The organism is Variovorax boronicumulans (assembly GCF_040544675.1).
GTDB lineage: Bacteria > Pseudomonadota > Gammaproteobacteria > Burkholderiales > Burkholderiaceae_C > Variovorax > Variovorax boronicumulans_D.
In genome coordinates this window covers 1-53,355 of the sequence record NZ_JBEPKK010000008.1, presented here as the reverse complement: position 1 = coordinate 53,355, position 53,355 = coordinate 1, and the positions used below count along the sequence as shown (strand labels likewise).

Here is a 53,355-nt window from a genome sequence, read left to right as displayed (position 1 = left end):
AGCCCGCGGGCACTTCCCACACCTTGAGCCAGTACAGGCGGCCGCGGTTCGAGAAGCACAGGATGTAGTCGTGGGTGTTGGCAATGAAGAGCTGGTCGATCCAGTCGTCTTCCTTCGTTGCCGTGGCCTGCTTGCCGCGCCCGCCGCGCTTCTGCGCGCGGTACTCGCCCAGGGGCTGGCTTTTGATATAGCCGCTGTGCGAGAGCGTGACGACCATGTCGGTCGGGGTGATCAGGTCTTCGGTCGACAGGTCGAAGGCGCTGTGCTCGACCTGGCTGCGGCGCGCGCCCACCTTGGTCTGGCCGAATTCATGACGGATGGTGCCGAGTTCGTCGCCGATGATGACCGATACGCGCTCGGGCTTGGACAGGATGTCGAGCAGATCGTCGATCTCTGCCATGACTTCCTTGTACTCGGCAACGATCTTGTCCTGCTCCAGGCCGGTCAGGCGTTGCAGGCGCATCTGCAGGATTTCCTGCGCTTGGGTGTCCGAGAGGCGGTAAAGGCCGTCGCCGCCCATGCCGAAATTGCGTTCGAGGCCTTCAGGGCGATAGTCGTCGGCGTTGATGACGCCGCCGTCCGCGCGCGAACGCGTAAGCATTTCGCGCACCAGCTTGCTGTCCCAGCTGCGGGTCATGAGCTCTGCCTTGGCGACAGGCGGCGTCGGCGATTCGCGGATGATGCGGATGAACTCGTCGATGTTGGCCAGCGCCACTGCCAGGCCTTCGAGCACATGGCCGCGTTCGCGTGCCTTGCGCAGCGTGAAGACGGTGCGGCGCGTGACCACTTCGCGGCGGTGCTGCAGGAAGACCTGGATCAGGTCCTTCAGGTTGCACAGCTTGGGCTGGCCGTCGACCAGCGCCACCATGTTGATGCCGAAGGTGTCCTGCAGCTGCGTCTGCTTGTAGAGGTTGTTCAGCACGACCTCGGGCACCTCGCCGCGCTTGAGTTCGATCACCAGGCGCATGCCCGACTTGTCGGACTCGTCCTGGATGTGGCTGATGCCTTCGATCTTCTTTTCGTGCACCAGCTCGGCCATGCGCTCCTGCAGCGTCTTCTTGTTGACCTGATAGGGGAGCTCGTCGACGATGATCGCCTGGCGCTGGCCGCGGTCGATGTCCTCGAAATGGCACTTGGCGCGCATCACGACCTTGCCGCGACCGGTGCGGTAGCCGTCCTTCACGCCGTTGATGCCGTAGATGATGCCGGCGGTGGGGAAGTCGGGCGCGGGCACGATTTCCATCAGCTCGTCGATGCTGGCTTCGGGGTTGCGCAGCAGATGCAAACAGGCGTCCACCACCTCATTCAGGTTGTGCGGCGGAATATTGGTGGCCATGCCGACCGCAATACCGCCCGAGCCATTGACCAGCAAATTAGGCAACTGGCTCGGCAAAACTTTGGGTTCTTTTTCGGAGCCGTCGTAATTGTCTTGAAAGTCGACAGTTTCCTTGTCGATATCGGCCAGCATTTCATGTGCAATTTTGGCCAGCCGGATTTCCGTATAACGCATTGCAGCTGCGTTGTCTCCGTCCACCGAACCGAAGTTGCCCTGGCCATCCACCAGCATGTGGCGCATAGAGAAGTCCTGCGCCAACCGCACGATGGTGTCGTAGACGGACTGATCGCCGTGCGGGTGGTACTTGCCGATCACGTCGCCCACGATACGAGCGGACTTCTTGTAAGGGCGGTTCCAGTCGTTGTTGAGTTCGTGCATGGCGAACAGCACGCGCCGATGCACCGGCTTGAGGCCGTCGCGTGCGTCGGGAAGCGCTCGGCCTACGATCACGCTCATGGCGTAGTCGAGATAGCTGCTGCGCATTTCCTCTTCAAGACTGATGGGCAGGGTTTCTTTGGCGAAGGAGGTCATGGGCAAGAGGCTGGCGGCAGGAAGGCGAAATTTTACGCTGCGAGGGGTGTCGCACCGCCGCAACACAAGGCCGCTATTCCGCCTCCGTCCTACGCTTCGGGGGTGTCCTGCGGCCTGTTTGCCAAAGACCCTATGGCACAATCGCCTCAACGTTTTGGGTGGTGGTCACTTAAAGCGTCCTTGATTCGCAGCGCGGCTGCGGCTTTTTCCCCAAGAGGAGAACCATGAAGAAACTGAATAAAGTGGCGATGATGTTTGCAGTCGCTGCGCTCGCCACTGCCGCCGGCGCGCAGACCCGTGTCACCGCTGCGGACGGCGGTCCTACGATCGACAACTGGCAAAACGGCACCGGCGAACTGGTCTGGAAGAACGGTACGAACGAACTGTGCTGGCGCGATGCCAACTGGACGCCGGCTACCGCCGCCGCCGGTTGCGACGGCGCTCTGGTCCGCCCCGCTGCTGTCGCTCCGACGCCCCCCGGCGTGACGCCTGCGCGCCCCGCACCGCCTGCCGTGGCTGCTTCGAAGGTGACCTTCGCTGCTGACGCGTTCTTCGACTTCGACAAGTCGGTTCTGAAGCCTGAAGGTCGCGCCAAGCTGACCGATCTGGTCGAGAAGATCCGTGGCGTCAACCTCGAAGTGATCATCGCTGTGGGCCATACCGACTCGATCGGTTCGGACGCCTACAACCAGCGTCTGTCGGTGCGCCGTGCCGAAGCCGTCAAGGCCTTCCTGGTCTCGAAGGGCATCGAACGCAACCGCGTCTACACCGAAGGCAAGGGCGAGAAGCAGCCAGTGGCTGACAACCGCACCAAGGAAGGCCGCGCCAAGAACCGTCGCGTGGAAATCGAAGTGGTTGGCACCCGCGCCAACTAATCAATCGATTCCATCGATGATGAAAACCCCGCTTCGGCGGGGTTTTTTTATGCCTGCTGAATTTGCCGATGGAGATTCATCAAGGCTTTTTCCGGCACGCGACGTCCATTGCTCGCTTCATAATTGCCGCATGACAGAAAACGTGAATGCCGATCCGGCTGAACTCGCCAAGTTTTCAGAACTTGCGCATCGGTGGTGGGATTTGGACAGTGAATTCCGCCCTTTGCATGAAATCAATCCATTGCGCCTCGAATGGATTGACGGCATTGCGCCAATTTCAGAGCGCCGCGTGCTCGATATCGGTTGCGGCGGCGGCATTCTGGCCGACTCGATGGCCCGCAAGGGCGCCGACGTGCTGGGCATCGACCTTGCCGGCAAGGCGCTGAAAGTGGCCCAACTGCATGCGCTCGAAGCCGGAACGCGGGGCGTCAAGTACCGGGAGATCAGCGCCGAGGCCCTTGCCGCCGAGCAACCGGGCAGTTTCGATGTCGTCACTTGCATGGAGATGCTCGAGCATGTGCCCAAGCCGGCCTCGGTGATCCAGGCCTGCGCCACACTGGTCAAGCCCGGCGGATGGGTGTTTTTTTCGACCATCAACCGCAACCTGAAGTCCTTCGCGCTGGCAATCGTGGGCGCCGAATACATCCTCGGCATGTTGCCGCGCGGCACCCATGAATACGCAAAACTCATCCGTCCCAGCGAACTCGCAGCCTACTGCCGTGCGGCCGGCCTGGACCTGCGGCACACGCGCGGCCTGGAACACAACCCCCTGACCCGCCGCTACTGGCTCAGCGGCGACACCAGCGTCAACTACATGTTCGCAACGCAGAAGCCATCGTTGCCGGGTTCGCAGCAATGAAGCGCATGGCGACGCAAGCCGTGCTGTTCGACCTCGACGGCACGTTGATCGACAGCGCGCCCGATTTGGGCGCAGCAGCCGACAAGATGCGAACCGATCGAGGCTTGGCCTCCTATGCGCTGGAACGATATCGTCCGTTTGCAGGCTCGGGTGCGCGGGGCATGCTCGGTGTGGCATTCGGCATCACGCCCGATGCGCCGGAGTTTCCCGAGCTGAGAGAAGAGTTTTTTGTGACCTACGAGCAGCGCATGCTGCTCAACACGCAGGTGTTCGATGGCGTGCAGGCGCTGATCGATGCGATCCAGGCGCGTGGGTTGTTGTGGGGCGTGGTGACCAACAAGTCGATGCGGTTCACCGATCCGCTGACCCGCGCCATGCCGCTTTTCGCAAGCGCCGGTGCCATCGTGAGCGGTGACACCACGCCGCATGCCAAGCCACACCCCGAGCCGCTTCATGAGGCGGCGCGCCGGTTGGGCGTTCCTTCCGAGGCTTGTATCTATGTCGGCGACGACGAGCGCGACATCATTGCGGGCCGCGCTGCCGGCATGCGAACCGTCGCGGCCACCTACGGTTACATGGGTTCTAAAGCCGATGCCGCGCTCTGGGAGGCCGATGCTTCAATCTCTTCGCCCCTTGAGCTCTTGCAATGGCTCAATAGCGCCTAAAATGGGAAGCTTGGGGCTGCACTGGTTTCGACGTGGGTTCGGAGTCGCAGCGGGGCATGTCGAGCTGAATGCGCTCGTAAAACAGATTCAAACAAACTAACTGCAAACGACGAACGTTTCGCACTCGCTGCTTAATTGCCAGTGAGCTTTGCAACAGCAGGCCGATGGGCTGGGCAAGGGGGTGACAGAGCAATCTGAAACCTCCCGGCTGCAAAGATAATTACATGGGCTGGTTCCGATCCGGGTACCTTGGGTCGGGGCGAGAAAATAGGGTGCTGGCGTCCGGTTTAGCGTGTGACTGCGCGACTCCGGAAGCGAGACTCAAATCAGATCACTAAGCATGTAGAACTGCGCGATGAAGGCTTGCGGACGGGGGTTCAAATCCCCCCAGCTCCACCACTCCACGGAACGGAAGTCGTTGTGATCAACGGCTTCCGTTTTTTTTATTTGAGCCTACCCGCATGCGCTGGTGGCTGCGCCGCCCTAACCGCTGGTGCAGCGGCTCAGTAGCACTGAAACAGCACGCCGGACTCGGCAGGTGCTCTGCCGATCCATTTCGGCGTCAGGCTTTTCGCGCTGCAGTAGTCCGCCGCCAGCGTGTAGCTTGGCGCGCGAAGCACGCCTTCGCGAAACGGCACGATCTCGTTCGGGGCCGAGCAGCCGGTGATCACCAAAGCAAGCGGGAGGAGTGTGCGCCAATTCATCGGGCCATTCTAAGACGCCGGATCTGCGGCCGAAGGCAGCTTGCGCGCCGGATACAGGTACTTGGCGTAAGGCCCCGGTTTGCCGAACAGCTGCTGCGCGAGCAGCACCGGGTCTTCGCCGTTGTGCTTTTCGTAGAGCACTGGTCCCCAGATGATGAATCCGTCGATGTTCAGGCTCATCGGCGCCGGCTCGATCGCCTTCCAGGCATGAGCGAATTTCGAGATCCAGGCGAGGGCCTCCGTCAGTGCGTGATTGGGGGCGGGGCCTGTGTCGTCGGTCTGGGGCATGGCAGCATCCTTGATGAGAATACTGTACAAATATACAGTAAAATATCGCCATGAATCAGTTGCCCGCCACGCTCTGGATCGCTGCCTGCGCGCATCAGTTGCAGCAGCGCTGGCACAGCGTCGACACCCTCGAGCTGGAGGACCTTGCGCGCCACCTCCGGCACGATGCGCGGCTGCGCGCGATGCGACCCGACGAAGCCGCCCTGGATTGGTTGCGCCCCATCACCGACGGCGCGCAGTCCGCGTCTGCCATCGCGCCATCTGGCGCCAGCCGGCTCTGCCCGCCCACGCGCCAGCGACCGTTTTCTCCTTGACGGGTTCGCCGTCCTCCGCCGGTTCAACCTGTGCGGGGTCCTTGATGCAATGCCAGCAGAAAGGCTTCGACCCAGCTTCCCGGCTGGGTTTTTTTTGCCTGATCGCAAGGCTTATAGTCGGCGAGCGCTGTCACATCGCGGCGCTCCCAGACCCCGAAGGACGCTCGTGCCGGATTCATTGACTTCCACGCTGACCAGCTATTACGACGCGGTGCCCTACGACTCGCACCCGTTCCCCCAGTCGGCCGTGGAGCACCTCGAAGCCCTGGCCTTCCTGTTCGGACTCGATGCCCCCGCTCCGGCCACCGCGCGCGTGCTCGAACTCGGCTGCGCGGCCGGCGGCAACCTGATTCCCTTTGCGGCGCGCCATCCCGAAGCGCGCGCGCTCGGCGTCGACTTGTCCAGAGTGCAGGTGGCGCAAGGTGCCGCGGCCATCGCGCACGCGGGTCTCTCGAATGTGGAGCTCAGGGCTTTCGACATCTCCCAGATCGACGCCTCGTTCGGCCAGTTCGACTACATCATCTGCCACGGCGTCTACAGCTGGGTGCCGGGGCCGGTGCAGGACGCGATCCTGCGCATCTGCGCCGAAAATCTGGCGCCGAACGGTGTGGCGTATGTGAGCTACAACGTGTATCCCGGCTGGAAGGCGCGCGAGATCGTGCGCGACGCGATGATCCTGCGCGGCGGCCCGCGCGACACGCCGGAAGAAAAGCTCTCCTACGCACGCGGCATGCTCGAGTTCCTCGAACAGTCGGCACGCCCCGACAGCGTGCTCAAGAAGACGCTCGATGAGGCCATGCCGATCGTGCGCGGTTCCAGCAGCTATTACCTGCTGCACGAGTTCCTCGAGCCCTGCAACGAGCCTTGTTATTTCAAGGAGTTCGCCGCGCGTGCGGATGCCCGCGGACTGGCCTACCTGTGCGATGCCGAGCCGTCGACCATGTTCGTGCAGAACTACGGCGAGAAGGTGCGCGACCCGCTGCTGCGCGAATGCGGCAGCAGCCAGATCATGATGGAGCAGTACCTCGACTTCCTGGTCAACCGGACCTTCCGCCAAACCTTGCTGGTGAAGCAGGAGCGCGCCAGGGACATCCGTTATCGCCTGGACCCTGCGCGTATTCGGGCGCTGGAGTTCGCGGGCGTGTTCGACACCGAAGACCAAGGCCCGCTCACGCTCGATGCCCGCGAGCAATCCTGCCATGCGATACGCAGCCTCAAGGTCACGCTGCGCGTGCCGGTGCACAAGGCGGTGGCGCAATTGCTGCACACGAACTACCCGGCCTCCCTGTCGGCCGAGGCGCTGATCGATGCTGCCGGCGAACTCACGGGCGAGCCTCGCGCGTCCGTCGAAAAAACCGTGCTGGCCATGCTCGAAGAGCTGGTGATCCTGGGCGCGCTGCGAATCCGGCGCACCCCGGTGCCTGCGGCCGTTGCGGTGTCCGCCTTGCCGCAGGCGTTGGCCGCCATCCGCAGTGCGCCTGGCCTGGCCCTGGCGGGCGGTGCGAATGCCCACGCCTGCAACCAGTGGCACGAATCCATAGGGCTCACCTTGCTGGAGCGCAGCCTGCTGCCGCTGCTGGACGGTGCGCATTCGCACGAAGCACTGGCCGAGCACCTGGCGGCCGAAGTGCGCGCCGATCGCCTGCGCTTCATCAAGGACGACAAGCCGCTGACCGAGCCTGCGGCGCTGAAGGCGTTCGCGAGGGAACAGGTGGCGCTGGCCCTGCGCGACCTGCGGCGCAAGGCGCTTCTGACGGCCTGATACCGCGCACTTCCACATTCTTCATCCGACGCAAAGAGGAGACCTTCACATGCACTCATTCCACTGGACCCCAATACTGCGCGCCGCCGTCGCGGCGGCGCTCGCGCTCACCGCGGGCGCATCGCAGGCCGCATCGCAGGCGCCCGTTGCGGCCGAGCACGGCATGGTCGTGAGCGCGCAGCACCTGGCCACCAAGGTCGGCGTCGACGTGCTCAAGCGCGGCGGCAACGCGGTCGATGCAGCGGTGGCCGTGGGCTACGCGCTGGCGGTGGTGTACCCGGCGGCGGGCAACCTGGGCGGCGGCGGCTTCATGACCTTGCAGCTGGCCGACGGCCGCAAGACCTTCCTCGACTTCCGCGAGAAGGCCCCGCTGGCCGCCACGGCCAACATGTACCTGGACAAGGACGGCAACGTCATCAAGGGCCTGAGCACCAACGGCCACCTTGCCGTCGGCGTGCCGGGCTCGGTGTCGGGCATGGAATACGCGCGCGAGAAATACGGCACCATGAAGCGCGCCGAGCTGATCGCCCCCTCGATCCAGCTGGCCGACAAGGGCTTCGCGCTGGAGCAGGGCGACATCGACATGCTGTGGACCTCCACCGCCGATTTCCAGAAAGACCCCGTCTCCGGCGCGATCTTCCTGAACAAGGGCCAGCCTTTCCAGGTCGGCCAGAAGCTGGTGCAGAAAGACCTCGCCAAGACGCTGAAGGAAATCAGCGCCAAGGGCACCGACGGCTTCTACAAGGGCTGGGTCGGCAAGGCGATCGTGGCATCGAGCCAGGCCGGCAAGGGCATCATCACCCAGGCCGACCTCGACCAATACAAGACGCGCGAGCTCGCGCCCATCGAGTGCGACTACCGCGGCTACCGCGTGGTGTCGGCGCCGCCCCCCAGCTCGGGCGGCGTGATCATCTGCGAAATGCTCAACATCCTGGAGGGCTATCCGCTCAAGGACCTGGGCTTTCGCTCGGCGCAATCGGTGCACTACCAGATCGAGGCCATGCGCCATGCCTACGTGGACCGCAACAGCTACCTGGGCGACCCGGACTTCGTGAAGAACCCGCTCGACCGCCTGCTCGACAAGGGCTATGCCGAAAAGATCCGCGCCGTCATCGATCCGAAGAAGGCCGGTGTCTCCAAGGACATCAAGCCCGGCGTCGCGCCGCATGAAGGCAGCAACACCACCCACTACTCGATTACCGACCAGTGGGGCAATGCGGTCTCGGTCACCTACACGCTGAACGACTGGTTCGGCGCCAAGGTCACGGCCGACAAGACCGGCGTGCTGCTGAACAACGAGATGGACGACTTCACCGCCAAGATTGGCGTGCCCAACATGTACGGCCTGGTGCAGGGCGAAGCCAACGCCATCGCCCCGGGCAAGCGCCCGCTGAGCTCGATGAGCCCGACCATCGTGTCCAAGGACGGCAAGCCGGTGTTCGTGGTCGGCACGCCCGGCGGCAGCCGCATCATCACGGCGGTGCTGCACACCATCCTGAACGTGGTCGACTACGGCATGAACGTGCAGGAGGCCGTCGATGCGCCGCGCTTCCACCAGCAATGGCTGCCTGATGTCACCAACGTCGAAACCTACGCGATCAGCCCCGACACCCGCAAGATCCTGACCGACATGGGCCACAACCTGGGTGTGCCGCAGCCGGCCAACCACATGGCGGCGATCATCGTGGGCGCGCCGTCGCTGGGCGGCAAGCCGGTGGGTGCCAACCGCTTCTACGGCGCGAACGACCCCCGCCGCAACACCGGCCTGGCCGCCGGGTACTGATACTGCAAACTCCAGGGCGGTCGTGCCATGCCGGCGCGGCCGCTTTTTTCATTTCCATGCACCTGCAAGACATCCTCTACACCCAGGGCTTCGGCACGCGACGCGTGTGCGCGGGGCTGGTCCAGCAAGGCTACGTGACCGTCGCGGGCCAGGTGGTCGACGACCCCTTCGCCGAGCTTGAACCCGAAGGCCTGCTCTTCACCGTGCAGGGCGTCGGCTGGGCCTATCACGAGAAGGCCTACCTGATGCTGCACAAGCCGGCCGGCACCGAATGCTCGCAGAAGCCCTCGACCTACCCGAGCATCTACACGCTGCTGCCGTCGCCGCTGCGCCTTCGGCCCAACAAGGGCGCGGTGCAGGGCGTGCAGGCCATCGGCCGGCTCGACCAGGACACCACCGGCCTCCTGCTGATGACCGACGACGGCCAGTTCATCCACAAGATGGGTTCGCCCAAGCACCACGTGCCCAAGGTCTACGAGGTGACGGCCAAGCACCCGGTGGACGAGGCGCAGATCGCCAAGCTGCTGGCCGGCGTGGTGCTGGACGACGACCCGAAGCCGGTGCGCGCGGCCGCCTGCGAATCCGACAGCCCGCTGCACCTTCGGCTCACGCTCACCGAGGGCAAGTACCACCAGGTCAAGCGCATGCTGGCCGCGGTGGGCAACCGGGTCGAAGGGCTGCACCGTTCGCGCATCGGCGACTTGTCTCTGCCCGAAGCACTGGCGCCGGGGCAGTGGCGCTGGCTGACCGCCGAAGAGGTCGCGGCGCTGCGCGCGCCCACAAAGCCTGCCAAACCACCGAAATAGGGGATGGAAAGAGCCGCGGGCCGGTCAGCCAGCCATCAGTCCTGACCGTTAAGCTTGTCAGCACTTTCCCGGAACATTCCCTTGCGACTCCCCGCCCGCCCGAACGGCCGCATCGCGGCCTTCCTGTTTTCGTCCCTCGCTCTCTTGCTGGCCCACGGCGCCGCCGCCGCCGCACCGCCCGAGCTCCCTCCCATCTTTGTGCTGAACTCGCTGGACGCCAATGTCAGCGTGATCAATCCGGTCGACTGGACCGAGAAGCTGCGCATTCCCACCGGCAAGGAGCCGCACCACATCTACATGACGCCCGACGAAAAGTCGGTCATCGTGGCCAATTCGGCAGGCGATTCGCTCACCTTCCTCAACCCCAAGACGGCGGAAGTCCAGCGCGTGGTCTACGGGATCATCGACCCGTACCAGCTGCAGTTCTCGCGCGACATGAAGTGGTTCGTCACCGCGGGCAACCGCCTGAACCATGTCGACATCTACCGCTGGGACGGCAAGGACCTCAAGCTCGCCAAGCGCATCGCGTCGGGCAAGACGCCCAGCCACATCTGGATCGACAACACCAGCACCATCGCCTACGTGACGATGCAGGACAGCGACGAGCTGATCGCCATCGACCTGCCCACGCAGGCCATCCGCTGGCGCATCGCCACCGGCGCGATGCCGGCCGACATCTTCGGCGTGCACAACGACAAGACCCTTCTCGTGGGCCTGACCGGCAGCGACGGCGTGCAGGTGTTCGACGTGGCCGGCACCGAGCCCAGGCTGGTCGGCAAGATCCCCACCGGCAAGGGCGCCCACGCATTCCGTTCGGCCGGCGATGGCAAGAGTGTGTTCGTGAGCAACCGGGTGGCCAACACCATCAGCCGCATCGACATTGCGACGCTGAAGGTCAGTGCGAACTACGCGGTGCCCGGCGGCCCCGACTGCATGGACGTGTCGGCCGACGGCAAGACGCTGTACGTCACCTCGCGCTGGGCCAAGAAGCTCACGGTGGTCGACCTGGCGACCCAGAAGGTGGTGCGCCAGGTCAATGTCGGCCGCTCTCCCCATGGCGTCTGGACGCTCGACCATGCCAAGCGCATCTAGGCACGCCGGCGGTACAAGCCGCGCGAGCCGTTTTACCGCGCTGGCGGTCGCCGTTGCCCTGGCGCCCGCCGCCTGGGCGCAGGGCGGCACCTGCGAAAAGCCGGTCTACCTGACCTTCGACACCGGCCACATGGGCATTGCCCCGCTGGTGGCCGACGTGCTCAAGCGGCAGAACGTGCGCGTCACTTTCTTTGCCGCCGCTGAACGCACCCAGACCGACGGCGACAGCCTGGACAACCACTGGGCGCCGTGGTGGAAGGCGAGGGCGGCCGAAGGCAACGAGTTCGCCTCGCACACCTACGACCACACCTACTGGCGCGCCGACCTCAAGGGCACCACGCCCAGCTTCCGGGTGAAGCCCTCGGCAGGCGCATTCGCCGGCCGCGAGTTCACCTGGAGCGCGGCCGAATACTGCGCCAACATCGGCAAGGCCTCCGACCGGCTGGCCCTCATCACCGGCAAGAAGCCGCTGCCGCTGTTCCGCGCGCCGGGCGGCAAGACCTCGCCCAAACTCCTCGCGGCCGCCAAGGCCTGCGGCTACGCGCACGTGGGCTGGGCGCCCGCCGGCTTCCTCGGCGACGAGCTGCCGAGCGAGAAATTCAGCAACGAGAAGCTGCTGACGCAGGCGCTGGACACCATCCGCCCCGGCGACATCCTGCTGGCCCACCTGGGCATCTGGTCGCGCAAGGACCCGTGGGCGCCGGCCAATCTGGAGCCGCTGATCGTCGGCCTGAAGGCCAAGGGCTTCTGCTTCGAAACCCTGCGCCAGCACCCGGACTACCGCGCCTGGATCGCATCCCATCCCTGAGGCGGCTGCCGTGATCGACTGGTTGACCGACATTTTCTCGGCCGTGCAGGGCTGGCTCTTCGAAGCGGCGGTGCAGCCGCTGGTGTACGCCGTCGGCCTGGGCGGCTGGACCGAAGACGCCTTCGACGCCACCGGCTGGCTGCTGGTCGGGTTCGTGCAGATCGCCGTGCTGCTCGCGGTGATCGGGCCGTTGCAGCGGTGGCGCTCGGTGGCGCCCGTGGTCGACCGCCACGCCATCCGCATCGATGTGCTCTACACGTTGATCCATCGGCTGGGCCTGTTCCGGCTGGCGCTTTTCTTCACGCTGCAGCCCTTCTTCGACGATGCGATCGGCAGCCTGCGCACGGCAGGGTGGGGCACCTTCCACCTGGACGAAGTCTGGCCCGGCGTGACCGATGTGCCGTGGGTGGCCTTTGCCATCTACCTGGTGGTGCTCGACTTCGTCGGCTACTGGATCCACCGCGGCCAGCACCAGTTCAACTGGTGGTGGGGCCTGCATTCGCTGCACCATTCGCAGCGGCAGATGACCATGTGGAGCGACGACCGCAACCACCTGCTCGACGACATCGTCCACGACGCCATCATCGTCATCGTGGCGCAATTGATCGGCGTGGCGCCGGGGCAGTTCATCGCCTTCGTGGCCTTCACGCAGCTGAGCGAAAGCCTGCAGCACGCGAACCTCCGGCTCAGCTTCGGCGCCATCGGCGAGCGGCTGTGGATCAGCCCGCGCTTTCACCGGCTGCACCACAGCATCGGGCTGGGCCACGAGTCCCACGGAAAGAGCACGCTGGGCGGCCACAACTTCGGCGTGCTGCTGCCGTGGTGGGACATGCTGTTTCGCACCGCGAACTTCGAAGACCGTTACGACCCCACCGGCGTCCGCGACCAGGTCGAGCCCGGCGCCGATGGCCGGGTGCGCGACTACGGCCGGGGCTTCTGGGCGCAGCAGTGGCTGGGCCTCAAGCGCATGGTGGGCCGCGGCTGAGGCGCCGCGAGGGCGATCCCAGGCGTTATCCTCGCAGCCTCATGCGCCTGCTTCTCGATTCCTTCTGGCGCGCGGTCGCCTACTGCATGCTGCCGCGCGTGATCGTGCTGTCGCTGCTGCCGCTGGGCCTGATGGTGCTGCTGGCGGCGGCGCTCGGCTACTTCTATTGGGAGCCGGCCGTGGCCTGGACGCGCGGCGCGCTCGACGCCTGGCCGCTGCTCGCGAGCTTCTGGGCCTGGATCGGGCGGCTTTTTTCCGGTGACGTGACCTCCATGCTGGCGGCGCTGGTGGTGGTGTTTGCCGCCACGCCGCTGATCGTGGTGGTCACGCTGCTGATCGTGGCGGGCCTCATGGCCCCGGCCCTCACCAAGCTGGTGGGCGAGCGCCGCTTTCCCGCGCTGGAGCAGAAAAAGGGCGCTTCCTTCATCGGCAGCGTGGCCCGTTCGCTCGGCGTGACGCTGCTGGCGCTGGTGGCCCTGGTCGTGTCGATGCCGCTCTGGCTCATTCCGCCGCTGGTGCTGATTCTTCCGCCGCTGATCTGGGGCTGGCTCACCTACCGTGTGATGAGCTTCGACGCGCTGGCCGAGCATGCGAGCCCCGAGGAGCGGGCCACGCTGCTGCGCACGCACCGGCTGCCGCTGCTTCTGATCGGCGTGATGTGCGGCTACCTCGGCGCGGCGCCGAGCATCGTCTGGGCGTCGGGCCTGCTGTTTGCCGCAGCCTTCCTGGTGCTGGTGCCGATCGCAATCTGGATCTACACGCTGGTCTTCGCTTTCTCCGCGCTCTGGTTCGCACACTACTGCCTCGACGCCCTGGCCCAGCTGCGAACGCAGCGCGCCGCGGCGCTGGCGTCGGCCGACAACGGCACGCCGGCCCTTGAGGCCGCATCAGCCAACCAGGCTGCTCTTTCTCAATGGGGTTCACCATGACACGCGCATTCGGTCTCATCGTCGTCGGCGACGAGATTCTTTCCGGCAAGCGCACGGACAAGCACATGCCCAAGGTCATCGAACTGCTCGCCGCGCGTGGCTTGCAGCTCGGTTGGGCGGAATACGTGGGCGACGAGCCCACACGCATCACCGCGGCGCTCATGCGCGCCTTTGCCTCGGGGGACATCGTGTTTTCCACCGGCGGCATCGGCGCCACGCCCGACGACCACACGCGCCAATGCGCCGCCAAGGCGCTGCGCGTGCCATTGGCGCTGCACCCGGAAGCCGAGGTGCTGATCCGCGAGCGCATGAAGGACACGGCGGACGAGCAGGGCCTGCCCTACGAACCTGATCGGCCCGACAACATCCACCGCCTGAACATGGGCGTGTTTCCGCAGGGCGCGACGATCATCCGCAACCCTTACAACAAGATTCCGGGCTTCAGCGTGGCACATGTGCACTTCGTGCCCGGCTTTCCGGTCATGGCCTGGCCGATGATCGAGTCGGTGCTCGACAGCCGGTATGCCGAGTTGTTCACCCGTGACGCCATCGCCGAGAAGTCCGTGATCGTTTTCGGTGCGATGGAAGCCACGCTCACGCCCCTGATGCAGGCCATCGAAGAGGCGCATGCCGGCATCAAGGTGTTCAGCCTGCCGAGCGTCGATCACCCGCAATACGGCCGTCACATCGAGTTGGGCGTCAAAGGCGACCCGGCCCGGCTCGATGCGGCCTATACCCAGCTGATCGAAGGGTTGCACAGCTTTGATGCCAAGCTTGGACCAGAATTGGTGCGTTGATCCTCAATGCACCAATGTGGTGAATCATCGCCTTGTTTTAAAGCGGTGCATCCGTGGCCAAAGCCTCATTCCGTGGGGTGACAATGGCACAGAAACTGCATCCTTCGTTTCCGTATTCCTAACCACCATCCAACTCAGGAGAAACTGATGGCAAAGACCGTCGCCGATGTACTCAAGCTCGTCAAGGAAAACGAGGTCAAGTTCATCGACTTCCGCTTCACCGACACCCGTGGCAAAGAGCAGCACGTCACCGTGCCGGTCTCGGCTTTCGATGAAGACAAATTCACCTCGGGCCACGCGTTCGACGGTTCCTCCATCGCCGGTTGGAAGGGCATCGAAGCCTCGGACATGCAACTCATGCCCGACCCGAACACCGCCAACATCGACCCCTTCTTCGAAGAAACGACGCTGATCCTCACCTGCGACGTGATCGACCCGGCGGACGGCAAGGCCTACGAGCGCGATCCGCGTTCGCTCGCCAAGCGCGCCGAGGCCTACATGAAGGCCTCGGGCCTGGGCGACACCGCATTCTTCGGTCCGGAACCCGAATTCTTCGTGTTCGACGGCGTTCGCTGGAAGAACGACATGTCGGGCTGCTTCGTGAAGATCGATTCCGAAGAAGCCTCCTGGAACACCGACAAGGAATACGAGCACGGCAACACCGGCCACCGTCCGGCGGTCAAGGGCGGCTACTTCCCGGTCCCCCCGGTCGACAGCTTCCAGGACATGCGCTCGGAAATGTGCCTGGTGCTCGAAGCCCTGGGCATCCCGGTCGAAGTGCATCACCATGAGGTGGCCAACGCCGGCCAGATGGAACTGGGCACCAAGTTCAGCACGCTGGTGCAGCGCGCCGACTGGGTCCAGCTGCAGAAGTACGTGATCCACAACGTGGCCCACGCCTACGGCAAGACCGCCACGTTCATGCCCAAGCCCATCGTCGGCGACAACGGCTCCGGCATGCACGTGCACCAGTCGGTCTGGAAGGACGGCAAGAACCTGTTCGCCGGCGACGGCTATGCGGGCCTCTCGGACTTCGCGCTGCACTACATCGGCGGCATCATCAAGCACGCCCGTGCCCTGAACGCCATCACGAACCCCGGCACCAACAGCTACAAGCGCCTGGTGCCCGGCTTCGAAGCCCCGGTGAAGCTGGCTTATTCGGCCAAGAACCGCTCGGCCTCGATCCGCATTCCGTTCGTGGCCAACCCCAAGGGCCGCCGCGTCGAAGCGCGCTTCCCCGATCCGCTGATGAACCCGTACCTCGGCTTCGCGGCGCTGCTGATGGCCGGCCTGGACGGCGTGGAAAACAAGATCCATCCGGGCGAAGCCGCCAGCAAGGACCTGTACCACCTGCCGCCGGAAGAAGACGCGCTGATCCCCACCGTGTGCCACAGCCTCGACCAGGCCCTGGAATACCTGGACAAGGACCGTGCGTTCCTCACCAAGGGTGGCGTGTTCACCGATTCGTACATCGACGCGTACATCGAGCTGAAGATGCAGGAAGTCACGCGCTTCCGCATGGCGACGCACCCGGTCGAATTCGACATGTACTACTCGCTGTAATTGGCTCGCCCCCCAGGCTGCGCGTGTCTCCCGAAAGGGACGGTGTAAGCCTGACGGGTTATGAAAGGACGGCCTTGGCCGTCCTTTTTCCTTGGGGCGGAACATCTTGTCACCAGTGGCGCGGAATTGCATGAAAATGCGCCTTTGTCGCGCCACCCAACGATTCTCATGAAGACTGCTTCTCTCATCGTACTGACCGGTTCATTGTTGGCCGCACTGCCTGCGCTCGCGCAGGAGCGCGTGTGGCGCTGCGGCAATGAATACACCAACAACGCGACCGTCGCCCAGCAAAAGGGCTGCAAGGTCATGGAAGGCGGCAACGTCACCGTCGTGCAGGGTGGCGGCGGCACGAAGTCGTCGTCGGGCAGTTCCTCGGGCAGTTCGGGTGCGTCCGCCGCGCGTGCGCCGGTCGGCAGCCCGCGCGTCGAAGGCGTCGACCAGCGCGCCCGCGACGGCGAAGCCCGCTCGGTGCTCGAATCGGAGCTCAAGAAGGCCGAGGCGCGCCAGGCCGAGCTGCAGAAGGAATACAACAACGGCGAGCCTGAAAAGCAGGGCAGCGAAGGCCGCAATTACCAGAAGTACCTCGACCGCGTGGCCGAAATGAAGGCCGAACTCGCGCGCAACGAGAGCGACATCGCCGGCATCCGCCGCGAAATCGGCCGCCTGCCGGCCAACAAGACGCAATAGACATGGCATTCGGGAAGAAGGCGATCGGCGCCAACACGCGCTTTCAGACCTTCGACCTCTTGTCCACGCTGATCGCGGTGGTCAACAGCGACGGCTCTGTGCTCTTTGCCAACGCGGCGCTCGAAGACGCGCTGGGCACCTCGCGCCGCACGCTCGAAGGCTCGCAGTTCGGCGCCTGCTTTCACGAGCCGCAGGTGCTGCGCACCGCCATCGACGGCGCGAGCAGCAACGACTTCGCCACGCTGCGCTACGAAGCGTTCCTGCGCCGCGTCAACCACGAGCTCATGCCGGTGCAGGTGACGCTGGCGCACGGCGACAAGAAGGGCGAGCTCGTCATCGAGATGTCGCCGCTGGAGCATCAGGTGCGGCAGGACCGCGAAGAGCGCCTCATCGACCAGGCGCAGGCCAACAAGGAACTCATCCGCAACCTCGCGCATGAAATCAAGAACCCGCTGGGCGGCATTCGCGGCGCGGCGCAGCTGCTGCAGATGGAGGTCGAGTCGCGCGACCTCATCGAATACACCCAGGTCATCATCCACGAGGCCGACCGGCTGCAGACGCTGGTCGACCGCCTGCTGGCTCCGCACCGCCGCCCGCACGTGGTGGGCGACGTCAACATCCACGAAGTCTGCGAGCGGGTGCGCTCGGTCATCCTTGCGGAGTTTCCGCGCGACCTGCACATCGAGCGCGACTTCGACGTGTCGATCCCCGAGTTTCGCGGCGACCGCGAGCAGCTGATCCAGGCCACGCTCAACATCGTCCACAACGCCGCGCAGGCCCTCGCCGAGAGACGCGCGGCGGGCGATGCGCAGATCACTTTCAAGACCCGCATTGCCCGCCAGGTGATATTCAACAAGCAGTGGTACCGATTGGCATTGGAATTGCATGTAATCGACAATGGACCGGGTGTGCCGGACACGATCAAGGACCGCATCTTCTACCCGCTCGTATCGGGCAGGGAAGGCGGAACAGGCCTGGGGCTGACCCTTGCGCAAACTTTTGTGCAACAGCATCACGGCGTGATCGAGTGCGATAGCGTCCCGGGCCGAACCGATTTCAAGATACTGATACCGCTGCCCTAGCGCAGCACGGCAACAAGGAGATGCATGAAGCCGATCTGGATAGTTGATGACGACCAATCGATCCGCTTCGTGCTCGAGAAGGCCTTGCTGCGCGAAGACTTGCCCACGCGCAGCTTCACGAACACGCGCGAGGTGCTGGCCGCTCTTGAGCAGGCCGAAGGCGACGACCAGCAAGGCCCGCAGGTTCTGGTGAGCGACATCCGCATGCCCGGCGGCTCCGGCCTCGACCTGCTCGACAAGATCAAGGCCAAGCACCCCGGCCTGCCCGTCATCATCATGACGGCGTTCTCCGACCTCGACAGCGCCGTCTCGGCCTTTCAGGGCGGCGCCTTCGAATACCTGCCCAAGCCCTTCGACCTGCCGCGCGCGGTCGAGCTCATCCGCCGTGCGGTCGACGAAAGCCAGCGCGAGGAAGTCTCCGAAGAGCGCATGGTCGCCGCGCCCGAAATGCTGGGCCAGGCGCCCGCCATGCAGGACGTGTTCCGCGCCATCGGCCGGCTTTCACAGAGCAACGTCACGGTGCTGATCACCGGCGAATCGGGTTCGGGCAAGGAGCTGGTGGCGCGCGCGCTGCACAAGCACTCGCCGCGCGCCAACGGCCCCTTCGTGGCCATCAACACCGCCGCCATTCCCAAGGACCTGCTGGAGAGCGAACTCTTCGGCCATGAGCGCGGCGCCTTCACTGGCGCGCAGACCATGCGCCGCGGCCGCTTCGAACAGGCCGAAGGCGGCACGCTCTTCCTGGACGAAATCGGCGACATGCCCTTCGACCTGCAGACGCGCCTGCTGCGCGTGCTGAGCGACGGCCATTTCTACCGCGTGGGCGGCCACAACTCGGTCAAGGCCAATGTGCGCGTGATTGCCGCCACCCACCAGGACCTGGAGCAGCGCGTCAAGCTCGGCGGCTTCCGCGAAGACCTGTTTCACCGCCTCAACGTGATCCGGCTGCGCCTGCCCGCGCTGCGCGAACGCGGCGAGGATGTGCCCGCGCTCACCCGCCATTTCCTGCAGCAGAGCGCGCGCCAGCTCGGCGTCGAGCCCAAGCGCATTTCCGACGCAGCGCTCGCCAAGCTCGCGACCTTCGGCTTCCCCGGCAATGTGCGTCAGCTGGAAAACATCTGCCACTGGCTGACCGTGATGGCGCCCGCGCAGCTGATCGAAACCAAGGACTTGCCGCCCGAGGTGATGGCGGTCGGCGTCGACACGCACGTGGCCGAGGTGGCTGCATCGGTCGCCGTCGCCGTGCCGCCGCTGGCTGTGGCGCCCCTGCCTGCCGCTGGCATCGAGCGCGAAGCGGTGTCGGCTTCCGCCGCCCCTGAAGCCGCGGAAGCGGCGGTCGGTGTCAGCAGCTGGGAGAGCGGCCTCGAAATCGAAGCCCAGGCCTTGCTCGCGGCCGGCCGCACCGACGTGTGGGATGCGCTCTCGCGCCGCTTCGAATCGCGCCTGATCCTCACGGCGCTGACCAGCACGCGGGGCCGCCGCATCGAGGCTGCGCAGAAGCTGGGCATTGGTCGCAACACCATCACCCGGAAGATCCAGGAACTGGGCATCGAGTGACATCGCCCGCGCCCGGGGCAGGGCGCCGCCCAGAGGCGCGCAGCTTCGGGGCTACCTGCTTCGCTGCCCCAGCGTGATCGAATCGAGCTGGAACTTCCCGCTCTTGTCCCAGAGCCAGGTGTCGACGTAAGTGTGGCCGCCGAGCTTGCCCGGGGACGGCAGCGGCGAGGTCGCCTTGATCAGCTCGGCAATCATCGGCGGCACCTCCGGCGCATGGCTGGGCACGCGGCTGAAGGTGACGTTGTTCACCTTGCCGTTCGCGTCGATGTCCGTCTCGACCACCACCACCGCGTACACCAGCGGCGGAATCTTTCCCTTGTAGATGCGGTTCGCGTAGGCCTTGTAGATATGGCGCGCGCCGATCTTGCGGTAGGCGCGCACGGCGGGCGTCTGCGCGGTGATCAGGCGTACCGTCGGCACGTCGCTCTTTGCGGGCGGCGCTTCGTCCGTGGGCGAGGTGGCGGTCTTGCCGTCTTCGGTCTTGTCCGCGGGCTTGAGGATCGAGCAGGCACCCAGGGACAGCAAGGCGAACGCGGCAACGAGTGCGGCGAAGGTGCGGGCGGCCATGCGGTTCAGGCGCCCAGGTCCAGATCGAGCACCACCGGCGCGTGGTCGCTGGGCTTTTCCCACTTGCGCGGCACGCGGTCGATCACGCAGCCCTTCACGCGCGGCACCAGCGGCTCGCTCACCAGCACGTGGTCGATGCGCAGGCCCCGGTTCTTCTGGTAGCCCAGCATGCGGTAGTCCCACCACGAGTAGCTCTTCTCGGGCTGCTCGAACATGCGGAAGCTGTCGGTCAGGCCCAGCGCGAGAAGCGCCTTGAAATGGTTGCGCTCTTCGGTCGTGTGGTGAATGGTTTCCTTCAGGCCCACGGGATCGAAGCTGTCGCGGTCTTCCAGCACGATGTTGAAGTCGCCCAGCAGCACCAGGTTCGGGTGCGCCGCCAGTTCCTGGCGCAGCCACTCGCGCAGCGCGTCCAGCCACTTCATCTTGTATTCGAACTTCTCGGAACCCGGCGTCTGGCCGTTCACGAAGTAGCAGTTGACCACGCGCACCGGGCCGGCCGGCGTGTCGATGGTGGCCGCGATCACGCGCGACTGCTCGTCGGTGAAGCTGGCGATGTTCTTCACCACCTCCCGCACGGACGCCAGGCTGAGGATGGCCACACCGTTGTATGTTTTCTGGCCGAACACGGCCGCTTCGTAGCCGGCCGACTTGAGCACCTCCAGCGGGAACTTGTCGTCGGTCATCTTCAGCTCCTGCAGGCAGAGCACGTCGACCGGGTTGGCAACGAGCCAGTCGAGCACATGCTGCAGGCGCGCGGTGAGGGAGTTGACGTTCCAGGTGGCGATTTTCATGTGCTTGTAAGCGGTTGATTTCAATGATGTTTTTGTGATTTCGACGCTTCCGCACCGGGCCTTGCCGCACCGCCATGCCTCCGCGTGGGCGGCCAGCTTAGCAAAAGCATCCCGGTTTCCACGTAGGCGCATGGGCCAGGCGTGCGGACGACCCCGGCCCCGTTCGCTGAAAAAGTGTTTCCCGCGCCGAAGCTTGGCACCGCCTTCGATGAGCGGTGCAATCGCGTCGAATCATCACGGAGACATACAACATGCACAGCAAGCTTCTTTCCCGCCTGCCGTCGGCCGCGATCGCGGGGATGCTCGGCCTGGCCGCCGTCTCGCCCGGGCTCGCGCTAGCGCAGGACCGCTACCCGGCCAAGCCCATCCGACTGGTGGTGCCGTTCCCCGCCGGCACCGCGCCCGATGTGATGGCGCGCTACTGGGGCGACCGCGTGAGCAAGCAATTGCAGCAGCCGGTCATCGTCGAAAACCGTGCTGGCGCGTCCACCATCGTCGGCACGCAGGCGGTCATCTCCTCGCCGGCCGACGGCTACACGCTGCTCTACACCGCCAGCGGCACGGTCACCATCAATCCCTTCGCCTACAAGAAGCTGCCCTACCAGCCGCAGGACCTGGTGCCGGTCACGCGCATGCTGTCGATCCCGCTGGTGGTGTCGGTGCCCGTGCAGTCGCCCTACAAGACGCTGGCCGACCTGATCAAGGACGCCAAGGCCAGGCCCGGCCAGGTGAGCTATGCCTCGTACGGCATGGGCACCGTGCCGCACATGTCGATGGCCTACTTTGCCAACAGCGCGGGCCTGGTGCTGAACCACATTCCCTACCGCGACGGCGGCCTGACCGACCTGATCGGCGGGCGGGTGGACGTGGCGTTCTCGCCCATCGCTGACGTGCTGCCCTACATCAAGGCGGGCAAGGTGCGGCCGCTGGCGGTATCCAGCGCGCGGCGGCTCGACTCGCTGGCCCAGGTGCCGACCGTGGCCGAAACCTTTGCCGGGTTCGAGGGCGACTCATGGCACGGCGTCTTTGCGCTCAAGGGAACGCCGCAGCCCATCGTGGAGCAGATCGGCGCGGTGTCGCGCCGCATCGCGGCGTCGGACGAGTACCGGCAGTACCTGGCCGAGTTCGGCCTCGTTCCGGTGGGCGGCTCGTCCGACGATTTTTCTCAGCTTGTCGGCGCGGAGTCCAAGCGCTGGTCGAAGGTCGTCAAGGACAACAACATCTCGCTGGAGTAGCGGAATAGGCCTGCCTCAAAGCCCCAGCGCCTTGGCCACGCCCGCGCCGTACGCCGGATCGGCCCTGGTGCAGTTGTCGATGTGCCGGCGCTTGATGAACTCCGGCGCATCGCCCATGGCACGGGCGGTGTTCTCGAACAGCACCTGCTGCTGCGCCGGCGCCATCAGGCGGAACAGGTCGCCCGGCTGCTTGTAATAGTCCGAATCATCTTCGCGGAAGTTCCAGAAGTCCGCATCGCCGCGCAGTTTGAGCGGCGGCTCGCGGTAGTCGGGCTGCTCCTGCCACTGGCCGAAGCTGTTGGGCTCGTAGTGCAGCGTGCCGCCGTAGTTGCCGTCCACGCGCATCGTGCCGTCGCGGTGGTTGCTGTGCACCGGGCAGCGCGCGGCGTTCACCGGAATCTGGTGGTGGTTGACGCCCAGGCGGTAGCGCTGTGCGTCCGAATACGCGAACAGGCGCGCCTGCAGCATCTTGTCGGGCGACACGCTGATGCCGGGCACCAGGTTGTTCGGCGCGAAGGCGCTCTGCTCGACGTCGGCGAAAAAGTTCTCGGGGTTGCGGTTGAGCTCGAAGAAGCCCACCTCGATCAGCGGGTAGTCCTTCTTGGGCCAGATCTTGGTCAGGTCGAAGGGGTGGTAGGGCACCTTCTCCGCATCGGCCTCGGGCATCACCTGCACGTACAGCGTCCACTTGGGAAAGTCGCCGTTCTCGATCGCGTCGTACAGGTCGCGCTGGTGGCTCTCGCGGTCGCCGCCCACGACAGCGGTGGCTTCGGCGTCGGTGAGGTTCTTGATGCCCTGCTGCGTCTTGAAGTGGAACTTGACCCAGAAGCGCTCGTTGGCCGCGTTGATGAAGCTGAAGGTGTGCGAGCCGAAGCCGTGCATGTGGCGGTAGCTGGCCGGAATGCCGCGGTCGCTCATCACGATGGTCACCTGGTGCAGCGCTTCGGGCAGCGAGGTCCAGAAGTCCCAGTTGTTGGTGGCGCTGCGAAGGTTGGTTCGGGGATCGCGCTTGACGGCTTTGTTGAGGTCCGGAAACTTGCGCGGGTCGCGCAGGAAGAACACCGGCGTGTTGTTGCCCACCAGGTCCCAGTTGCCTTCCTCGGTATAGAACTTGAGAGCGAAGCCCCGGATGTCGCGCTCGGCATCGGCCGCGCCGCGCTCGCCGGCCACGGTGGTGAAGCGGGCGAACATCTCGGTTTTCTTGCCCACCGCGCTGAAGAGCTTGGCGCGCGTGAACTTCGTGATGTCGTGCGTGACGGTGAACGTGCCGAAGGCGCCCGAGCCCTTGGCGTGCATGCGGCGCTCGGGAATGATTTCGCGGTTCAGGTTGGCGAGCTTCTCGAACAGCCACACGTCCTGCATCAGCAGCGGGCCGCGGGGGCCGGCGGTCAGGCTGTTCTGGTTGTCGACCACGGGGGCGCCGAAGGCGGTGGTGAGCGGGGTCTTTTTCGAGGTGTCGGATGAGTCGGTCATGGGTTGTGTTTCTTGTGGGAGTGGAGGAAGCGGGGCCACTTTAATTTCAATGTGCCCCCGGTCCAAGCACGCATCTGCTGTTGCCGACGTCGGCATGCTTCATGCCGACGGGGCGATGTCCTGCACTTCGCGGCGCCCGCGGCTGTCGAGGCCCGCGCGGCAGGCGCGGAAGACTGGGCGTTTTCCAAGAGGAGACGTTCATGAGTTCCACATCGAAGCAGCCGTCTGTGCACGAGGAGCCCGAGATCACGCAGGAAGAGTCCGTGCCCAGCGACGGCGCCGACACCGCAGGCGAAGAAATGATGAAGGGCGTGGTCAACCCCAAGCTGCACGACGCAGGCTCGGCGGAACACAAGACGCCTGAAAAAGCCGCGAAGAAACCCTAGCAAAAATCCTGGGAGATACCCGAGCGCAAGCGGCGCGCCGCCCGGCTCACAACTCGATGAATGCCGACGTGGCCTTGTTCAGGGCCAGCCTGCCTTTGGCGGTGATCGATTCCACCTGGGCCAGTTGATGGATCGCGCGCTCGTCGGGCGAATGCTCCGATGGCGGAATGAAGGCGGTCACCAACTCTGCCGCACGCAGCACGCGCACCCTGTCGATGTCGGCGGGCGTGTGAACGACCAAGGGCAATTTCTGCTCCGATATCGCCCGAAGAAACTCCATGGACATGGGCTTGTCTCCTTGTCTTGATGGCAGGGGTCCGGGCATTGTGGGCACAAACAATGAGCCTGTGCTTAATCCCTGCCGCACGCATGCCTTTCAGGTGCGTACTGAAGTTTTCAATTTGCCGGCCAGGCCGCGGTATCTGGCAACAGGATGTGCCAGATCGCAGGGTCGATGCCCTCGAAGGTCGTGCGGTAGCGGTCGGACAGGCGGTCTTCGCCGGTCACGTCGCGAATCACGATGCTGTCGATGCGCTGCGGATTTGCGCGGAACACCTGCGCATAGATTTCCGGATCGGCCTCGCCCGAATCGCCCACCAGCACGAACCGGCGCTGCGGAAATTCGGCGAACAAGCGGTCGATCACGCCCAGCTTGTGCGCGCGCGAATCTTCCGCGCCGGGAATCAGCGTGCGCCAGGTGGTGCTCTCGCGCAGGTGCATGCTTCCGGCGGGAAAGTCGTTGCCGCGAACAAAATCCGCGAGCGCCGGATACAGCTGGATCGGGCTGGCCGACAGGTAGTGAAAGCGCGTGTCCGGCGCCAGTGCCAGCGCGCGGTAGTAGGCCGCCATGCGCGGTGCCGCCTCGAAGCGCCGCGCGAAGGTGTTCAGCAGCATCTCGCGCCTGTCGCGTACCTGCGTGCGCTTGATGGTGTCGTCGATGTCCGAGATGACCGAAACGCCTTGTTCCGGCACCACCAGCGCCTGGCCCCTGAAGCGGTGCAGCAGCTCTCCCGGCCCGGTCACGCCGTGGAACTGCAGCCACTGCAGCGGCGCGGATGTGCGCGGCGCATCGATCACCACGCGCAGGTTGCTGCGGCCGTCGGAGCCCGAAGGCGGCATCGCGACGCGGGCCTGCGTGCCGTCGAACACCACGTCGATCAGCTTGCCCTCTTCGGACTCGGCATGGAACAGGGCCGTGCGCTGGTTGAAGCGCAGCCGCGCCGCGGGCGAGAGCTGCTTGAGGTTCAGGCCCAGGTAGCGCGCGAGGGCGGTGTTGAGGCCCCAGCGATGCTCGCGCTCGAAGATCCAGGCATGGATGTCGACCTCGATCCGGCCGTCGCCGGCCAGGCGCGCCGTGCCGGGCAGGAAGATCGCTTCTTCGTCGGGCTCGAGCGGCTCGGCGGCGTGCAGCGCCTGCAGGGGCGCGAGCGCCGCGGCGAGCGCGGTGCCCATCAAAACGGACCGGCGCCGGAGCACCGCCGCAGCCTTCGGGCTGCCTGGCGCGCCGCCGCTCATGCTTCTACTGGCGCGATGCGTTCGAGGGTCACGAAGCTGTAGTCCAGCCCGTCCTTGGCCGAGACATGCGACGTGCGCTGTGTTTCGCGCCAGGCGGCGCCGTCGAGCGTGGGGGCGTGTGCATCGCCTTCGTAGTCGCGCGCGATCTCGGTCACCACGGCGCGCTGCGCCAGGGGCTCGGCTTCGGCGTAGATCTGTGCGCCGCCGATCACCCACACCTCGGGGGACTTCGCCTGCTCGCAGAGCGAGAGCGCCTGCGCAAGGCTGCCCACCGGCTGCGCGCCTTCGGCCTGCCAGCCGGCCTGCCGCGTGACCACGATGTTCTGCCGGCCCGGCAGCGGGCGAAAGCGCGGCGGCAGCGAGTCCCAGGTCTTGCGGCCCATGATCACCGGCGCGCCGGCGGTCTGCTGCTTGAAGTGCGCCATGTCTTCGGGCAGGTGCCAGGGGATGGTGCCGTTGGCACCGATCGTGCCGTTGGCGGCGCGGGCGTAGATGAGGTTGATGCGGGTCGTCATCGATCGGCGGGCCTCTTCGCTCACACCGCCACGGGTGCCTTGATGGGGTCGCCGTGCTTGTAGTCGAGCACTTCGAAGTCTTCGTACTGGTAGTCGAAGATGGAGTCGGGCTTGCGCTTGATGTTGAGCACGGGGTAGGGGTACGGATCGCGGCTCAGTTGCAGCTTCACCTGTTCGGCGTGGTTGCTGTAGATGTGGCAGTCGCCGCCGGTCCAGATGAAGTCGCCCACGTCCAGGTCGCACTGCTGCGCGACCATGTGCGTGAGCAGCGCGTAGCTGGCGATGTTGAAAGGCACGCCCAGGAAGATGTCGGCGCTGCGCTGGTAGAGCTGGCAGCTCAACTTGCCGCGTCCTGAGCTTGTCGAAGGAGTCTGTCCTGAGCTTGTCGAAGGGCCCTCGGCCTGCGGCGGTGCCACGTAGAACTGGAAGAAGGCATGGCAGGGCATCAGCGCCATCTTGGAGAGCTCGGCCACGTTCCAGGCGCTCACGATGATGCGGCGCGAATCGGGGTTGGTCTTCAGGGTCTTGATGACGTCGGCAATCTGGTCGATGTGCCCGCCGTCGGGCGTGGGCCAGCTGCGCCACTGCACGCCGTACACCGGGCCCAGGTCGCCGTCTTCGCGCGCCCATTCGTCCCAGATGCTGACGCCGCGTTCCTTGAGCCAGTTGTTGTTGCTCGACCCGGTCAGGAACCACAGCAGTTCCTGGATGATGGACTTGAGGTGCACCTTCTTCGTGGTCACCAGTGGAAAGCCTTCATTCAGGTCGAAGCGCATCTGGTGGCCGAACACGCTCTTGGTGCCCGTGCCGGTGCGGTCGCTCTTGAACACGCCGTGGGTGTCCACGTGGCGCATGAAGTCTTCGTACTGGGAACGGACGGGGCGGGTGGGCGTGGAGGTCATGGGCGAAGGTGGGGGTGTCTGGCGGGCCGGGGGCAGGGGGTCGAATTTTAAAGTGCGCGGGCTTAGCATGGTGGCCATGAGCCAAGACCACCCCTCCGCCAACCCCGTACACGGTCAGGGACACGATCACGGACAGGCCCACGATCACAGCGAACTCGGCGAAATGGATCTGCGGGTGCGCGCCCTAGAAAGCGTGCTCACCCAGAAGGGCTACATAGCCCCCGCCGCGCTCGACGCGCTGATCGACACCTACCAGACCCGCATCGGCCCGCGCAACGGCGCGCGGGTGGTGGCGCGGGCCTGGGTCGACCCGGCGTTCCATGACTGGCTGATGGCCGATGCCACGGCTGCCATCGCCTCTCTCGGCTACACCGGCCGGCAGGGCGAGCACATGGTGGCGGTGGAAAACACCGACGCGCAGCACCACATGGTCGTCTGCACCCTCTGCAGCTGCTACCCCTGGCCCGTGCTGGGCCTTCCACCCGCTTGGTACAAGAGCGCGCCGTACCGCTCGCGGGCCGTGAAGGATCCGCGCGGCGTGCTGGCCGATTTCGGCACGACGCTGCCGGAGACGACGCGCATCCGCGTCTGGGATTCGACCGCCGAGGTGCGCTATCTCGTGATTCCGCAACGGCCTGCGGGCACCGAGGGATGGAGCGAGGACGCGCTTGCCGCGCTGGTCTCGCGTGATTCGATGATCGGCACGCGGCTGGTGGAAGCGCCCGCCGCAAGGAGCCGCGCATGAGCTACGTCACGCACGCCGACCTCGGCGGCCAGCCTGGCTTCGGTTCGGTCACGCCGGAGCCTGAAGGCGAACTGTTCCATGCCAGCTGGGAGCCGCGTGCGTTGGCCCTCACGCTGGCCATGGGGGCGACCGGCTCATGGAACATCGACGCCAGCCGCGCCATGCGCGAGACGCTGCCGGACTACCGCAACCTGAGCTACTACCAGATATGGCTCGGCGCACTCGAGCAGTTGATGCTGCAGCGCAAGCAGGTCTTTCCGGACGAGCTCGCGGCGGGCGAGATGCACCATCCGGCCGCACCGCTGGCCCGCGTGCTGCAGGCTGTCGACGTTCCGTCCGTGCTGGCGAAGGGCTCGCCCACCGGGCGCCCCGAGAGGAGCCCCGCACGGTTCGCGACCGGGCAGACCGTGCGCATGCGTCTGGGCAAGGTCGACCATCACACGCGGCTGCCGGGCTATGTGCAGGGCAAGCGCGGCACGATCGCGCATGTCCATGGCGCGCACGTGTTCGCCGATGCGAACGCGCAAGGCCTGGGCGAGCAGCCGCAGTGGCTCTACACCGTGGTCTTCGACGAGGCCGAGCTCTGGGGCGAGCAGCCGGCGCCGCAGAACCTGTCGGTCTCGGTCGATGCGTGGGAGAGCTACCTGGAAGCCGTCGCATGACGGGCGGCATGCCGTCGGTGCCCGGCATGCCGCGCGATGCCGACGGGCCGGTGTTCAAGGAACCATGGGAAGCACAAGCCTTCGCGATGACGCTCGCATTGCACGAACGCGGCTTGTTCAACTGGGTGGAGTGGGCCGAGGCGCTGGCGGCGCAGATCGCCGCGGCGCAAGCCGCGGGCGACCCGGACACCGGCGACACCTACTACCGCCACTGGCTCGCCGCGCTCGAAGGGCTTGTGGCCCTGAAGGGTGTGAGTTCGGACGATGAACTCGCCCGCTACCGTCATGCGTGGGACCACGCGGCGGACCGCACGCCGCATGGGCAGCCGATCGAGTTGCGGGGCGAAGACTTTTCGCGCTGAGCGGCTCGTGTCTTGCTTCTTCCCCTCTGGTGGAAGGTTGGTAGGGGGCAGGCGGAGCGCCCAAGGGATACGCCGCGTGCCCCCACCCCGGCCCTCCCCCGGGAGGGGAGGGAGAAATGCAAAAACCTAGACGCGGATCACGCGCCCCGGGTTCAGCGTGTTCTTCGGATCCAGCCCGCGCTTGATCGCCCGCATCATCTCCAGCGCCACCGGCGACTTGTGCTTTTCGAGCTTGTCGATCTTGAGCGAGCCCACGCCATGCTCGGCCGAGAACGAACCGCCGAACTTCTCGACCGCGTCGTACACCAGCGTGTTGATGCGGTCCTCTTCGTTCTTCAGGAACGCCTTGGTGTCGATGTTCTCCGGCGCCTGCACGTTGTAGTGCAGGTTGCCGTCGCCCAGGTGCCCGAAGTTCACGAGGCGCACGCCGGCGATCTCGCGCTTGAGCAGCGCATCGGTCTCCGCCACGAAGGCCGGAATGCGCGACACCGGAATCGAGATGTCGTGCTTGATGTTCAGGCCTTCTTCGGCCTGCGCGAGCGGAATGCTCTCGCGGATGTGCCAGAGCTGGTGCGCCTGCGTGAGGTTCTCGGCCACCACCGCGTCGGTCACGCAGCCGTCTTCGAACGCCGTCTCCAGCAGCGCCTCGAAGCGGGCGCGCGCATGGTCTTCGGATTCGCTGTCGGAGTTCTCGAGCAGCACGCAGTACGGCACGGCCTCGTCGGCGATGAAGGGCACGCGCAGTTGCGGCATGTGCTTGTCGACCAGGCTCAGCGCGAACTTGCCCATCACCTCGAAGCCGGTGAGCCCCGCGCCCAGGTGCTTGTGCGCCAGGCCCAGCAGCGTGACCGCATGGTCCAGCGAGGGCACCGCGGCCCAGGCTGTGAGCTGCGCGGCCGGCAGCGGATAGAGCTTCATGGTCGCGGCGGTGATGATGCCCAGCGTGCCTTCGCTGCCGATCATGAGGTCGCGCAGGTCGTAGCCGGTGTTGTCCTTGCGCAGGCCGCTGGTGCCTTCCCAGATCTCGCCCTGCGGCGTGACCACTTCCAGGCCCAGGCACAGGTCGCGCGTGTTGCCGTAGCGAACCACCTGCGTGCCGCCCGCGTTGGTCGCGAGGTTGCCGCCGATGGTGCAGCTGCCTTCGGCCGCCAGGCTCAGCGGGAACAGGAAGCCTTGTTTCTCCGCCGCCTCCTGCAGCACCTGCAGGATGCAGCCGGCTTCGACGGTCATCGTGAGGTTGGCTGCGTCGATGGTGCGAATGGCATTGAGCCGCTGCAGGCTCAGCACCACCTGCGTGCCGCTGTCATCGGGAATCGATCCGACCGCCAGACCGGTGTTGCCGCCCTGCGGCACGATGGCCGTGCCGGCCGCGGCGCAGGCCTTGACCACGTCGGCCACCTGCTGCGCATTGGCAGGACGCACCACCGCCAGCGACTTGCCGCGCGAGCGCTTGCGCCAGTCCTGTTCGTACGCGGTGAGGTCGCCCTCGTTGAGCACATGCGTCGCGCCGACGATGGCGCGCAGTTGGTCGATCAATGCAGGGGCGGAAGAAGTCATTGGGCGGAAGCCTCCAGTTGGCGGGCAGCGGCGGCGGCCTTGGCGTGGCGCAGGCGCAATCGCACATGCCAGGCACAGGCCGCGAAGAGCACCAGGCACAGCAGCACCTCGACCAGCGCGAGCACTTGCCCCACGCCGTTGGTGTCGCTCCAGGCGCGCACCACGCCCTCGGTGAAATAGAGCCAGATCATCAGGCTGACCCAGCGGTACGTGTACATGCGGTTCTTGTAGAGCCCCGCGAGTGGAATGACCAGCGGCAGCACCTTGAGCGCCAGCAGCGAGCCGCCCGGCCGCAGCGGCGCCAGCCACAGTTCCCAGGCCAGGCCAAGCACGATCAGGCCGACGAGGCTGCCCACGGCAAACCAGCGGGTGGCGCGGACGGAGGAGGGGGGGAGAGGCGAATTGGGTTGCATGGGCGGACACCGCGGAACCGGCTTCGCCGGGCCGCTGGTGTTGCCCCCGGAAGGGGGTTGGCGCAGCGACACGAAGTGCGCGGAGACTGGGGGAGAGTTCAGATCCTATGATACCGGCCATGAATCGCAGGCAGCTTTGGAGGGATCTTTCGCGCTTTCCGTGGCGCAATACGGCAGCCGTGCTGGGCGAGCGTTTTCGCGAGGATCGCCTGGGCCTCACGGCCAGCAGCTTGACCTTCACAACGACCATCGCGATGGTCCCGTTCTTCACGGTGGCACTGGCCCTGTTCACCGTGTTCCCGATGTTCGCGACGATGCAGGGCCGCCTGCAGCGCTGGCTCATCGAGAGCCTGATCCCGGAGAACATCGCGCGCCAGGTGCTCGGCTATTTGAACCAGTTCGCGAGCAAGGCCAGCGGCCTGGGCATCGCGGGCCTGATCGTGCTGCTGATCACCGCCATTGCGCTGATCCTCACCATCGACAAGACGCTCAACAACATCTGGCGCGTGCCCCGGCCCCGGCCCTTTGCGCAGCGGGTGCTCATTTACTGGGCGACCATCACGCTGGGGCCGCTCATCCTGGCGGTGAGCCTGTCGACCACCTCGTATGTGTTCGCGGCCTCGCGCGACGTGGTGGGCGGCGCCATGGTGAAGCTGGCCTTCGACAGCCTCGAATTCCTGCTGCTGGGCGCCGGCATGGCCGCGCTGTACCACTACGTGCCCAACACCACCGTGCGCTGGTCGCATGCGTGGGCCGGCGGCATCTTCGTGGCCGCGGCCATCGAGATCGCCAAGCGCGTGCTGGGCTATTACCTGAGCCTGGTGCCGACGTACTCGGTGCTCTACGGCGCCTTCGCCACCTTTCCGATCCTGCTGGTGTGGATCTACGTGGCGTGGGTGATCGTGCTTCTGGGCGCGGTCATCGCCGCCTACTTGCCGAGCTTGCTGACGGGCGTGGCGCGCCGTGGCGGCGCGGCGGGGTGGCCGCTGCAGCTGGCGATGGAATCGCTGCAGCACCTGGCGCGCGCGCGGGCCACGCCGGCCAAGGGCATGGGCGCGGCCGAGCTGGTGACGCGCATGCGGGTGGACACGCTGCAACTCACGCCCGTGCTCGAAACGCTGGTCGGCCTCGACTGGATCGCCCCGCTGGCCGAGGAGCCCGCCAACGAAGACCCGCGCTACGTGCTGCTGGCCGACCCGTCCACGCCCATCGAGCCCTTGCTCCAGGCGCTGCTGATGCCGCGGGCGGAGCCGCTCGAAGACCTGTGGCAGAAGGGCCCGTTGCGGTCGCTGCGCCTGGGCGATGTGCTGTTGATCTAGGGCCGTGCTGGCCGCGACTCAGATCTTGACCTTGCCCAGCCAGATGTCCCGGTACATCGCCCAGTCGCCCATGAACGAATAGAGCGGCCGCTTGAAGGAGGCCGGCTTGTTCTTCTCGAAGCCGAAGTGCCCGACCCAGGCAAAGGCATAGCCCACAAGCACCCCGGCGAGCAGCCACCACGGGTTGCGCGTGACCACCAGCGCCACCAGGCACAGCAACGACAGCGTCGAGCCCGCGAAGTGCAGGCGGCGGCAGGTGCGGTTGGCGTGCTCGGTCAGGTAGAAGGGATAGAACTGCGCAAAGCTCTTGAAACGGCGCGGATCGACGGCAGATTCCGGGGCGGTCGTGGTGTTCATCGTGCGAGTCTCCTGTGCGCTGGAGGCGCCTTGTCCATAATAGCCACGACCTTGCGGCCGCACCACCCCGCGCCCGTATTCACACCTTCACCGCATCCGCCTTTGAACGCCATTCCAGCCGCCACCGATTCCGCCGAACCGGCCAGCGATGCGCCTTGGGTCGTGTGCCTGTGCGCCGAATGGTGCGGCACCTGCCGCGACTACCGGCCGCTGTTCGAGCAGGTGGCGCGTGCGCATCCGCAGTGGCGCTTTGCCTGGGTCGACATCGAAGACCATGCCGACATCGCCGATGCGTTCGATGTGGAAACCTTCCCCACGCTGCTGGTGGCCGGTGCCGACGGCACGCGTTTCCTCGGCCCGATGCTGCCGCATGCGGAAACGCTCTCGCGCATGCTCGGCGCCTTGCAGCCGCCGCAAGCCTCGAGCTTCGACGTCGATCTGCTGCTCGCGGTGCTCGACAAGAAGCCGGCGGCATTTCGGGTCTGATCCGGCCACCCGCAAGGGCCGATCAAGTTGATCAAGGGCTGATCAAGCGCCGCCGGCCGCCGGCCGCGCCCGACCCAGCTTGCGCCGTCCCGCGCTCCCGATGGCCTTCACCAGGTGCTGCACGAAGGCCTGCACCAGCGGAGACAGCGTGCGTCCCTCGAGTGCCAGCACCTGCAGCCGCCGCTGCTGCAGCGGCGCGTCCGCAAAGGGGCGCGCCACCACCATGCCCGCGTCGATCTGATGCGTCACCGTCAGGTGGCCGGAGAGCAGCACGTCCGTCGCGCCCATCAGCGGCATCAGCACCGACGAGAAATTGCTGATGAAGATCGCGCGGTATTGCAGCCCCTGCTCGCTGCAGGCCTGGTCGAAAAGCTGGCGCGTGGTCATGCCCTTGAGGCCCACCGCGAGCGGATAGCGAACTGCCTCCGCCGCATGAACCACGCGCTGCCGCGCGAGCGGGTGCTCGGGCCGAAGCACCGCGAACACCGGCGCGCTTGCCGAGTGCACGATCGCCAGCCCCGGTTCCGGCGCCACCACATACTTGAGCGCGATGTCGGTGTCGCCGCGCACGAGCATCGCGCTCACTTCGTCGGGCGCACCGACGTACAGCTCGATCTGGCTGCCGGGGTGCGCCGTCTGAAAGTCGCGCATCACCGCAGGCATGAAGTTGGGCGCGAACCCCTCGGTGCACGCCATGCGCACGCGGCTGGCCTCTTGTCCGCCGAGGCCGCGCACCTGCTCGATGACCTGGTCGGCATCGAGCTGCGCATTGCGCAGGTGCCCGGCGAGCCGCTCGCCCGCCGCAGTGAGCGCCATGCCTCGGGCGTGGCGGTCGAACAGCGGGGTGCCCAGGCTGTCTTCCAGCTTGGCGATCTGGCGGCTCACTGCCGAAGAGGCCACGAAGAGGCGCGCCGCCGCCTGGTTGACCGAGCCGCTGCGCGCCACTTCCAGAAAGTAGCGCATCGGCATGCTGAGGAGCGGGAGTGTCATGGCGAGAGGAGCATGTTGCCTTCAAGGCAATGGTAGCTTGCCAAAACGATGCTGGAAGCATTGCTCTTCTGGCCTTGTACTTGCAACACCGACAGAAGAACAGGAAACAGCCCATGTCACGCACCTCCAGCCTCGCCGCCGCCGCCAGCTATTTCGATGAAGGCGCCTTCTTTGCGGACCTGCAGCGCCGCGTCGCCTTTCGCACCGAAAGCGACACAGGCGCCGCCACGCCCGCGCTGGAGGCCTACCTGCGCGAGGAACTGATGCCGCCGCTGGCCGCGCTGGGTTTCGCCTGCGAGGTGATCGCCAACCCGGTGCCCGGCGGCGGCCCCTTCCTCATCGCGCGCCGCGTCGAAGACCCGGCCCTGCCCACGGTGCTCACCTACGGCCACGGCGACGTGGTGAGCGGCCAGGACGCGCAGTGGGACGAAGGCCTGGGCCCCTGGGCGCTGACGGTGCGCGGCGAGCGCTGGTACGGCCGCGGCACCGCCGACAACAAGGGCCAGCACAGCATCAACCTGGGCGGGCTCGCCGCCGTGCTCAAGGCCCGCGGCGGACGCCTTGGCTACAACATGACCTGGCTCATCGAGATGGGCGAGGAGGCCGCCTCGCCCGGCCTGCACGCGGTGTGCACGCAGCAGCGCGAGGCCCTGCGCGCCGACTTGCTGATCGCCTGCGACGGCCCCCGCGTGAGCGCCGAGCGGCCCACGCTGTTCCTGGGCTCGCGCGGCGCGGTCAATTTCAGCCTGCGGCTGCGCGCACGGCCGCGCGGCTACCACTCGGGCAACTGGGGCGGCGTGCTCGCCAACCCCGGCACGGTGCTGAGCCATGCGGTGGCGTCGCTGGTCGATGCGCGCGGCCGCATCCTGGTCGAGGCGCTGCGTCCGCCGGCGGTGTCGCCCGCGGTGCGCGAGGCGCTGGCCGGCATTGCCATCGGCGGCGGTGCGGACGATCCCGCGCTCGACGCCGGCTGGGGCGAGCCGGGCTTGAGCCCGGCCGAGCGGCTGGTGGCCTGGAACACCATCGAGGTGCTGGCGCTGGGCGCGGGCTCCGCGCAGCGTCCGGTGAACGCGATTCCCGCCGAGGCGGTCGCGCACTGCCAGCTGCGCTTCGTGGTCGGCACGCCCTGGCAGGACCTGCAGCAGATCGTGCGCCGGCACCTGGACGCGCACGGCTTCAACGAGGTCGGAGTTGAAGTCACCCTGGCCGGCGTCGCCACGCGGCTCGACGTGGAGAATCCCTGGGTCGGCTGGGCGCGCGCATCCATCGAACAGAGCAGCGGCCAGCATTTGGACCTGCTGCCGAACCTTGCAGGCTCGCTCCCCAACGACGTGTTCGCCGACCTGCTGGGCCTGCCGACACTGTGGGTGCCGCACTCGTACCCCGCCTGCGCGCAGCACGCCCCCAACGAGCACCTGCTGGCCCCGCTCGCGCGCGCGGGCCTGCAGATCATGGCCGGCCTCTACTGGGACCTGGGCGAGCAGGGCGACCAAGGCAAGGCACCATGGGCCGACGGCCGGCTGGCGCGCGCCGCATCTTCTCTTTCTTCTTCCTCCTCAACCACTGGCCACGCATCATGAAACTCACCGCTTCCCGCCGCACGGCCGGTCTTCTGCTTTGCGCCGCTTCGATCCTTCTGACGCTCGTCGTGCCGGCGCATGCGCAGAACGCCTGGCCCGAGCGGCCCGTCAAGCTGGTCGTGCCTTTTCCGCCGGGCGGCGGCACCGACATCGTGGCGCGGGCGATGGGGCAGGGCCTGTCGCAGCAGCTGGGGCAGCCGGTCATCATCGACAACAAGCCGGGCGCCTCCACCATCATCGGCACCGACGCGGTCGCCAAGGCGGCGCCGGACGGCTACACGCTGCTGCTGTCGGGCTCCACCAGCTACAGCGTGAATCCCGCGATGCGCGCCAGGCTGCCCTACGACCCGGTGCGCGACCTGTCGCCCATTGCCATCGTCGCGCGCACGCCGCTGGTGCTGGTGGTGGGCAACGGCACGCCGTGGCATTCGCTGCCCGAGCTCATCGCCGCCGCCAAGGCCAAGCCCAAGGGCATCCGCTACGTCACCTTCGGATCGGGCTCGGGGCCGCACCTGGCCGGCGAGCTGCTGGCGCTGGCGGCCGGCATCCAGCTGCAGGACATTCCGTACAAGGGCAGCAGCCAGGGCGCGATGGCCGTGATCGCCGGCGAGGTCGAGATCGGCATCGACACCGTGGCCTCCGTGGCGCCGCATGTGCGCTCGGGCAAGCTGCGCGCGCTGGGCATCGTGGGCGCCACGCGCTCCAGCATGCTGCCGGAGGTGCGCACGCTGGCCGAGCAGGGGCTGCCCGACGCCACCTTCGACGCCTGGTACGGCTTTGCCGCGCCTGCCCGTACGCCGGCGCCGGTGATCGACAAGCTGACGCGCGCGGTCACCGCCACCATGGGCAGCGCCGCGCTGCAGTCGCAGTTGCGCGCACAGGGCATGGAGCCCGTGGTGATCGGCGCTGGGGCCTTCCGCCAGCAGATGGAAGGCGAGATCTTGCGCTACCGCGCGCTGGCGCACCGCGCGGGCATTGCGGCGGAATAAAGCGTCAGGCCGACGGGGCGCTCACGAAGTCGCGCAGGGCAAACAGCGTTTCGTCCGGCGCCTCGCTCATCAGCGCGTGCCCCGCACGCACCGTCACCACCCTGGCGTTGCGGGCCTTGGCGACCAGCGTCCTGGTGGCGCGCTGCGGGGTCATCTGGTCGGCATCGCCGAGCAGGAAGAGCACCGGGCACTGCACGGCTTCGATGGCGGCTTCGCCGCTCGCATAGTCGTTGCAGGCCTTGAAGCCGATGTGGAACACGTTGTGTTCGCGGTTGCTCGCGAGCACGCGGCGCATGAGCGCGCGCGAACTTCCGTAGAGCCAGGTGCCGGGGCCCAGCGACGAAGGCGGCGGCGCGAGCAGCGAATGCGAGAAGGTATTGACCATCGCGATCGCGCGCTGCGGATCGTTGAGCGCGCCGTCCAGCAGCGCGGGCGACACCACCATCGGATACGCCGTGCCGACCAGCGCCAGATGCGTCACCCGACCGGGTGCGCGCGCGGCGACCTCCAGCGCGATCAGCGAGCCGAAGCTGTGGCCGACCAGCGCGGCCTTTTCCACGCCGGCCGCATCGAGCAACGCGACGACGAACTGCGCGGCCTCTTCCACGCTCGCCGGCGGCGGGCCTTCGCTCTTGCAGTGGCCGGGCAGGTCGAGCGCCAGCACGTTCCAACCGTGGTTGGCGAACCAGCGGCTTTGCAGGATCCACACGCTGTGGTCGTTGAGCACGCCGTGGATGAACACCACGGTCGGCTTGGCCGCATCGAAAGCCTTGCCGCCGGTGTAGCAATAGGTGGTGTGGCCGTTGACGGTGTAGTGCATGTCAGGCACCCGCCTTTTCCGCGGCCTTCAGCGCGCGCTTGAGGTCGTCGATCAGGTCGGCCGGGTCTTCCAGGCCGATCGACAGGCGGATCGTGCCTTGCGAAATGCCCGCGCCCGCCAGCGCCTCGTCGGTCATGCGGAAGTGCGTGGTGCTCGCGGGGTGGATCACCAGGCTGCGGCAGTCGCCCACGTTGGCCAGGTGGCTGAAGAGCTTGAGCGCCTCGATGAAGGCCTTGCCCTGCGTGCGGCTGCCCTTGATGTCGAAGCTGAACACCGCGCCCGCGCCGCGCGCGCCATGACGCAGCAGCTTCTGCGCGAGCGCGTGGCTGGGGTGCGATTCGATCAGCGGATGCCCCACGCGCGAGACGAACGGATGGCTCGCGAGGAACTCGACCACCTTCTGCGTGTTGTCGATGTGCCGCTCCATGCGCAGCGGCAGCGTCTCGATGCCCTGCAGGATCAGCCATGCCGTGTGCGGGCTCATCGAGGCGCCGAAGTCGCGCAGGCCTTCGCGGCGCGCGCGCAGCAGGAAGGCGCCGACGGTGCTTTCCTCGCTGAACACCATGTTGTGGAAGCCGTCGTAGGCCTGCGTGAGTTCGGCGAATTTGCCGGACTTCTCCCAGTCGAAGCTGCCGCCATCCACCACCACGCCGCCGATCACCGTGCCATGGCCCGAGAGGAACTTGGTCGCCGAGTGATAGACCAGGTCGGCGCCCCAGTCGAAGGGCTTGATGAGGTAGGGCGAGGTCAGCGTCGAATCGACCAGCAGCGGCACGCCGGCTTCGTGCGCGATGTCGCTCACGGCGGGAATGTCGAGCACGTCCAGGCCCGGATTGCCCACGGTCTCGCCGAAGAAGAGCTTGGTCTCGGGCCGCACCGCGGCGCGCCAGCCGTCCAGGTCGCCGGGCTTGACGAATGTGGTCTCTATGCCGAAGCGCCGCATCGTGTAGTGCAGCAGGTTCTGCGAGCCGCCGTAGAGGGCGGTGCTCGCCACGATGTGCGAGCCCGCGCCCATCAGCGTGGCGATCGACAGGTGCAGCGCCGCTTGGCCGCTGGCGGTGGCAATGGCGCCGATGCCGCCTTCGAGCGCCGACACCCGCTGCTCCAGCACCGCATTGGTCGGGTTGCTGATGCGCGAATACACATGGCCCGCGCGCTCCAGGTTGAAGAGCGCCGCTGCATGGTCGCTGGACTCGAAGACGAAGGAGGTGGTCAGGTGGATGGGCACCGCCCGGGCGCCGGTGGCGGGGTCGGGCGAGGCGCCGGCGTGCAGCGCAAGGGTGTCGAAACCGGGGTCCGAATAACCGGGCATGGAGGCCTTTCTGTTGTCTCTTCGCAATGCCCCCGCAATGCCCGGTTACGTCTGCAGGACACGCGTGGGCGACAGGGGCGTTCAGGTCGGCGTCGATTGTGGGCTATATTCAAAATCGGCACGCCGCCGAGATGGACAACAGAAGTCCGAGAGGAGCACACGATGAAAGTCAGCGACATCCTTCGCGTCAAGGGCAACACGCTCTTCACCATCACGCCAGATGACCTGCTGGCAGAAGCCGCCACCACCATGGCGGAAAAAGACATCGGCTCCCTGGTGGTCATGGAGCACGGCGACCTGGTCGGCATGCTCACCTTCCGCGAAGTCATCGTGGCCATCGTCAACAACGGCGGACAGGTCGGGACCACGCTGGTGCGCAAGGCCATGGACGACGCCCCCGTCACCTGCACGCTGGAAACCGACCTCGACGAAATCCGCCGCATCATGCTGGAGCGCCACGCGCGCTACATGCCCGTGATGGACAAGCGCATGCTGATGGGCGTGATCAGCTTCTACGACGTGGCCAAGGCCGTGGTGGACAGCCAGAACTTCGAGAACAAGATGCTCAAGGCCTACATCCGCGACTGGCCGGCGGAAGACGAGAGCAAGACCGGCTGATCTGCCGCCTCGCGGCAGGCAACATCACTCCTTGATGTTGGCGGTCTGCACGATCTTCTGATTGCGCGTGTATTCGGCTTGCACGAACTTGCCGAACGCCTCGGGCGTGCCGCTGCCCGGCAGTGCGCCTTGCTCCATCAGCTTGGCGCGCACGCCTTCCTCCTGCAGCACCGCATTGAGTTCCTGGTTGATCTGCGCGACCACTGCCGGCGGCGTTTTCGCGGGCGCGAAGATGCCGGTCCAGCTCACCATGTCGAAGCCCTTCAGGCCCGGCATCTCGTCGAAGGTGGGCACGCCGGGCAGTGCGGCCAGCCGCTTGTTGCTGGTGATGCCCAGCGCCTTCAGCCGCTTGCCGTTCACATGTGGGATCGCGCTGGTGCTCACCAGCATCGCGAGGTCGACCTGGTTGCCGATCACGTCGGTGGCAATTTGCGCACCGCCGCGGTAGGGCACATGCGTGACGAAGATGCCGCTGCGCTCCTTGAGCAGTTCCATTGCCAGCTGCAGCACGGTGCCCACGCCCGAGGTGGCGTAGTTGTACTGGCCGGGCTTGGCCTTGGCGAGCTTCACGAAGTCGGCGAAGGTCTGCGCCTCCAGGCCGGGCCGCGCGACCAGCACCATCGGCGCGGTGTTGAGCAGGCCCACCGGCGCCAGGTCTTTCAGCGGATCGAAGCGGAAGGCCGTCGGGTTGACCAGCTTGCCGATGGCGATCGCGCTGTCCGGCCCGACCACCAGCGTGTAGCCGTCGGGCGCCGCATTCACGGCCTTGGCCACGCCGATGGCGCCGCCCGCGCCGCTCACATTCTCGATCACCACCGACTGCTTCAGCCGCTCGCCGAGCCGCTGGGCGACCAGGCGCGCGTTGACGTCCACGCTGCCGCCGGCCGTGTAGGGAACGATCAGCGTGATGGGCTTGGCGGTGGGCCATGCCTGTGCGAGCGCAGCGGTGGGCAATGCCGCGCAGATTGCAGCGGCAAGAAGAAGGCGGCGGGGCGTGTTCATGGCGTGGTTCATTCGAAGGTGGAGGGCGTGGGTTCGGTGTCGAGGCGGGCGCGCAGCGTGTCGAAGGCCTCGCCCCACTGCGTGCGCCATTCGCGGCGCTGCGTGTCGTCTATCCATGCGCCGTCCAGGCCGTTGTGCATGAAGCCGCGCAGGTCGTCCAGGCTGAATCCGAAGTCGCGCACCATCATCAGCCAGGCCCCCGTGGGCGTGACCTGGTGCAGCGTCGGATCGTCGGTGTTGGGATGGATGAGCAAGCCCAGGCCGGGCATGCGGCGGATCGGGTGGTCCAGCGCCCAGCGCTCGGGCGGCAGCGTGCGCAGGTAATACGAATTCGTCGGCACCACGGTAAAGAGCACGCCGCGCTCGGCGCACTGGCGCGCGAAGTCGGGCTGGTCGACCACCGTGTAGCCGTGGTCGATGCGGTCCACCTGCAGCACGTCGAGCGCGGTGCGCACGTTGGTCCAGGGCATGCCGAATTCGCCCGCGTGCGCGGTGGTTTTGAGGCCCGCCTTCTTCGCCGCGGCATAGGCTTGGGTGAAAAGTTCGGGCGGCCTGTCGTTCTCGCGGTAGTCGATGCCGATGCCGATCACCTCATCGCAGCGGTGCGCGACGACCCACTCCATCATCTCCACCGCCGCCTCGGGGCTGGCCTCGCGGTCGATGGCGGCGATGAGCCGTCCGGTGATGCCGAATTCCAGCTGCGCGTCTTGGATCGCGCGGACGATCGCGGCCTGCGCCATCGCGTAGGGGATGCCGGAGGCATGCACCGTGCCGGTCGGGTTCCAGAAGAACTCCGCGTAGCGCACGTTGTGCGAGGCTGCGTCCTGCAGGTATTCGAGCGTGAGCTGGTACAGGTCGCCCGGGCCGCGCACCAGTTGGGCGTCGAGCGCACGCAGCACGCGCAGCACGCCGACCGGCTTTTCGCCGCGCGTGTAGAAGCCCTCGATCTCGTCGGCCGCGAGCGGCGCGCCGGCGCGCAGGTTCAGCTGCTTGAAAGTCTCGTGGCGCACCGTGCCGAACAGGTGGCAGTGCAGCTCGACCTTGGGGATGGCGCGAAGGAACGATTCCAGCGTGAAGGCGGGCGAGGTGGGGGCGGCGCTGTTCATGCGGACCAGTCTAGGCAGTGAAGCCTCATAAGGAAAATTTTGAATTTCTATAATTTGATTCACTGAATCAATAACCGGAAGCCACAACCGGGAGGACACCCATGGCCACCTTGCCCCTGCCTTTGCGTGCGCTCACGCTGCGCCAGCTGCAGTTCTTCTCGGTGCTGGTCGAAGAGGGGCAGTTCGGCCGCGCCGCACGTCGCCTGGCCATCACGCAGCCTGCGCTCAGCAACGCCATCAAGCAGATGGAAAAGCTGCTCGGCGCCGAGCTGTTGACCCGTTCCACCCGCCGCCTCGAACTCACGCCCGTGGGGGCCGAGGTGCTGGCGCGCACCGACTTTTTGGTCAACACCTTCGAGGTGGCGCTGCGCGACATCGAGAGCACGGTGCAGCGCGGTCGCGCCTTCGTGCGCATCGGCGTGATCCCTTCGGCCAGCGCGCGCGTGGCTGCGGCCGTGAGCGAATTCCTGGCGAACGGCCCGCGCGAAGTCGAACTGGCCTGGCGCGATGCGCCGTCCACCACGCTGCTCACCGAATTGCGCAGCGGCCAGCTCGACATGGCGGTCGCCGCCATCACCGAGCCGCCGGGCGGCCTGACCTGCATCGACCTGTTCCGCGATCCGCTGGTGCTGGTGGTGCGGCGCGATCATGCGCTGGCGGCGGCCGGCGATGCGACCTGGGAGGCCATCGGCCGCGAGCGCCTGGTGCTGTTCGAGAGCGGCAGCATGCCGGCGCTGGGCAACCCGGCGCGCGCCCAGTTCGCGCAAGGCGCACAGCCCTACCGCGTGAGCTATTCGGAAACGCTCTACGCGCTGGTGCGCAGCGGCCAGGCGCTGGGGCTCATGCCGCGCCTGTACACCTCGTCGCTGCGCGACCCCGAACTGGCGGTCGTGCCGCTGCTGAAGCCGCGCATCGAGCGCCGCGTGGTGCTGGCGTACATGCCGGGGCCGATGCGCAATGTGGTGGCGCAGGAACTCATCGCGTACCTGCGCGACAAGCTGCCGCAGGCCGGCGAAGTGACTGTTCGGCGGATGACCAAGGGGACGCGTGCGCGGCGATAGGCCGCCTCACCAAGGTCAGCGCATCTGTGCTTCCCGCTTGAACCGCTCCAGCGTCCACCCGTTGCCCAGCAGGAACATGCGCGTGTGAAGCGCGCCGAGCGTGGCGTCATCGATTGAGGGGCCGAGGTAGGTCAGGACCTTCTCCCGCAGATCCACGAACCCGGCTTCGTACCGATCGGCGAGCTTGTGCCAGAGCGCATTGGCGCCCGGTGATTGCCGCGCGCCGCTCATCAGGCAGATGCCGCTGCCGAGCGCCCACCGATAGACCGCCGTGGCCAGCCCGCGCCGCTGGTAGGCCGGGTCGTACTGCGAGTGCGGTGCCCTGACATGCCGGTCGGCCCTGCGCCCGAGTTCGATCAGCCGGTTGAAGACGGTGTAGCCGACCAGGCGCTCGCAGCGGACATCCTCGACGTACACATACAGCTCGCCATCGGCTTCGCGGTAGCGCACACGCAGGTCGGGGTCGTGCGGGTCCGGCAGATGCAGGTCCTGCAGGCGGTCGCCCAACGCGCGCATGCGTTCGTAGACAGGTGTCAGCGGCTCGGCCGGTCTACCCTTCTTCGGGTCGACGTCGATGCGCAGTTCGACAGGGCGCAACGCCCATGCAGGGAGTGCGTCGACGAATGGCGATGGGCGCAATACGAATGCCATGTCGCCCTCACTGCTGCTTCAAAGCCGGCGCCGGTGCGCCATGCGGCACAGGCTCGGCCTTGACGGGTGATGCCACGGCGCTGACGCGCGGCACCACGAGCACGTCGCTCGCCGACCATCGCAGCACGCGCTGCGACACGCTGCCGAACACGAAGTCGACGATGGCCGAGCGCCCGTGCTTGCCCACCACCAGGAGCTCCGCGTTCGAGTGCTGCTGCTGCACCGTCGCCTGCCGCGCCGGGTCGCCATGGCCGATGGCCGAGAGGACGCGGTTGCGCCGCGCGGTCGAGGAATCGGACAGCGAGAGCATCCGCTCGCGTGCATGCCGCGCGCAGGCATGGCGCAGCGACTTGATGGCGTAGTCGGACACGTCGGCGTAGCGCATCTTGCCTTCGTGCAGCGTGTTGAGTGCGTGGAACAGCTCGACCTCGGCATTGCCGTCGAAGGCCCAGGCCAGTTCGACCAGATGCCGCGATGCATCCGTGAGGTCGACCGCCACCAGGATGCGCCGGTAGCGCGTGGCCGCATCGAGCCGCGCGACCAGCACCGGCTTGCGCACGGCGCGCAACAGGCGCTCCACGGGCTGTCCGCGGAAGAAGGCGAGAGCGCAGGTGTCGCGGTCGTCGCCGACCACCAGCAGGTCGCTCCAGCGCGATTCTTCGGCGACGGCTTCGAGCCGCCCGCTGACGTTGTCGACCCTCTTGATCAAGATGCCGAAGCCCTCGGCCATCTCGATGGCCAGGCCGGCCAAGTGGCGCGTGGCATGCGCGGCGATTTCGGTGGCTCCAGTGGCCCTGGTGGCGAATGAAGCGGGCGCGTACATGAGCTTCAGGAGCGCGCCGTGTTCCGCGGCAATCGATGCCGCGCGGCAAACCGTGCGATGGCCCCGCGCGGACAGGTCGGTGATCGCGAGGATGGATTGGATGTGCATGCGTGTGTTCCTTCCGCAGGAGAAAGCAGGCCGCGCGGCCACGGCAGCGAACCTGATGTGGTTGCAGCTGCTGTGGCGGCGAGCCGGAAGACCGGGTGGGGGCGGCGAGAGCGCGACCGTGCGCGAATGCAACCCGTCAGCCCGTCAGGGACGAGCGGCGGGTGCTACCACGCGGGGCTGTGTTGGCCCGACGGTCGATGGATGCGCTTTAAAGGGGAGGCTGACCGCCGGGCTCAGGGATGTGCGAGGGTCAGCTCTGACCGTGCCGCCACCGCCGCATGCGCGACCGCACGCGATTCGCTCGACGCCAGCGACTCTTGGTCGACTGGAGAGCGGTTCTTGCTGCGGATGAAAGCCTTGCGTTGCATGGCCCCGAGTGTAGGAAGGCCTGCGCGGAACCGCAATCAATGGCCCCGCACCCTCTGCCAGATTGCAGGACTGCGGCATTGCAAAGAGGAGGCTGCGGCCTCAGTGCAACTCGGCCGCCGCGTGGATGGTCTCACGCACCCGCGGATAGATCTGCGCGTTCCACTTGCTGCCGCTGAACACGCCGTAGTGGCCCACACCGGCCTGCAGGTGGTGCGTCTTGAGGTACGGGCGAATGCCGGTGCAGAGGTCTTGCGCCGCCACCGTCTGTCCGACCGCGCAGATGTCGTCGCGCTCGCCTTCGACCGTCAGCAGCGCGGTGCGTCGGATCGCGGCGGGGTTCACCGTGCGGTCGCCCACGGTGAGCACGCCGCGCGGCAGGTCGTAGGTCTGGAACACGCGTTCCACCGTCTCCAGGTAGAACTCGGCGGGCAGGTCGTTCACGGCCAGGTACTCGTCGTAGAAGTTGCCGATGGTGTGGGCCTTCTCGAGGTCGCCTTCGACGAGGTGCGTGAACATGTCCTGGAACTGCTTCTTGTGGCGCTCGGGGTTCATGCTCATGAAGGCCGAGAGTTGCAGGAAGCCCGGGTACACGCGCCGCATGGCGCCCGCATGCGGCCACGGCACATGGCTGATGAGGTTGCGGCGGAACCATTCGATGGGCTTGCTGGTGGCCAGCACGTTCACGCCCGTGGGGTTGATGCGGCAATCGACCGGCCCCGCCATCAGCGTGAGGCTGCGCGGCGTGGCGGGGTTGTCGTCTTCGGCCATGAGTGCGGTGGCGGCCAGCGCGGCCACGCAGGGCTGGCATACCGCCACCATGTGCCCGCCGGGGCCGATGGCCTCCAGGAACCGGATGAGCTGCAGCGTGTAGTCGTCCAGGCTGAAGCCGCCATGCCAGAGCGGCACGTCGCGCGCGTTGTGCCAGTCGGTCAGGTACACGTCGTGGTCGCGCAGCAGGGTGCGCACGGTTTCGCGCAGCAGCGTCGCGAAATGGCCCGAGAGTGGTGCAACCAGCAGCACGGGCGGGTGCACCGCGCCGATGTCCTTGCGGAAATGCAGCAGCGTGCCGAAGGGCGAGATCAGGGTTTTTTCTTCGTGCACAGGCACTTGCGCACCGTCGACCGTGACGCTGTCGATGCCGTAGGCGGGCCGCGAGTGGGTCAGCCGCATGCGCGAGAACACCTCGAACTGGGCGGCCAGGCGCCGCGCCATGGTGCGGTCGGTGCCGTCCTTCCAGAGCGCCTTGCTCCAGTACTGGGCCGCGAGCCGGGCTGGCGAGAGCAGGTCGGATTGGTTCTGATAGGCCCGGTACAGCATGCAACAGGCGCAGGCAAGTTGCGGGCCAGCCGGGTGGCATGGCGCTTGCACGCAGCAACGCAACGTCCCAAGGAGCTTCCCGATGGCCAAACCCGTTCTCACCATCAGCAGCAAGAACTACGGCGCGTGGTCGCTGCGCGGCTGGCTGATGTGCAGGCTGGCGGGGCTGGACTTCAGCGAGAAGATCATTCCCCCCGACGATCCGGCCATGAAGGCCGAGATGCTGCTGCTTTCTTCGTCGATGCTGGTGCCTTCGCTGCAGCACGGCGGCGTGAAGGTGTGGGACACGCTGGCCATCGGCGAATACCTCAACGAGATCAAGCCCAAGGCCGGGCTGCTGCCTGACGACGTCGCGGCCCGCGCCCATTGCCGCGCCATTTGCGGCGAGATGCACTCGGGCTTCAGCTCGATGCGCGGCGCGCTGCCGATGAACATCAAGGCCCACTTCAAGAACTTCAAGGTGTGGTCGCGCGCCCAGGCCGACATCGACCGCATCGTCGCCATCTGGCGCGAATGCCTCAAGGCCTACGGCGGGCCGTTCCTGTTCGGCAAGCAGCCGGGCATGGCCGATGCGATGTATGCGCCGGTGGTCACGCGTTTCCTCAGCTACGACGTGGCGCTGGACAGCACCTGTGCGGCCTACTGCAAGCGCGTGATGGAACTGCCGGCAATGAAGGAATGGGTGGCTGCCGCGAAGCAGGAGCCCGAAGAAATCGACGAGCTCGACGCGGAGTTCTGATTCGGCTTCGGGTTCTCTAGCGCCGAAACATCCGCAGGTCGAGCGCGCTTTCTTCGCCCAGCCACATCGCATGCGCGGTGTGATCGGCGAGGTCGTCGCCCGTCACGCCGTGCACGAAGATGTCGAGCCCGTTGCGGTTGGCCTCCAGCCATGCGATGACCTGGTCGAACTCCGCCGCATCGAAGGCCAGCTGGCAGCTCCAGTGCGGGTGCGGGCCCACGAGCCGCTCGTGGACGCGGCCCACGACCACCATCAATTCCCGCCCCGCGCGCTCGCAGAGTTCCCGCGCCTGCGCCACCGTGTCGGGCGCGAAGTAGACGTGGGCGGGGTACTGGGGATAGAGGTTTTCGGGGCGGCGCGGCATGGTGCGCTCATTGTGGACCGGGGCTGGCCGCCGGGCGCGCGTCCAGGTGAAATCGCCCGCTGTAGCGGAACACGTCGCCGAACCAGCGGTGGCGCAGCAGCATCTTCATCGTGAAGCACTCGGGGTCCGTGGGGTCGGGGCGTTCCTCGACGTAGGCGGTGCCCAGAAAAATGCCCAGGGGCAAGGGAATGCGGAGGCCCGCAATGCGCCAGATGTAGCCCCGGTCGCGGAACACCAGCGCGCCGTCTTCGGCGCTCACGCCCAGGCGCATGCCGATGCCGAAACGAACGTATTCGATCACCTCGGCACCGTGCGCGGCGGTGTGCGCCATGTGCGAGCGAAAGTGAAAGGGCGGCCGGCCTTCGAAGTGGAAGACGCGGTCCCAGTAAAGAAGGGCGTTGTCGGGCCGGCAGCGGTAATGCACCTCGATCGGCACCTCGGTGCCGGTGTAGGGCACCAGCGCGCCGAACAGGCGGCCCAAAGGCATCAGCAGCGCCGCCCAGGGCGCGTGATGCACCTCGCTCATCGTGCCGCGAACGCAGACGTAGTCGTTTGAAAACGGCGCCATCGCGTAGTGCCTGCGGATCACTTCGCCCAGCCGTTCCCAGGCCGGGCCCAGCGCCTGCTGGAACACGGGTTGCGTCATCGTGCCGCCGCTGCAGCAGCGCCTTCGCCGCCGCCGCTTCGCCTGGCCGTGACCATCGCGTAGTCGAAGTCTCGCCAGAACATGCCCAGGGCCAGCGCGCAGTAGCTCGCCACGATGTGCTTGCGCCGCCACGGGCTCAGCCGGCCGCGCGCCTTCCAGAGTTCGACCAGCGCAAAGCGCGTGGCCAGCACCGGAATATGCAGCGCGCTGGGCGCGACACGCCAGCGCAGCGACTTGAACGCGATGTCCTCGAAGCCGTTGTCTCGCAGCGCCGCGGTGAAGTCCTCGCGCGTGGCGAGCGTGGGCACCGCCCAGCTGTCGGCCCAGAGGCGATGCAGCCAGCCGGCGATGCGGCCGGGCTTGCGCCGCAGCAGGAAGCCGTCGACCACCACCAGCCGCGCGCCGGGCTTGAGCAGGCGCGCGGCCTCGCGCACGAAGTCGGCCTTGGCGGTGCCTTGGGCATAGCAGGCGCTCTCCAGCGCCCAGGCGCCGTCGGCCTGGGCGGCGGGCAGTCCGGTGCGGGTGTAGTCGGCTTCGATGTGGGCCAGTCGGTCGGCCACGCCGGCTGCGGCATCCAGGCGCGCCGAGATGCGGTTCTGCACCGGCACGTTGGTGACGGTGACCGCGTAGAGCGATGCGTCGTCGCCCACCAGCGTGCGCGCGGTGGCGCCGGCGCCGCAGCCCATGTCGATCACGCAGCGCCGGCGGCCCGCGGCGGGCGGTGTGTCGCCCAGTCGCAGCGCGCGGCCGACGGCGCGGTTCATTTCCACCAGCATGCCTTCGCGGCGCAGCGGATTGAGGCCGGCACGCCAGAAGCCGAAATGCATGTTGTAGCTGGGGCTCCAGGCGCTGTAGTCGACGGCGACCTCGGTGAAGTAGTCCCGCGTGTCGTCGGCCGTGACCGGCGCGCCCGCAAGGTGCGCGGGCACTCCTGGCGCTGCGGGGGCCTGCGGTGCGCAGGACGAAGGCACGCGGAACTCGGTCTGGAAGACGTTGAGCATCGAGGCGCTTTCAAAAAGCTTCAAAGACGGCAGTGGTCGTCGGCACAGGTGTTCGGCGCGATGGCGCCGCGGCCCGCGAGCCGTGCGACCAGCCAGCGCGGCAAGCGGTAGCGGTTGCGGGCGAGCACGGCATAGGCGCGGTCGGCCAGCGCGCCGACGACCGGCAGGTCGAGCAGCAGCCCGCCGGAGGGCTGGCCCACTGCCGCGCGGCAGGCACGGATTGCCGCCACGCCGCTGAGCACGCGGCCTTCGGCGTCGACCGTGTGCATGGCGGTCATCAGCGACTGGCGCGGTGCCGGGCCGCCGGAAAAGCCGGCGGGCGAGCAATCGACCAGGTCCAGCCGGCCGTCGGCGTCGCGCGCCTTCATGGCGCCCATTTCGGCCACGCACAGCGGGCAGGTGGCGTCGTAGTAAACGGTGAGCGGGTAGGCGGTCATGGTGTTCCTGGTGTTCTCGGCTCTCGATATTTCAGTCAAAACAGAAATAGATGGGCAAAAAAAGTGCGCTCAGATCATCGGCAGGCTGGCGTGGTGCGCGTCCGGATCCTCCCCCCTGCCGGCAGGCGCGGATGGGGTGGAAGGCGCCGCATCCCCGCGCACGAACTTCTGCACGCTGGCCCCCAGCGTCAGTACCTTGTCGAGCGTGCCGGGCGAGAGCCGCAGCATTTCGTCGGCCCAGGTGGCGAGCTTGTCCATGAGTTCCATGGTCGAGCGGATGCGGTCTTGCGCATCGGCCGGCTCGTTCTGGAAATCGGGGCTGGACACCAGTTCGCGCAGCACGCGGATGGTGGGGTCGAATTCGCGCTCCTTGCGCTCGCGCACCACGGTGCGAAAAAGCTCCCACACGTCCACGCTGGTTTCGAAATAGTCGCGCCTGTCGCCCAGGATGTGGGTAACGCGCACGAGGTTCCAGGCCTGCAGTTCCTTCAGGCTGTTGCTGATGTTGGAACGCGCCACGCCCAGCGTGTCGCACAGCTCCTCGGCATGCATCGGCTTGCCATGGGCGAAGAGCAGGGCGTGTATCTGCGAGACCGTGCGGTTCACGCCCCACATGGAGCCCATTTCGCCCCAGTGGACGACGAACTTGCGTTGAATTTCTGTGAGTTCCATGGCGTCGAGTCTAGGATTTCCTGAATTTCTGTCAATACAGAAATTAGGAGAAGAGAAAAACACCACCGCGCCATCGTGAACGGTGGAATACTGTATGAATAAACAGTAAATTCCAGATCCAAGGATTTGCCATGCCCGCTGCCCAGATACCCATCCACCTCATCAAGGGCCGAGGTGCGGCCACGCGGCTGGCACACCGTTTCTCCACCGACGAGCGCAATGCCTTCGACGACGGCTGGGGCACGCTCGAAGAAGGCGCCGCCGAAGCCGAGCAATTGATGCCTCTGGCCACCGAGGTGCGCTTCGAAGACGTGAAGTCGGTGCTCACCGAAAACGATTCGCCCGACATTCACTTCGACCGCGCACTCAACCCGTACCGCGGCTGCGAGCATGGCTGCATCTACTGCTTTGCGCGGCCCACGCACAGCTACCTGAACCTCTCGCCCGGCCTGGACTTCGAGACCAAGCTCATCGCCAAGCGCAACATCGTCGACGTGCTGCGCGCCGAGCTCGGACGCAAGAGCTACAAGCCCAGCTACATCGCGATCGGCACCGCCACCGACTGCTACCAGCCCATCGAGCGCGAACTGCGGCTCACGCGCTCGGTCATCGAACTGCTGAACGAAGTGCGGCACCCGTTCGCGCTGGTCACCAAGTCGAGCGCTGTCGAGCGTGACCTCGACCTGATCGCGCCCATGGCCGCCGACCGCCTGGCCGCCGTGTACATCACCGTGACCACGCTGGACGGCGAACTCGCCCGCAAGCTGGAGCCGCGCGCCGCCGCGCCGCACCGGCGCCTGCGCACCATCCGCACCCTGGCAGAGGCGGGCGTGCCCGTGGGAGTGAGCGTGGCGCCGCAGATTCCCTTCGTGACCGAAGACATGGAGCATGTGCTCGAAGCCGCCTGGGAGGCCGGTGCGCGCAGCGCCTTCTACACGGTGGTGCGGCTGCCCTGGGAAGTGGCGCCGCTCTTCAAGGAATGGCTCGCGCTGCATTACCCGCAGCGCGCGGACCGCATCATGGCGCGCATCCACGAGATGCGCGGTGGCAAGGACTACGACGCCGATTTCGCCACGCGCATGAAGGGCTCGGGCCTGTGGGCCGACCTGATCCACCAGCGCTTCCAGAAGGCCACGAATCGCCTGGGTTTCAACCGCGAGCGCATTGCGCTGGACACCGCCGCGTTCCGGCCACCGGGGGCGGTGGGGCAGGGCAACCTGTTCTAGGCGCCAAAGAGAATCCGGAGGCGGTAGATTCAAGCTTGCTGCCGCCATGTCTTCGGCAGTGGCGCTTGAACAGGATGGATGCATATGGACGGGGTCTGGCTGGTGGTGATGGGTGTGTCGGGATGCGGCAAATCGAGCCTGGGCGCGGCGCTGGCCACCACCTTGCGCCTGCCGCTGATCGAGGGCGACGATCACCACCCGCCGTCGAACGTCCGGAAGATGAGCCAGGGCATCGCGCTGACCGACGAAGACCGCGCCGGCTGGCTGGCCACGCTGGGCCGCGCGCTGGCCGATGCGCCGCAGGGCGCGGTGCTGACCTGCTCGGCGCTCAAGCGCAGCTACAGGGCCCAGCTGCGCGCGGCCGCGCCGGGGCTGCGCTTCGTGTTCATGGCGATCGAGCGGGCCGAGTCCGAGCGCCGGGTTGCCGCGCGGGCCGGGGCGGGGGCGCACATGTTTCCGGCGAGCCTGGTGGCCAATCAGTTCGCAACGCTCGAATCGCCTGTGGGCGAGGCGGGTGTGCTGGAGGTGGATGCGACCGCGCCGTTGGGGCAGGCCGTGGCCCGGGTCGAAGCCTGGCTTGCTGCTGGCTGAATGCTCTGCTGGCTTCAGCGCCCCAGTGAGCGTGCCCTGAACCGCAGCGCCTCAGGTAGCGGGCGCATCCAGCGCAAGCCGCAGCCGCGTGACCTTCGGGTCGCCCGGATCGCGCTGTAGCCTGAAGCCCAGCTTGCGCGCCAGCGCGAGCATGCCGGTGTTGTCGTAGAGCGTGATGTCCTCCAGCTGCTCCACGCCGGCGGCCCTGGCCGCATCGATGAGCTTGCGCATGAGCTTCAAGGCAATGCCGTGGTGTTGCCACGCATCCGCGATGACCACGGCGAACTCGGCGATGTGCGCGCTCGCCGGTGTTTCGCCACGCACATAGCGCGCCACGCCCATCTGTTCTTCCTGGCCGTCGACCCCGGTGGTTGCGATCAGGGCCAGCTCGCGCAGGTAGTCGATATGGGTCATGCGCCACAGCTCGTCGGGCTGGGGCTTGCGCGGCGACAGCAGGCGGCGGTAGCCGGTTTCGCGCGACAGGCCCGCCACGAAGGCCGTGTGCAGGGCCAGATCGTCGGCGCGGATCGGGCGGATCCGCACCGGCGTGCCGTCGCTCAGTTGCCAGTCCTCGACCAGGTGGCTGGGGTCGTCGAGGGCCGGCATGGCATCAGCCGATGACCTCAGGCCAGTCCGTGTGGAAGAACTGGCCCTCGGGCTTGTCGGTGCGCTCGTAGGTGTGGGCACCGAAGAAGTCGCGCTGCGCCTGCAGCAGGTTGGCCGGCAGCCGCTCCGTGCGGTAGCTGTCGTAGTACGCCAGCGATGCGCTGAAGGCCGGCACCGGAATGCCGTTGCTCACCGCCAGCGCCACCACTTCGCGCCAGTTCTGCTGCGTGCGGTTCAGCAAGTCCTTGAAGAAGGGGTCGAGCATCAGGTTCGCCAGCGCCGGGTCGGTGCGGAAGGCGTCGGTGATGCGGTTCAAAAAGCGCGCGCGAATGATGCAGCCGCCGCGCCAGATCGCCGCGATGCGGCCGAGGTCGAGCTTCCACTCCTTCTTGTCGCCCATCGTCTTGATGAGGTCGAAGCCCTGCGTGTAGCTGATCGCCTTCGACGCGTAGAGCGCGTCGTGCACCTTGGCCACCAGCGCCTTCTTCTCCAGGGACAGTTCGACCTTCGGCCCCTGCAGCACCTTGCTCGCCGCCACGCGCGCCTTCTTCTGCGACGAGAGCACGCGCGCCTCGACGGCGGCGTTGATGGTGCTGATGACCACCGCGTTCTCGGCCGCATTGATCAGCGTCCACTGGCCCGTGCCCTTCTGGCCGGCCTTGTCCAGGATCATGTCGACGATCGGCTGGCCCGTTTCGGGGTCCTTCTGTTCCAGCGCCTTGGCGGTGATCTGGATCAGGTAGCTCTGCAGCTCGCCGTCGTTCCATTCGTTGAAGATGGCGGCCATCTCGTCGGTCGTGAAGCCCGCGGCCTTGAACAGGCTGTAGGCCTCGCAGATGAGCTGCATGTCGCCGTACTCGATGCCGTTGTGCACCATCTTCACGTAGTGGCCCGCGCCGCCCGGGCCGATGTGGATCACGCAAGGCTCGCCGTCCACCTTGGCCGCGATGCTCTCGAAGATCGGCTTCATCACTTCCCAGGTGGAAAGCGGCCCGCCCGGCATGATCGAAGGCCCCTTGCGCGCGCCTTCTTCTCCGCCCGAGACGCCCGCGCCGATGAAGCGCAGGCCTTTGCCCGACAGGTACGCGTCGCGGCGCTCGGTGTCGGTGTAGAGGCTGTTGCCGCCGTCGATGACGATGTCGTCCTTGTCCAGCAGCGGAATGAGTTGTTCGATCACCTGGTCCACCGGCGCGCCGGCCTTGACCATGATCTGGATCTTGCGGGGCTTGGCCAGGCTTTGAACGAATTCTTCGAGCGTCTTCGCGCCCACCAGCTTCTTGCCGGGGTTCGCGGCGACGAAGGCCTCGGTGGTGGCCTCGGTGCGGTTGTAGACGCTGACCTGGAAGCCGCGGCTTTCCACGTTCAGCACCAGGTTTTGGCCCATCACGGCCAGGCCGATCAGTCCGAAATCGCTTTTCTTGCGCGTGTCGCTCATGTGGTTCGGGGCCCTTCTTGCGTGTGCGGTTGAAGACGGTAAGTCAGGGCGGCCATTGTGCCGGGGGCCGTCGCCGCATGCGCTCGAATCGCGTCAATACCCGCTCGCGCCTTCACGCCTTGGGGAGCGCGAACTCCTCGGCGCTGAAAACCGTATGGAACACGCTGCCGTCGAACATCTCCAG

59 protein-coding genes and 1 other RNA gene (1 of these 60 only partly in view) are annotated in these 53,355 nt (G+C 66.6%); 31 read left to right on the top strand and 29 right to left on the bottom strand.

What is annotated here, in order from left to right:
* Positions 1 to 1,867, bottom strand: the 5' portion of a protein-coding gene (gene gyrA / locus ABIC90_RS15665) for a DNA gyrase subunit A (RefSeq protein WP_354355433.1). 779 nt of this gene lie to the left of the window's left edge; 1,867 of the gene's 2,646 nt are visible here — the first part of the coding sequence; the start codon lies at positions 1,865 to 1,867; its stop codon lies off the left edge, out of view.
* Between the two features lie 224 nt (positions 1,868 to 2,091).
* Between gyrA and ompA the strand changes: the two genes are divergently transcribed.
* The 4 genes from ompA (at position 2,092) to ssrA (ending at position 4,665) form a co-directional block, all read left to right on the top strand.
* Positions 2,092 to 2,742 (top strand): outer membrane protein OmpA, encoded by a 651-nt coding sequence (ompA, locus tag ABIC90_RS15660; protein WP_354355431.1) that lies wholly within the window; start codon positions 2,092 to 2,094, stop codon positions 2,740 to 2,742.
* 130 nt (positions 2,743 to 2,872) lie between these two features.
* Positions 2,873 to 3,601 (top strand): bifunctional 2-polyprenyl-6-hydroxyphenol methylase/3-demethylubiquinol 3-O-methyltransferase UbiG, encoded by a 729-nt coding sequence (gene ubiG / locus ABIC90_RS15655; RefSeq protein WP_354355789.1) that lies wholly within the window; start codon positions 2,873 to 2,875, stop codon positions 3,599 to 3,601.
* Entirely contained in the window at positions 3,598 to 4,266 is a 669-nt protein-coding gene (gene gph / locus ABIC90_RS15650) for a phosphoglycolate phosphatase (RefSeq protein ID WP_354355428.1), read from the top strand. The genes ubiG and gph overlap by 4 nt, the downstream gene beginning before the upstream one ends.
* Before the next feature lie 12 nt (positions 4,267 to 4,278).
* Positions 4,279 to 4,665, top strand: a transfer-messenger RNA (tmRNA) gene (gene ssrA / locus ABIC90_RS15645).
* Positions 4,666 to 4,769: 104 nt separating this feature from the next.
* Here the strand turns inward: ssrA and ABIC90_RS15640 are convergent.
* Both ABIC90_RS15640 and ABIC90_RS15635 read right to left on the bottom strand, forming a co-directional pair.
* Positions 4,770 to 4,970, bottom strand: coding sequence for a hypothetical protein (locus ABIC90_RS15640; protein ID WP_354355426.1), 201 nt, complete (start codon positions 4,968 to 4,970; stop codon positions 4,770 to 4,772).
* A 9-nt stretch (positions 4,971 to 4,979) separates the two neighbouring features.
* A complete protein-coding gene (locus tag ABIC90_RS15635) occupies positions 4,980 to 5,258 on the bottom strand; it encodes a hypothetical protein (RefSeq protein WP_354355424.1) in 279 nt (92 codons plus the stop codon).
* A 50-nt stretch (positions 5,259 to 5,308) separates the two neighbouring features.
* Between ABIC90_RS15635 and ABIC90_RS15630 the strand changes: the two genes are divergently transcribed.
* The 13 genes from ABIC90_RS15630 (at position 5,309) to ntrC (ending at position 19,423) form a co-directional block, all read left to right on the top strand.
* Positions 5,309 to 5,572, top strand: coding sequence for a hypothetical protein (locus ABIC90_RS15630; RefSeq protein ID WP_354355422.1), 264 nt, complete (start codon positions 5,309 to 5,311; stop codon positions 5,570 to 5,572).
* Positions 5,573 to 5,738: 166 nt separating this feature from the next.
* Positions 5,739 to 7,334, top strand: coding sequence for a class I SAM-dependent methyltransferase (locus tag ABIC90_RS15625; RefSeq protein WP_354355420.1), 1,596 nt, complete (start codon positions 5,739 to 5,741; stop codon positions 7,332 to 7,334).
* A gap of 49 nt (positions 7,335 to 7,383) precedes the next feature.
* Positions 7,384 to 9,117 carry a gamma-glutamyltransferase gene (gene ggt / locus ABIC90_RS15620; protein ID WP_354355418.1) on the top strand — a complete coding sequence of 578 codons (1,734 nt, stop codon included), beginning with the start codon at positions 7,384 to 7,386 and terminating at the stop codon, positions 9,115 to 9,117.
* Positions 9,118 to 9,173: 56 nt separating this feature from the next.
* A complete protein-coding gene (locus tag ABIC90_RS15615; protein WP_354355416.1) occupies positions 9,174 to 9,923 on the top strand; it encodes a pseudouridine synthase in 750 nt (249 codons plus the stop codon).
* 81 nt (positions 9,924 to 10,004) lie between these two features.
* A complete protein-coding gene (locus tag ABIC90_RS15610) occupies positions 10,005 to 11,015 on the top strand; it encodes a YncE family protein (protein ID WP_354355414.1) in 1,011 nt (336 codons plus the stop codon).
* Complete coding sequence (locus ABIC90_RS15605; protein WP_354355412.1) at positions 10,999 to 11,823, top strand: polysaccharide deacetylase family protein; 825 nt, start codon at positions 10,999 to 11,001, stop codon at positions 11,821 to 11,823. Before ABIC90_RS15610 ends, ABIC90_RS15605 begins: the two co-directional genes overlap by 17 nt.
* A 10-nt stretch (positions 11,824 to 11,833) precedes the next feature.
* Positions 11,834 to 12,808 (top strand): sterol desaturase family protein, encoded by a 975-nt coding sequence (locus ABIC90_RS15600; RefSeq protein WP_354355410.1) that lies wholly within the window; start codon positions 11,834 to 11,836, stop codon positions 12,806 to 12,808.
* A 41-nt stretch (positions 12,809 to 12,849) separates the two neighbouring features.
* Positions 12,850 to 13,737, top strand: a complete 888-nt coding sequence (locus ABIC90_RS15595) for an EI24 domain-containing protein (RefSeq protein WP_354355407.1) — start codon at positions 12,850 to 12,852, stop codon at positions 13,735 to 13,737.
* Positions 13,734 to 14,534, top strand: a complete 801-nt coding sequence (locus ABIC90_RS15590) for a competence/damage-inducible protein A (RefSeq protein ID WP_354355405.1) — start codon at positions 13,734 to 13,736, stop codon at positions 14,532 to 14,534. The genes ABIC90_RS15595 and ABIC90_RS15590 overlap by 4 nt, the downstream gene beginning before the upstream one ends.
* A 147-nt stretch (positions 14,535 to 14,681) precedes the next feature.
* Positions 14,682 to 16,097 carry a type I glutamate--ammonia ligase gene (gene glnA, locus ABIC90_RS15585; protein WP_093434476.1) on the top strand — a complete coding sequence of 472 codons (1,416 nt, stop codon included), beginning with the start codon at positions 14,682 to 14,684 and terminating at the stop codon, positions 16,095 to 16,097.
* Positions 16,098 to 16,265: 168 nt separating this feature from the next.
* Positions 16,266 to 16,784 (top strand): hypothetical protein, encoded by a 519-nt coding sequence (locus ABIC90_RS15580; protein ID WP_354355402.1) that lies wholly within the window; start codon positions 16,266 to 16,268, stop codon positions 16,782 to 16,784.
* 2 nt (positions 16,785 to 16,786) lie between these two features.
* The gene (gene glnL / locus ABIC90_RS15575) at positions 16,787 to 17,866 is read left to right on the top strand and encodes a nitrogen regulation protein NR(II) (protein ID WP_354355400.1); all 1,080 of its coding nucleotides are present in this window, start codon (positions 16,787 to 16,789) and stop codon (positions 17,864 to 17,866) included.
* Positions 17,867 to 17,890: 24 nt separating this feature from the next.
* Positions 17,891 to 19,423: a nitrogen regulation protein NR(I) gene (gene ntrC / locus ABIC90_RS15570; RefSeq protein ID WP_354355398.1), complete on the top strand. Its 1,533-nt coding sequence runs from the start codon at positions 17,891 to 17,893 to the stop codon at positions 19,421 to 19,423.
* 51 nt (positions 19,424 to 19,474) lie between these two features.
* Here the strand turns inward: ntrC and ABIC90_RS15565 are convergent, their stop codons facing one another.
* On the bottom strand, positions 19,475 to 19,990 hold the full coding sequence (locus ABIC90_RS15565) for a hypothetical protein (protein ID WP_354355396.1): 516 nt from the start codon (positions 19,988 to 19,990) through the stop codon (positions 19,475 to 19,477).
* A gap of 5 nt (positions 19,991 to 19,995) precedes the next feature.
* Entirely contained in the window at positions 19,996 to 20,781 is a 786-nt protein-coding gene (gene xth, locus ABIC90_RS15560) for an exodeoxyribonuclease III (protein ID WP_354355394.1), read from the bottom strand.
* A 251-nt stretch (positions 20,782 to 21,032) separates the two neighbouring features.
* Between xth and ABIC90_RS15555 the strand changes: the two genes are divergently transcribed.
* Positions 21,033 to 22,016 (top strand): Bug family tripartite tricarboxylate transporter substrate binding protein, encoded by a 984-nt coding sequence (locus ABIC90_RS15555; protein ID WP_354355392.1) that lies wholly within the window; start codon positions 21,033 to 21,035, stop codon positions 22,014 to 22,016.
* Positions 22,017 to 22,031: 15 nt separating this feature from the next.
* Here ABIC90_RS15555 and ABIC90_RS15550 read toward each other — a convergent pair whose 3' ends face one another.
* Positions 22,032 to 23,489, bottom strand: a complete 1,458-nt coding sequence (locus ABIC90_RS15550; RefSeq protein WP_354355390.1) for a catalase — start codon at positions 23,487 to 23,489, stop codon at positions 22,032 to 22,034.
* 200 nt (positions 23,490 to 23,689) lie between these two features.
* On the opposite strand from ABIC90_RS15550, the gene ABIC90_RS15545 reads away from it, so the two are divergent.
* Positions 23,690 to 23,875 carry a hypothetical protein gene (locus ABIC90_RS15545; RefSeq protein ID WP_354355388.1) on the top strand — a complete coding sequence of 62 codons (186 nt, stop codon included), beginning with the start codon at positions 23,690 to 23,692 and terminating at the stop codon, positions 23,873 to 23,875.
* 46 nt (positions 23,876 to 23,921) lie between these two features.
* On the opposite strand, the gene ABIC90_RS15540 is transcribed toward ABIC90_RS15545, so the two are convergent.
* The 4 genes from ABIC90_RS15540 to ABIC90_RS15525 form a co-directional block, all read right to left on the bottom strand.
* Positions 23,922 to 24,161: a hypothetical protein gene (locus ABIC90_RS15540; RefSeq protein WP_354355386.1), complete on the bottom strand. Its 240-nt coding sequence runs from the start codon at positions 24,159 to 24,161 to the stop codon at positions 23,922 to 23,924.
* A gap of 110 nt (positions 24,162 to 24,271) precedes the next feature.
* Positions 24,272 to 25,327, bottom strand: a complete 1,056-nt coding sequence (locus ABIC90_RS15535; protein ID WP_354355384.1) for a phosphatidate phosphatase App1 family protein — start codon at positions 25,325 to 25,327, stop codon at positions 24,272 to 24,274.
* Positions 25,328 to 25,386: 59 nt separating this feature from the next.
* Entirely contained in the window at positions 25,387 to 25,905 is a 519-nt protein-coding gene (locus tag ABIC90_RS15530) for a dihydrofolate reductase (protein WP_354355382.1), read from the bottom strand.
* 20 nt (positions 25,906 to 25,925) lie between these two features.
* The gene (locus ABIC90_RS15525) at positions 25,926 to 26,807 is read right to left on the bottom strand and encodes a thymidylate synthase (RefSeq protein WP_354355380.1); all 882 of its coding nucleotides are present in this window, start codon (positions 26,805 to 26,807) and stop codon (positions 25,926 to 25,928) included.
* A 76-nt stretch (positions 26,808 to 26,883) separates the two neighbouring features.
* Here ABIC90_RS15525 and nthA point away from each other — a divergent pair, with 76 nt between their 5' ends.
* The 3 genes from nthA to ABIC90_RS15510 are packed head-to-tail and all read left to right on the top strand — an operon-like array spanning position 26,884 to position 28,576.
* Positions 26,884 to 27,552: a nitrile hydratase subunit alpha gene (nthA, locus tag ABIC90_RS15520; RefSeq protein ID WP_354355378.1), complete on the top strand. Its 669-nt coding sequence runs from the start codon at positions 26,884 to 26,886 to the stop codon at positions 27,550 to 27,552.
* On the top strand, positions 27,549 to 28,214 hold the full coding sequence (nthB, locus tag ABIC90_RS15515) for a nitrile hydratase subunit beta (protein ID WP_354355376.1): 666 nt from the start codon (positions 27,549 to 27,551) through the stop codon (positions 28,212 to 28,214). The genes nthA and nthB overlap by 4 nt, the downstream gene beginning before the upstream one ends.
* Positions 28,211 to 28,576 carry a nitrile hydratase accessory protein gene (locus ABIC90_RS15510; protein ID WP_354355374.1) on the top strand — a complete coding sequence of 122 codons (366 nt, stop codon included), beginning with the start codon at positions 28,211 to 28,213 and terminating at the stop codon, positions 28,574 to 28,576. Before nthB ends, ABIC90_RS15510 begins: the two co-directional genes overlap by 4 nt.
* A 126-nt stretch (positions 28,577 to 28,702) precedes the next feature.
* Here the strand turns inward: ABIC90_RS15510 and ABIC90_RS15505 are convergent, their stop codons facing one another.
* Positions 28,703 to 30,133, bottom strand: a complete 1,431-nt coding sequence (locus ABIC90_RS15505) for an FAD-binding oxidoreductase (protein WP_354355372.1) — start codon at positions 30,131 to 30,133, stop codon at positions 28,703 to 28,705.
* A complete protein-coding gene (locus ABIC90_RS15500; protein WP_354355370.1) occupies positions 30,130 to 30,546 on the bottom strand; it encodes a DUF2069 domain-containing protein in 417 nt (138 codons plus the stop codon). Before ABIC90_RS15500 ends, ABIC90_RS15505 begins: the two co-directional genes overlap by 4 nt.
* Positions 30,547 to 30,653: 107 nt before the next feature.
* Here ABIC90_RS15500 and ABIC90_RS15495 point away from each other — a divergent pair, with 107 nt between their 5' ends.
* A complete protein-coding gene (locus tag ABIC90_RS15495) occupies positions 30,654 to 31,865 on the top strand; it encodes a YihY family inner membrane protein (RefSeq protein ID WP_354355368.1) in 1,212 nt (403 codons plus the stop codon).
* A gap of 18 nt (positions 31,866 to 31,883) precedes the next feature.
* Here ABIC90_RS15495 and ABIC90_RS15490 read toward each other — a convergent pair whose 3' ends face one another.
* Positions 31,884 to 32,222, bottom strand: a complete 339-nt coding sequence (locus ABIC90_RS15490) for an Mpo1-like protein (RefSeq protein WP_354355366.1) — start codon at positions 32,220 to 32,222, stop codon at positions 31,884 to 31,886.
* A 102-nt stretch (positions 32,223 to 32,324) separates the two neighbouring features.
* Here ABIC90_RS15490 and ABIC90_RS15485 point away from each other — a divergent pair, with 102 nt between their 5' ends.
* Positions 32,325 to 32,708, top strand: coding sequence for a thioredoxin family protein (locus ABIC90_RS15485; RefSeq protein WP_354355364.1), 384 nt, complete (start codon positions 32,325 to 32,327; stop codon positions 32,706 to 32,708).
* A gap of 42 nt (positions 32,709 to 32,750) precedes the next feature.
* On the opposite strand, the gene ABIC90_RS15480 is transcribed toward ABIC90_RS15485, so the two are convergent.
* Positions 32,751 to 33,698, bottom strand: a complete 948-nt coding sequence (locus tag ABIC90_RS15480) for a LysR family transcriptional regulator (RefSeq protein WP_354355362.1) — start codon at positions 33,696 to 33,698, stop codon at positions 32,751 to 32,753.
* 113 nt (positions 33,699 to 33,811) lie between these two features.
* Here ABIC90_RS15480 and ABIC90_RS15475 point away from each other — a divergent pair, with 113 nt between their 5' ends.
* Entirely contained in the window at positions 33,812 to 35,278 is a 1,467-nt protein-coding gene (locus ABIC90_RS15475) for a M20 family metallopeptidase (RefSeq protein ID WP_354355360.1), read from the top strand.
* Complete coding sequence (locus ABIC90_RS15470; RefSeq protein WP_354355358.1) at positions 35,275 to 36,267, top strand: Bug family tripartite tricarboxylate transporter substrate binding protein; 993 nt, start codon at positions 35,275 to 35,277, stop codon at positions 36,265 to 36,267. Before ABIC90_RS15475 ends, ABIC90_RS15470 begins: the two co-directional genes overlap by 4 nt.
* Positions 36,268 to 36,271: 4 nt before the next feature.
* On the opposite strand, the gene ABIC90_RS15465 is transcribed toward ABIC90_RS15470, so the two are convergent.
* Both ABIC90_RS15465 and ABIC90_RS15460 read right to left on the bottom strand, forming a co-directional pair.
* Positions 36,272 to 37,087, bottom strand: a complete 816-nt coding sequence (locus ABIC90_RS15465; RefSeq protein ID WP_354355356.1) for an alpha/beta fold hydrolase — start codon at positions 37,085 to 37,087, stop codon at positions 36,272 to 36,274.
* Between the two features lies 1 nt (position 37,088).
* On the bottom strand, positions 37,089 to 38,399 hold the full coding sequence (locus ABIC90_RS15460; protein WP_206178115.1) for an O-acetylhomoserine aminocarboxypropyltransferase: 1,311 nt from the start codon (positions 38,397 to 38,399) through the stop codon (positions 37,089 to 37,091).
* A gap of 162 nt (positions 38,400 to 38,561) precedes the next feature.
* Between ABIC90_RS15460 and ABIC90_RS15455 the strand changes: the two genes are divergently transcribed.
* The gene (locus ABIC90_RS15455) at positions 38,562 to 39,017 is read left to right on the top strand and encodes a CBS domain-containing protein (RefSeq protein WP_013540276.1); all 456 of its coding nucleotides are present in this window, start codon (positions 38,562 to 38,564) and stop codon (positions 39,015 to 39,017) included.
* Positions 39,018 to 39,041: 24 nt separating this feature from the next.
* On the opposite strand, the gene ABIC90_RS15450 is transcribed toward ABIC90_RS15455, so the two are convergent.
* Positions 39,042 to 40,019, bottom strand: coding sequence for a Bug family tripartite tricarboxylate transporter substrate binding protein (locus tag ABIC90_RS15450; RefSeq protein ID WP_354355353.1), 978 nt, complete (start codon positions 40,017 to 40,019; stop codon positions 39,042 to 39,044).
* An 8-nt stretch (positions 40,020 to 40,027) separates the two neighbouring features.
* Complete coding sequence (locus ABIC90_RS15445) at positions 40,028 to 41,125, bottom strand: adenosine deaminase family protein (protein WP_354355351.1); 1,098 nt, start codon at positions 41,123 to 41,125, stop codon at positions 40,028 to 40,030.
* A 101-nt stretch (positions 41,126 to 41,226) separates the two neighbouring features.
* Between ABIC90_RS15445 and ABIC90_RS15440 the strand changes: the two genes are divergently transcribed.
* Positions 41,227 to 42,186 carry a LysR family transcriptional regulator gene (locus ABIC90_RS15440; RefSeq protein WP_354355349.1) on the top strand — a complete coding sequence of 320 codons (960 nt, stop codon included), beginning with the start codon at positions 41,227 to 41,229 and terminating at the stop codon, positions 42,184 to 42,186.
* A 15-nt stretch (positions 42,187 to 42,201) separates the two neighbouring features.
* Here ABIC90_RS15440 and ABIC90_RS15435 read toward each other — a convergent pair whose 3' ends face one another.
* The 4 genes from ABIC90_RS15435 to ABIC90_RS15420 form a co-directional block, all read right to left on the bottom strand.
* Complete coding sequence (locus ABIC90_RS15435) at positions 42,202 to 42,837, bottom strand: N-acetyltransferase (RefSeq protein ID WP_354355347.1); 636 nt, start codon at positions 42,835 to 42,837, stop codon at positions 42,202 to 42,204.
* A 7-nt stretch (positions 42,838 to 42,844) separates the two neighbouring features.
* On the bottom strand, positions 42,845 to 43,768 hold the full coding sequence (locus tag ABIC90_RS15430; RefSeq protein ID WP_354355345.1) for a universal stress protein: 924 nt from the start codon (positions 43,766 to 43,768) through the stop codon (positions 42,845 to 42,847).
* A gap of 233 nt (positions 43,769 to 44,001) precedes the next feature.
* Complete coding sequence (locus ABIC90_RS15425; RefSeq protein ID WP_354355343.1) at positions 44,002 to 44,136, bottom strand: hypothetical protein; 135 nt, start codon at positions 44,134 to 44,136, stop codon at positions 44,002 to 44,004.
* Positions 44,137 to 44,236: 100 nt separating this feature from the next.
* On the bottom strand, positions 44,237 to 45,454 hold the full coding sequence (locus ABIC90_RS15420) for a polyhydroxyalkanoate depolymerase (protein WP_354355341.1): 1,218 nt from the start codon (positions 45,452 to 45,454) through the stop codon (positions 44,237 to 44,239).
* Between the two features lie 82 nt (positions 45,455 to 45,536).
* Between ABIC90_RS15420 and ABIC90_RS15415 the strand changes: the two genes are divergently transcribed.
* Positions 45,537 to 46,193: a glutathione S-transferase family protein gene (locus tag ABIC90_RS15415; protein ID WP_354355339.1), complete on the top strand. Its 657-nt coding sequence runs from the start codon at positions 45,537 to 45,539 to the stop codon at positions 46,191 to 46,193.
* A gap of 16 nt (positions 46,194 to 46,209) precedes the next feature.
* Here ABIC90_RS15415 and ABIC90_RS15410 read toward each other — a convergent pair whose 3' ends face one another.
* The 5 genes from ABIC90_RS15410 to ABIC90_RS15390 form a co-directional block, all read right to left on the bottom strand.
* Positions 46,210 to 46,557 carry a DOPA 4,5-dioxygenase family protein gene (locus ABIC90_RS15410; RefSeq protein WP_354355337.1) on the bottom strand — a complete coding sequence of 116 codons (348 nt, stop codon included), beginning with the start codon at positions 46,555 to 46,557 and terminating at the stop codon, positions 46,210 to 46,212.
* A gap of 7 nt (positions 46,558 to 46,564) precedes the next feature.
* Positions 46,565 to 47,203 (bottom strand): DUF4166 domain-containing protein, encoded by a 639-nt coding sequence (locus ABIC90_RS15405; RefSeq protein ID WP_354355335.1) that lies wholly within the window; start codon positions 47,201 to 47,203, stop codon positions 46,565 to 46,567.
* Complete coding sequence (locus ABIC90_RS15400; protein WP_354355333.1) at positions 47,200 to 48,204, bottom strand: class I SAM-dependent methyltransferase; 1,005 nt, start codon at positions 48,202 to 48,204, stop codon at positions 47,200 to 47,202. Before ABIC90_RS15400 ends, ABIC90_RS15405 begins: the two co-directional genes overlap by 4 nt.
* Positions 48,205 to 48,224: 20 nt before the next feature.
* Positions 48,225 to 48,641 (bottom strand): thiol-disulfide oxidoreductase DCC family protein, encoded by a 417-nt coding sequence (locus tag ABIC90_RS15395; RefSeq protein ID WP_354355331.1) that lies wholly within the window; start codon positions 48,639 to 48,641, stop codon positions 48,225 to 48,227.
* Positions 48,642 to 48,710: 69 nt separating this feature from the next.
* Entirely contained in the window at positions 48,711 to 49,313 is a 603-nt protein-coding gene (locus tag ABIC90_RS15390) for a GbsR/MarR family transcriptional regulator (RefSeq protein WP_354355329.1), read from the bottom strand.
* Between the two features lie 131 nt (positions 49,314 to 49,444).
* Between ABIC90_RS15390 and ABIC90_RS15385 the strand changes: the two genes are divergently transcribed.
* Positions 49,445 to 50,539, top strand: a complete 1,095-nt coding sequence (locus ABIC90_RS15385; RefSeq protein WP_354355327.1) for a PA0069 family radical SAM protein — start codon at positions 49,445 to 49,447, stop codon at positions 50,537 to 50,539.
* A gap of 84 nt (positions 50,540 to 50,623) precedes the next feature.
* Positions 50,624 to 51,130, top strand: a complete 507-nt coding sequence (locus ABIC90_RS15380) for a gluconokinase (RefSeq protein WP_354355325.1) — start codon at positions 50,624 to 50,626, stop codon at positions 51,128 to 51,130.
* 51 nt (positions 51,131 to 51,181) lie between these two features.
* Here ABIC90_RS15380 and ABIC90_RS15375 read toward each other — a convergent pair whose 3' ends face one another.
* Together ABIC90_RS15375 and gnd are read right to left on the bottom strand one after the other, a co-directional pair.
* Positions 51,182 to 51,736, bottom strand: a complete 555-nt coding sequence (locus tag ABIC90_RS15375) for a GNAT family N-acetyltransferase (RefSeq protein WP_354355323.1) — start codon at positions 51,734 to 51,736, stop codon at positions 51,182 to 51,184.
* Between the two features lie 4 nt (positions 51,737 to 51,740).
* A complete protein-coding gene (gene gnd / locus ABIC90_RS15370; protein WP_354355321.1) occupies positions 51,741 to 53,171 on the bottom strand; it encodes a decarboxylating NADP(+)-dependent phosphogluconate dehydrogenase in 1,431 nt (476 codons plus the stop codon).
* Positions 53,172 to 53,355 lie beyond the last annotated feature (184 nt).

Excerpts from the sequence above, each read along its gene's own strand:
- ompA (WP_354355431.1), top strand. The coding sequence starts at position 2,092 with ATGAAGAAACTGAATAAAGTGGCGATGATGTTTGCAGTCGCTGCGCTC.
- ubiG (WP_354355789.1), top strand. The coding sequence starts at position 2,873 with ATGACAGAAAACGTGAATGCCGATCCGGCTGAACTCGCCAAGTTTTCA.
- gph (WP_354355428.1), top strand. The coding sequence starts at position 3,598 with ATGAAGCGCATGGCGACGCAAGCCGTGCTGTTCGACCTCGACGGCACG.
- ABIC90_RS15640 (WP_354355426.1), bottom strand. The coding sequence starts at position 4,970 with ATGAATTGGCGCACACTCCTCCCGCTTGCTTTGGTGATCACCGGCTGC.
- ABIC90_RS15635 (WP_354355424.1), bottom strand. The coding sequence starts at position 5,258 with ATGCCCCAGACCGACGACACAGGCCCCGCCCCCAATCACGCACTGACG.
- ABIC90_RS15630 (WP_354355422.1), top strand. The coding sequence starts at position 5,309 with ATGAATCAGTTGCCCGCCACGCTCTGGATCGCTGCCTGCGCGCATCAG.
- ggt (WP_354355418.1), top strand. The coding sequence starts at position 7,384 with ATGCACTCATTCCACTGGACCCCAATACTGCGCGCCGCCGTCGCGGCG.
- ABIC90_RS15615 (WP_354355416.1), top strand. The coding sequence starts at position 9,174 with ATGCACCTGCAAGACATCCTCTACACCCAGGGCTTCGGCACGCGACGC.
- ABIC90_RS15605 (WP_354355412.1), top strand. The coding sequence starts at position 10,999 with ATGCCAAGCGCATCTAGGCACGCCGGCGGTACAAGCCGCGCGAGCCGT.
- ABIC90_RS15595 (WP_354355407.1), top strand. The coding sequence starts at position 12,850 with ATGCGCCTGCTTCTCGATTCCTTCTGGCGCGCGGTCGCCTACTGCATG.
- ABIC90_RS15590 (WP_354355405.1), top strand. The coding sequence starts at position 13,734 with ATGACACGCGCATTCGGTCTCATCGTCGTCGGCGACGAGATTCTTTCC.
- glnA (WP_093434476.1), top strand. The coding sequence starts at position 14,682 with ATGGCAAAGACCGTCGCCGATGTACTCAAGCTCGTCAAGGAAAACGAG.
- ABIC90_RS15580 (WP_354355402.1), top strand. The coding sequence starts at position 16,266 with ATGAAGACTGCTTCTCTCATCGTACTGACCGGTTCATTGTTGGCCGCA.
- glnL (WP_354355400.1), top strand. The coding sequence starts at position 16,787 with ATGGCATTCGGGAAGAAGGCGATCGGCGCCAACACGCGCTTTCAGACC.
- ntrC (WP_354355398.1), top strand. The coding sequence starts at position 17,891 with ATGAAGCCGATCTGGATAGTTGATGACGACCAATCGATCCGCTTCGTG.
- ABIC90_RS15565 (WP_354355396.1), bottom strand. The coding sequence starts at position 19,990 with ATGGCCGCCCGCACCTTCGCCGCACTCGTTGCCGCGTTCGCCTTGCTG.
- xth (WP_354355394.1), bottom strand. The coding sequence starts at position 20,781 with ATGAAAATCGCCACCTGGAACGTCAACTCCCTCACCGCGCGCCTGCAG.
- ABIC90_RS15555 (WP_354355392.1), top strand. The coding sequence starts at position 21,033 with ATGCACAGCAAGCTTCTTTCCCGCCTGCCGTCGGCCGCGATCGCGGGG.
- ABIC90_RS15550 (WP_354355390.1), bottom strand. The coding sequence starts at position 23,489 with ATGACCGACTCATCCGACACCTCGAAAAAGACCCCGCTCACCACCGCC.
- ABIC90_RS15545 (WP_354355388.1), top strand. The coding sequence starts at position 23,690 with ATGAGTTCCACATCGAAGCAGCCGTCTGTGCACGAGGAGCCCGAGATC.
- ABIC90_RS15540 (WP_354355386.1), bottom strand. The coding sequence starts at position 24,161 with ATGTCCATGGAGTTTCTTCGGGCGATATCGGAGCAGAAATTGCCCTTG.
- ABIC90_RS15535 (WP_354355384.1), bottom strand. The coding sequence starts at position 25,327 with ATGGGCACCGCGCTCGCCGCGGCGCTCGCGCCCCTGCAGGCGCTGCAC.
- ABIC90_RS15530 (WP_354355382.1), bottom strand. The coding sequence starts at position 25,905 with ATGACGACCCGCATCAACCTCATCTACGCCCGCGCCGCCAACGGCACG.
- ABIC90_RS15525 (WP_354355380.1), bottom strand. The coding sequence starts at position 26,807 with ATGACCTCCACGCCCACCCGCCCCGTCCGTTCCCAGTACGAAGACTTC.
- nthA (WP_354355378.1), top strand. The coding sequence starts at position 26,884 with ATGAGCCAAGACCACCCCTCCGCCAACCCCGTACACGGTCAGGGACAC.
- nthB (WP_354355376.1), top strand. The coding sequence starts at position 27,549 with ATGAGCTACGTCACGCACGCCGACCTCGGCGGCCAGCCTGGCTTCGGT.
- ABIC90_RS15510 (WP_354355374.1), top strand. The coding sequence starts at position 28,211 with ATGACGGGCGGCATGCCGTCGGTGCCCGGCATGCCGCGCGATGCCGAC.
- ABIC90_RS15505 (WP_354355372.1), bottom strand. The coding sequence starts at position 30,133 with ATGACTTCTTCCGCCCCTGCATTGATCGACCAACTGCGCGCCATCGTC.
- ABIC90_RS15500 (WP_354355370.1), bottom strand. The coding sequence starts at position 30,546 with ATGCAACCCAATTCGCCTCTCCCCCCCTCCTCCGTCCGCGCCACCCGC.
- ABIC90_RS15495 (WP_354355368.1), top strand. The coding sequence starts at position 30,654 with ATGATACCGGCCATGAATCGCAGGCAGCTTTGGAGGGATCTTTCGCGC.
- ABIC90_RS15490 (WP_354355366.1), bottom strand. The coding sequence starts at position 32,222 with ATGAACACCACGACCGCCCCGGAATCTGCCGTCGATCCGCGCCGTTTC.
- ABIC90_RS15480 (WP_354355362.1), bottom strand. The coding sequence starts at position 33,698 with ATGACACTCCCGCTCCTCAGCATGCCGATGCGCTACTTTCTGGAAGTG.
- ABIC90_RS15475 (WP_354355360.1), top strand. The coding sequence starts at position 33,812 with ATGTCACGCACCTCCAGCCTCGCCGCCGCCGCCAGCTATTTCGATGAA.
- ABIC90_RS15470 (WP_354355358.1), top strand. The coding sequence starts at position 35,275 with ATGAAACTCACCGCTTCCCGCCGCACGGCCGGTCTTCTGCTTTGCGCC.
- ABIC90_RS15465 (WP_354355356.1), bottom strand. The coding sequence starts at position 37,087 with ATGCACTACACCGTCAACGGCCACACCACCTATTGCTACACCGGCGGC.
- ABIC90_RS15460 (WP_206178115.1), bottom strand. The coding sequence starts at position 38,399 with ATGCCCGGTTATTCGGACCCCGGTTTCGACACCCTTGCGCTGCACGCC.
- ABIC90_RS15455 (WP_013540276.1), top strand. The coding sequence starts at position 38,562 with ATGAAAGTCAGCGACATCCTTCGCGTCAAGGGCAACACGCTCTTCACC.
- ABIC90_RS15450 (WP_354355353.1), bottom strand. The coding sequence starts at position 40,019 with ATGAACACGCCCCGCCGCCTTCTTCTTGCCGCTGCAATCTGCGCGGCA.
- ABIC90_RS15445 (WP_354355351.1), bottom strand. The coding sequence starts at position 41,125 with ATGAACAGCGCCGCCCCCACCTCGCCCGCCTTCACGCTGGAATCGTTC.
- ABIC90_RS15440 (WP_354355349.1), top strand. The coding sequence starts at position 41,227 with ATGGCCACCTTGCCCCTGCCTTTGCGTGCGCTCACGCTGCGCCAGCTG.
- ABIC90_RS15435 (WP_354355347.1), bottom strand. The coding sequence starts at position 42,837 with ATGGCATTCGTATTGCGCCCATCGCCATTCGTCGACGCACTCCCTGCA.
- ABIC90_RS15430 (WP_354355345.1), bottom strand. The coding sequence starts at position 43,768 with ATGCACATCCAATCCATCCTCGCGATCACCGACCTGTCCGCGCGGGGC.
- ABIC90_RS15425 (WP_354355343.1), bottom strand. The coding sequence starts at position 44,136 with ATGCAACGCAAGGCTTTCATCCGCAGCAAGAACCGCTCTCCAGTCGAC.
- ABIC90_RS15420 (WP_354355341.1), bottom strand. The coding sequence starts at position 45,454 with ATGCTGTACCGGGCCTATCAGAACCAATCCGACCTGCTCTCGCCAGCC.
- ABIC90_RS15415 (WP_354355339.1), top strand. The coding sequence starts at position 45,537 with ATGGCCAAACCCGTTCTCACCATCAGCAGCAAGAACTACGGCGCGTGG.
- ABIC90_RS15410 (WP_354355337.1), bottom strand. The coding sequence starts at position 46,557 with ATGCCGCGCCGCCCCGAAAACCTCTATCCCCAGTACCCCGCCCACGTC.
- ABIC90_RS15405 (WP_354355335.1), bottom strand. The coding sequence starts at position 47,203 with ATGACGCAACCCGTGTTCCAGCAGGCGCTGGGCCCGGCCTGGGAACGG.
- ABIC90_RS15400 (WP_354355333.1), bottom strand. The coding sequence starts at position 48,204 with ATGCTCAACGTCTTCCAGACCGAGTTCCGCGTGCCTTCGTCCTGCGCA.
- ABIC90_RS15395 (WP_354355331.1), bottom strand. The coding sequence starts at position 48,641 with ATGACCGCCTACCCGCTCACCGTTTACTACGACGCCACCTGCCCGCTG.
- ABIC90_RS15390 (WP_354355329.1), bottom strand. The coding sequence starts at position 49,313 with ATGGAACTCACAGAAATTCAACGCAAGTTCGTCGTCCACTGGGGCGAA.
- ABIC90_RS15385 (WP_354355327.1), top strand. The coding sequence starts at position 49,445 with ATGCCCGCTGCCCAGATACCCATCCACCTCATCAAGGGCCGAGGTGCG.
- ABIC90_RS15380 (WP_354355325.1), top strand. The coding sequence starts at position 50,624 with ATGGACGGGGTCTGGCTGGTGGTGATGGGTGTGTCGGGATGCGGCAAA.
- ABIC90_RS15375 (WP_354355323.1), bottom strand. The coding sequence starts at position 51,736 with ATGCCGGCCCTCGACGACCCCAGCCACCTGGTCGAGGACTGGCAACTG.
- gnd (WP_354355321.1), bottom strand. The coding sequence starts at position 53,171 with ATGAGCGACACGCGCAAGAAAAGCGATTTCGGACTGATCGGCCTGGCC.